Origin of the sequence: Sphingopyxis sp. LC363 (assembly GCF_000756385.1) — a bacterium.
Lineage (GTDB): Bacteria > Pseudomonadota > Alphaproteobacteria > Sphingomonadales > Sphingomonadaceae > Sphingopyxis.
Genome location: NZ_JNFC01000029.1, coordinates 1 through 47,914, shown reverse-complemented (window position 1 = coordinate 47,914; position 47,914 = coordinate 1). Strand labels below are relative to the sequence as shown.

51 protein-coding genes are annotated in these 47,914 nt (G+C 67.0%); 29 read left to right on the top strand and 22 right to left on the bottom strand.

The window, feature by feature from the left end:
• Positions 1 to 97: 97 nt before the first annotated feature.
• Positions 98 to 460 (bottom strand): response regulator, encoded by a 363-nt coding sequence (locus FG95_RS12110; protein ID WP_037556171.1) that lies wholly within the window; start codon positions 458 to 460, stop codon positions 98 to 100.
• Between the two features lie 87 nt (positions 461 to 547).
• Between FG95_RS12110 and FG95_RS12105 the strand changes: the two genes are divergently transcribed.
• The 4 genes from FG95_RS12105 to FG95_RS12090 are packed head-to-tail and all read left to right on the top strand — an operon-like array spanning position 548 to position 3,089.
• Complete coding sequence (locus tag FG95_RS12105; RefSeq protein WP_037556169.1) at positions 548 to 811, top strand: DUF3572 family protein; 264 nt, start codon at positions 548 to 550, stop codon at positions 809 to 811.
• Positions 808 to 1,449 carry an HAD family hydrolase gene (locus FG95_RS12100; RefSeq protein WP_037556166.1) on the top strand — a complete coding sequence of 214 codons (642 nt, stop codon included), beginning with the start codon at positions 808 to 810 and terminating at the stop codon, positions 1,447 to 1,449. Before FG95_RS12105 ends, FG95_RS12100 begins: the two co-directional genes overlap by 4 nt.
• 15 nt (positions 1,450 to 1,464) lie before the next feature.
• Positions 1,465 to 1,929 (top strand): RidA family protein, encoded by a 465-nt coding sequence (locus tag FG95_RS12095; RefSeq protein WP_037556163.1) that lies wholly within the window; start codon positions 1,465 to 1,467, stop codon positions 1,927 to 1,929.
• Positions 1,930 to 1,937: 8 nt separating this feature from the next.
• Positions 1,938 to 3,089: a GNAT family N-acetyltransferase gene (locus FG95_RS12090; protein WP_037556161.1), complete on the top strand. Its 1,152-nt coding sequence runs from the start codon at positions 1,938 to 1,940 to the stop codon at positions 3,087 to 3,089.
• Between the two features lie 104 nt (positions 3,090 to 3,193).
• Here the strand turns inward: FG95_RS12090 and FG95_RS12085 are convergent, their stop codons facing one another.
• Both FG95_RS12085 and panC read right to left on the bottom strand, forming a co-directional pair.
• Positions 3,194 to 3,508: a sel1 repeat family protein gene (locus FG95_RS12085; RefSeq protein ID WP_037556159.1), complete on the bottom strand. Its 315-nt coding sequence runs from the start codon at positions 3,506 to 3,508 to the stop codon at positions 3,194 to 3,196.
• A 139-nt stretch (positions 3,509 to 3,647) separates the two neighbouring features.
• Positions 3,648 to 4,487 (bottom strand): pantoate--beta-alanine ligase, encoded by an 840-nt coding sequence (gene panC, locus FG95_RS12080; protein ID WP_037556157.1) that lies wholly within the window; start codon positions 4,485 to 4,487, stop codon positions 3,648 to 3,650.
• Between the two features lie 86 nt (positions 4,488 to 4,573).
• Between panC and FG95_RS12075 the strand changes: the two genes are divergently transcribed.
• The 6 genes from FG95_RS12075 (at position 4,574) to FG95_RS12050 (ending at position 10,189) form a co-directional block, all read left to right on the top strand.
• Complete coding sequence (locus FG95_RS12075; RefSeq protein ID WP_037556156.1) at positions 4,574 to 5,383, top strand: division plane positioning ATPase MipZ; 810 nt, start codon at positions 4,574 to 4,576, stop codon at positions 5,381 to 5,383.
• A gap of 26 nt (positions 5,384 to 5,409) precedes the next feature.
• Complete coding sequence (gene pgmG / locus FG95_RS12070) at positions 5,410 to 6,792, top strand: phosphoglucomutase/phosphomannomutase PgmG (protein WP_037556155.1); 1,383 nt, start codon at positions 5,410 to 5,412, stop codon at positions 6,790 to 6,792.
• 112 nt (positions 6,793 to 6,904) lie between these two features.
• Entirely contained in the window at positions 6,905 to 7,720 is an 816-nt protein-coding gene (gene lptB, locus FG95_RS12065) for an LPS export ABC transporter ATP-binding protein (protein WP_037556153.1), read from the top strand.
• Positions 7,721 to 7,734: 14 nt separating this feature from the next.
• On the top strand, positions 7,735 to 9,189 hold the full coding sequence (rpoN, locus tag FG95_RS12060) for an RNA polymerase factor sigma-54 (protein WP_037556150.1): 1,455 nt from the start codon (positions 7,735 to 7,737) through the stop codon (positions 9,187 to 9,189).
• Between the two features lie 171 nt (positions 9,190 to 9,360).
• Positions 9,361 to 9,486: a type B 50S ribosomal protein L36 gene (gene ykgO / locus FG95_RS12055; RefSeq protein ID WP_003046794.1), complete on the top strand. Its 126-nt coding sequence runs from the start codon at positions 9,361 to 9,363 to the stop codon at positions 9,484 to 9,486.
• A 94-nt stretch (positions 9,487 to 9,580) separates the two neighbouring features.
• Complete coding sequence (locus FG95_RS12050) at positions 9,581 to 10,189, top strand: HAD family hydrolase (protein ID WP_037556147.1); 609 nt, start codon at positions 9,581 to 9,583, stop codon at positions 10,187 to 10,189.
• On the opposite strand, the gene FG95_RS12045 is transcribed toward FG95_RS12050, so the two are convergent.
• From FG95_RS12045 to FG95_RS12035, 3 genes are all read right to left on the bottom strand, one after another.
• Positions 10,177 to 11,160: a S41 family peptidase gene (locus FG95_RS12045; RefSeq protein ID WP_052182323.1), complete on the bottom strand. Its 984-nt coding sequence runs from the start codon at positions 11,158 to 11,160 to the stop codon at positions 10,177 to 10,179. The two genes, FG95_RS12050 and FG95_RS12045, sit on opposite strands and share 13 nt — an antisense overlap.
• Positions 11,157 to 11,576, bottom strand: a complete 420-nt coding sequence (locus FG95_RS20545) for a helix-turn-helix domain-containing protein (protein ID WP_052182322.1) — start codon at positions 11,574 to 11,576, stop codon at positions 11,157 to 11,159. Before FG95_RS20545 ends, FG95_RS12045 begins: the two co-directional genes overlap by 4 nt.
• A gap of 134 nt (positions 11,577 to 11,710) precedes the next feature.
• Positions 11,711 to 13,876: a S9 family peptidase gene (locus tag FG95_RS12035; protein WP_081933129.1), complete on the bottom strand. Its 2,166-nt coding sequence runs from the start codon at positions 13,874 to 13,876 to the stop codon at positions 11,711 to 11,713.
• Positions 13,877 to 13,957: 81 nt separating this feature from the next.
• On the opposite strand from FG95_RS12035, the gene FG95_RS12030 reads away from it, so the two are divergent.
• The 6 genes from FG95_RS12030 (at position 13,958) to FG95_RS12005 (ending at position 19,183) form a co-directional block, all read left to right on the top strand.
• Positions 13,958 to 15,784, top strand: a complete 1,827-nt coding sequence (locus tag FG95_RS12030; RefSeq protein WP_037556141.1) for an aminopeptidase P family protein — start codon at positions 13,958 to 13,960, stop codon at positions 15,782 to 15,784.
• A 7-nt stretch (positions 15,785 to 15,791) separates the two neighbouring features.
• Positions 15,792 to 16,253 carry an acyl-CoA thioesterase gene (locus FG95_RS12025; RefSeq protein ID WP_052182324.1) on the top strand — a complete coding sequence of 154 codons (462 nt, stop codon included), beginning with the start codon at positions 15,792 to 15,794 and terminating at the stop codon, positions 16,251 to 16,253.
• 383 nt (positions 16,254 to 16,636) lie between these two features.
• Positions 16,637 to 17,104, top strand: a complete 468-nt coding sequence (locus FG95_RS12020) for a hypothetical protein (RefSeq protein WP_037556139.1) — start codon at positions 16,637 to 16,639, stop codon at positions 17,102 to 17,104.
• A 34-nt stretch (positions 17,105 to 17,138) separates the two neighbouring features.
• Complete coding sequence (gene ribD / locus FG95_RS12015; RefSeq protein WP_037556188.1) at positions 17,139 to 18,083, top strand: bifunctional diaminohydroxyphosphoribosylaminopyrimidine deaminase/5-amino-6-(5-phosphoribosylamino)uracil reductase RibD; 945 nt, start codon at positions 17,139 to 17,141, stop codon at positions 18,081 to 18,083.
• Positions 18,084 to 18,091: 8 nt separating this feature from the next.
• Positions 18,092 to 18,718, top strand: a complete 627-nt coding sequence (locus tag FG95_RS12010) for a riboflavin synthase (protein ID WP_037556137.1) — start codon at positions 18,092 to 18,094, stop codon at positions 18,716 to 18,718.
• A 30-nt stretch (positions 18,719 to 18,748) separates the two neighbouring features.
• On the top strand, positions 18,749 to 19,183 hold the full coding sequence (locus FG95_RS12005) for a GFA family protein (RefSeq protein ID WP_037556134.1): 435 nt from the start codon (positions 18,749 to 18,751) through the stop codon (positions 19,181 to 19,183).
• On the opposite strand, the gene FG95_RS12000 is transcribed toward FG95_RS12005, so the two are convergent.
• From FG95_RS12000 to FG95_RS11980, 5 genes are all read right to left on the bottom strand, one after another.
• Positions 19,180 to 19,671, bottom strand: a complete 492-nt coding sequence (locus FG95_RS12000; RefSeq protein ID WP_037556133.1) for an MmcB family DNA repair protein — start codon at positions 19,669 to 19,671, stop codon at positions 19,180 to 19,182. The two genes, FG95_RS12005 and FG95_RS12000, sit on opposite strands and share 4 nt — an antisense overlap.
• Before the next feature lie 115 nt (positions 19,672 to 19,786).
• Positions 19,787 to 20,335: a single-stranded DNA-binding protein gene (gene ssb / locus FG95_RS11995; RefSeq protein ID WP_037556132.1), complete on the bottom strand. Its 549-nt coding sequence runs from the start codon at positions 20,333 to 20,335 to the stop codon at positions 19,787 to 19,789.
• Positions 20,336 to 20,363: 28 nt separating this feature from the next.
• A complete protein-coding gene (feoB, locus tag FG95_RS11990) occupies positions 20,364 to 22,223 on the bottom strand; it encodes a ferrous iron transporter B (RefSeq protein WP_037556130.1) in 1,860 nt (619 codons plus the stop codon).
• Positions 22,220 to 22,468, bottom strand: a complete 249-nt coding sequence (locus FG95_RS11985; RefSeq protein ID WP_037556128.1) for a FeoA family protein — start codon at positions 22,466 to 22,468, stop codon at positions 22,220 to 22,222. Before FG95_RS11985 ends, feoB begins: the two co-directional genes overlap by 4 nt.
• A gap of 54 nt (positions 22,469 to 22,522) precedes the next feature.
• Positions 22,523 to 23,188, bottom strand: a complete 666-nt coding sequence (locus FG95_RS11980) for a COQ9 family protein (RefSeq protein WP_037556126.1) — start codon at positions 23,186 to 23,188, stop codon at positions 22,523 to 22,525.
• 193 nt (positions 23,189 to 23,381) lie between these two features.
• Here FG95_RS11980 and FG95_RS11975 point away from each other — a divergent pair, with 193 nt between their 5' ends.
• On the top strand, positions 23,382 to 24,467 hold the full coding sequence (locus FG95_RS11975; protein ID WP_037556124.1) for an alkene reductase: 1,086 nt from the start codon (positions 23,382 to 23,384) through the stop codon (positions 24,465 to 24,467).
• A 152-nt stretch (positions 24,468 to 24,619) separates the two neighbouring features.
• Here FG95_RS11975 and FG95_RS11970 read toward each other — a convergent pair whose 3' ends face one another.
• From FG95_RS11970 to FG95_RS11955, 4 genes are read right to left on the bottom strand one after another with little or no spacing between them, the layout of a single operon-like run.
• Positions 24,620 to 25,240: a hypothetical protein gene (locus tag FG95_RS11970; RefSeq protein ID WP_037556123.1), complete on the bottom strand. Its 621-nt coding sequence runs from the start codon at positions 25,238 to 25,240 to the stop codon at positions 24,620 to 24,622.
• On the bottom strand, positions 25,233 to 25,658 hold the full coding sequence (ribH, locus tag FG95_RS11965; RefSeq protein ID WP_037556122.1) for a 6,7-dimethyl-8-ribityllumazine synthase: 426 nt from the start codon (positions 25,656 to 25,658) through the stop codon (positions 25,233 to 25,235). The genes FG95_RS11970 and ribH overlap by 8 nt, the downstream gene beginning before the upstream one ends.
• Complete coding sequence (gene ribB, locus FG95_RS11960; protein WP_037556186.1) at positions 25,658 to 26,932, bottom strand: 3,4-dihydroxy-2-butanone-4-phosphate synthase; 1,275 nt, start codon at positions 26,930 to 26,932, stop codon at positions 25,658 to 25,660. Before ribB ends, ribH begins: the two co-directional genes overlap by 1 nt.
• Positions 26,933 to 26,989: 57 nt before the next feature.
• A complete protein-coding gene (locus tag FG95_RS11955) occupies positions 26,990 to 27,607 on the bottom strand; it encodes an ankyrin repeat domain-containing protein (protein WP_037556121.1) in 618 nt (205 codons plus the stop codon).
• An 89-nt stretch (positions 27,608 to 27,696) separates the two neighbouring features.
• Between FG95_RS11955 and FG95_RS11950 the strand changes: the two genes are divergently transcribed.
• Genes FG95_RS11950 through FG95_RS11940 form a run of 3 tightly spaced genes read left to right on the top strand, consistent with a single transcriptional unit; the run spans position 27,697 to position 29,502 of the window.
• Positions 27,697 to 28,341, top strand: coding sequence for an SCO family protein (locus FG95_RS11950; RefSeq protein WP_200880194.1), 645 nt, complete (start codon positions 27,697 to 27,699; stop codon positions 28,339 to 28,341).
• Positions 28,341 to 28,790: a YcgN family cysteine cluster protein gene (locus tag FG95_RS11945; protein ID WP_037556119.1), complete on the top strand. Its 450-nt coding sequence runs from the start codon at positions 28,341 to 28,343 to the stop codon at positions 28,788 to 28,790. Before FG95_RS11950 ends, FG95_RS11945 begins: the two co-directional genes overlap by 1 nt.
• On the top strand, positions 28,771 to 29,502 hold the full coding sequence (locus FG95_RS11940) for a M48 family metallopeptidase (protein ID WP_235211550.1): 732 nt from the start codon (positions 28,771 to 28,773) through the stop codon (positions 29,500 to 29,502). Before FG95_RS11945 ends, FG95_RS11940 begins: the two co-directional genes overlap by 20 nt.
• A gap of 19 nt (positions 29,503 to 29,521) precedes the next feature.
• Here the strand turns inward: FG95_RS11940 and FG95_RS11935 are convergent, their stop codons facing one another.
• The 5 genes from FG95_RS11935 to FG95_RS11915 all read right to left on the bottom strand — a co-directional run bounded on the left by FG95_RS11935 (position 29,522) and on the right by FG95_RS11915 (position 35,158).
• Positions 29,522 to 31,720: a transglycosylase domain-containing protein gene (locus FG95_RS11935; RefSeq protein WP_052182321.1), complete on the bottom strand. Its 2,199-nt coding sequence runs from the start codon at positions 31,718 to 31,720 to the stop codon at positions 29,522 to 29,524.
• A 53-nt stretch (positions 31,721 to 31,773) separates the two neighbouring features.
• Positions 31,774 to 32,193, bottom strand: a complete 420-nt coding sequence (gene msrB / locus FG95_RS11930; protein WP_037556118.1) for a peptide-methionine (R)-S-oxide reductase MsrB — start codon at positions 32,191 to 32,193, stop codon at positions 31,774 to 31,776.
• A gap of 87 nt (positions 32,194 to 32,280) precedes the next feature.
• A complete protein-coding gene (locus tag FG95_RS11925) occupies positions 32,281 to 33,384 on the bottom strand; it encodes an NAD(P)/FAD-dependent oxidoreductase (RefSeq protein ID WP_037556116.1) in 1,104 nt (367 codons plus the stop codon).
• Complete coding sequence (locus tag FG95_RS11920; RefSeq protein ID WP_052182319.1) at positions 33,381 to 34,094, bottom strand: methyltransferase domain-containing protein; 714 nt, start codon at positions 34,092 to 34,094, stop codon at positions 33,381 to 33,383. Before FG95_RS11920 ends, FG95_RS11925 begins: the two co-directional genes overlap by 4 nt.
• Positions 34,091 to 35,158, bottom strand: a complete 1,068-nt coding sequence (locus tag FG95_RS11915; RefSeq protein ID WP_037556114.1) for a type III polyketide synthase — start codon at positions 35,156 to 35,158, stop codon at positions 34,091 to 34,093. Before FG95_RS11915 ends, FG95_RS11920 begins: the two co-directional genes overlap by 4 nt.
• Before the next feature lie 95 nt (positions 35,159 to 35,253).
• On the opposite strand from FG95_RS11915, the gene FG95_RS11910 reads away from it, so the two are divergent.
• A complete protein-coding gene (locus FG95_RS11910; protein ID WP_037556112.1) occupies positions 35,254 to 35,766 on the top strand; it encodes a DUF4402 domain-containing protein in 513 nt (170 codons plus the stop codon).
• Positions 35,767 to 35,872: 106 nt separating this feature from the next.
• Here FG95_RS11910 and FG95_RS11905 read toward each other — a convergent pair whose 3' ends face one another.
• Positions 35,873 to 36,535 (bottom strand): YggS family pyridoxal phosphate-dependent enzyme, encoded by a 663-nt coding sequence (locus tag FG95_RS11905; protein ID WP_037556111.1) that lies wholly within the window; start codon positions 36,533 to 36,535, stop codon positions 35,873 to 35,875.
• 57 nt (positions 36,536 to 36,592) lie between these two features.
• On the opposite strand from FG95_RS11905, the gene FG95_RS11900 reads away from it, so the two are divergent.
• Positions 36,593 to 37,207 (top strand): thiamine phosphate synthase, encoded by a 615-nt coding sequence (locus tag FG95_RS11900; protein ID WP_037556109.1) that lies wholly within the window; start codon positions 36,593 to 36,595, stop codon positions 37,205 to 37,207.
• On the opposite strand, the gene FG95_RS11895 is transcribed toward FG95_RS11900, so the two are convergent.
• On the bottom strand, positions 37,180 to 37,842 hold the full coding sequence (locus tag FG95_RS11895) for a hypothetical protein (protein ID WP_235211549.1): 663 nt from the start codon (positions 37,840 to 37,842) through the stop codon (positions 37,180 to 37,182). The two genes, FG95_RS11900 and FG95_RS11895, sit on opposite strands and share 28 nt — an antisense overlap.
• A gap of 332 nt (positions 37,843 to 38,174) precedes the next feature.
• On the opposite strand from FG95_RS11895, the gene FG95_RS11890 reads away from it, so the two are divergent.
• From FG95_RS11890 to pheT, 7 genes are all read left to right on the top strand, one after another.
• Positions 38,175 to 38,648, top strand: a complete 474-nt coding sequence (locus FG95_RS11890; protein WP_152567636.1) for a DUF3576 domain-containing protein — start codon at positions 38,175 to 38,177, stop codon at positions 38,646 to 38,648.
• Positions 38,649 to 38,699: 51 nt separating this feature from the next.
• Positions 38,700 to 41,249, top strand: a complete 2,550-nt coding sequence (gene leuS, locus FG95_RS11885; RefSeq protein WP_037556105.1) for a leucine--tRNA ligase — start codon at positions 38,700 to 38,702, stop codon at positions 41,247 to 41,249.
• A gap of 1 nt (position 41,250) precedes the next feature.
• Positions 41,251 to 41,781 carry an LPS assembly lipoprotein LptE gene (gene lptE, locus FG95_RS11880; RefSeq protein ID WP_037556104.1) on the top strand — a complete coding sequence of 177 codons (531 nt, stop codon included), beginning with the start codon at positions 41,251 to 41,253 and terminating at the stop codon, positions 41,779 to 41,781.
• A gap of 139 nt (positions 41,782 to 41,920) precedes the next feature.
• Complete coding sequence (gene holA, locus FG95_RS11875) at positions 41,921 to 42,952, top strand: DNA polymerase III subunit delta (RefSeq protein ID WP_037556101.1); 1,032 nt, start codon at positions 41,921 to 41,923, stop codon at positions 42,950 to 42,952.
• A 340-nt stretch (positions 42,953 to 43,292) separates the two neighbouring features.
• Positions 43,293 to 44,195, top strand: coding sequence for a helix-turn-helix domain-containing protein (locus tag FG95_RS11870; RefSeq protein ID WP_081933124.1), 903 nt, complete (start codon positions 43,293 to 43,295; stop codon positions 44,193 to 44,195).
• 143 nt (positions 44,196 to 44,338) lie between these two features.
• Positions 44,339 to 45,436, top strand: a complete 1,098-nt coding sequence (gene pheS / locus FG95_RS11865) for a phenylalanine--tRNA ligase subunit alpha (protein WP_037556173.1) — start codon at positions 44,339 to 44,341, stop codon at positions 45,434 to 45,436.
• On the top strand, positions 45,433 to 47,841 hold the full coding sequence (gene pheT, locus FG95_RS11860) for a phenylalanine--tRNA ligase subunit beta (RefSeq protein WP_037556099.1): 2,409 nt from the start codon (positions 45,433 to 45,435) through the stop codon (positions 47,839 to 47,841). Before pheS ends, pheT begins: the two co-directional genes overlap by 4 nt.
• Positions 47,842 to 47,914 lie beyond the last annotated feature (73 nt).

Here is a 47,914-nt window from a genome sequence, read left to right as displayed (position 1 = left end):
ATCTGAGTCGTGCGGCTCCGCCTGTGCCCCTCCACCACCTTCGGTGGTCCCCCTCCCCGTGCCGGGGAGGATCGGCAGCTTCCGGCCGAAACCCGCCCTAAGCGAACGCCCCGACGCTTTCGATGAACTTGATCACCGAGATCGGTTTCGAGACATAGGCCTCGGCCCCCGCCGCCTTGATCTGTTCCTCGTCACCCTTCCCGGCATAGGCGGTGACCGCCATGATCGGCACGGCGCGCAAGCTGAGATCGGCCTTCATCTGGCCGATCAGATCGAGCCCGCTGACATGCGGCAGCTGGATATCCATGATGATCAGGTCAGGGGTGATTTCGCGCGCCTTCGCCAGCGCGTCGCGTCCGTCGCGCACCGGATGCGCGCTGTAGCCATGGGCGTTGAGGAGGTCGCAGAAGAGGCGGAGGTTGAGTTCATTATCCTCGACGACCAGGATGGTCTTGCCCATGTGCTTTCCGTTCCCCACCTTGCGTGCGCGGCCCGTTTAGGCGAATCGGCCGCACGACACAATTGCATCGCGACGGAGGGATCGGGCTTGCTGGAAGATGATGCGGCGCTGGCGCTTCATGCACTCGGCTGGATTTTGAGCGACGAACCGCGCGCCGAACGGCTGCTCGCGTTGACCGGCCTCGCGCCCGACGAACTGCGCGCTTCGCTGGGCGAGCAGGCGACGCTCGCGGCGATCCTCGCCTTCCTCGCCGGCCACGAAAACGATCTTGTTGCCTGCGCCGATGCCTTGCAGGTGCCGCCCGCCAGCATCGCCGCCGCCGCCCACAGACTCGAAGGAACCTCCGCATGAACCGCCCGCTCGTCATCACCGATTGCGACGAGGTGCTGATGCACATGGTCGTGCCTTTCGCCGAATGGGTCGACGCCGAACATGGCGTGATCTTTCGCATCGAGGATGCGAGCTTCGCCAATGCGCTGAAACGCAAGGAATGCGGCACGCCATTGGAGGCGGCCGAGGTATGGCCGCTGCTCGACGGCTTCTTCCGCACCGAAATGACGCGGCAATATCCGATAGCCGGCGCCTTGGCCGCGATGGCGGCGATCGGCGCCGAGGCCGATATCGTCGTCCTGACCAATGTCGGTCCCGAGCATCAGCAGGCACGGATCGACCAGCTTGCGCTCCATGATTTCCGTGCGCCGGTGATCGGCAGCCGCGGCGGCAAGGGCGAGCCGGTGCGCCGCCTGATCGAGCAATATCGCCCCTCGGTCGCGGTGTTTATCGACGACCTCGCCGGCCACCACCAGTCGGTCGCGCAAGAGGCGCCCGACGTGTGGCGGCTGCACCTGATCGGCGAGCCCGCGATCGCCGGCAAGATCGCGCCGGCGAAATACGCCCATGCGCGAATCGACGATTGGAAAGAGGCGCAGGGCTGGATATTGGCTCGCCTCGCCGAAAATATCCCCGCCCCGGCCGCCGAGCCGGTTTAAGAAGGAACCACCCCCATGGATATCGCCGCCAAGATCGCCGAGCTCGGCCTCGAACTCCCCAAGCCCGCCGCGCCGGTCGCGGCCTATGTGCCCGTCGTCGAGCAGGGCGGCATGCTCTATGTCAGCGGCCAGTTGCCCTTCCGCGACGGACAGGTCGTCACCGGCCGCCTCGGCGACGATATGGACGTTGCGGGCGGGCAGGATGCGGCGCAGCGCGTCGCGCTGATGCTCGTCGCGCAGATCGGGCAGGCCTTGGGCGGCGACTGGTCGCGCGTCGAGCGCGTCGTCAAGCTGGGCGTGTTCGTCAACAGCGCGCCGAGCTTCACCGATCAGGCGAAGGTCGCCAACGGCGCATCGGAACTGTTCGAAACACTGTTCGGCGAAGCGGGCCGCCACGCGCGCGCCGCGGTCGGCGTCGCGGTGCTGCCGCTCGGCGCGGCGGTCGAGGCCGACGCGATCGTCGCGGTGAAGCCCGCCTAAGGCATCCGGTGGCCGAAGCCGACCCGCCCGCCCGGACGATCTCGCTCGGAACCGGGGTCGCCGCGATCGATGCGGCGGCGTGGGATGCGCTGGCGGGTGGCGGCAATCCCTTCGTCGGCCACGCCTTCCTGTCGCTGCTCGAACAATCGGGCAGCGTCGGGCCGGGCACCGGCTGGCAGCCCGCGCCGCTGCTTGTCGAGGACGCCGCCGGCGCGCTCGTCGCCGCGGCGCCCGCCTACCTCAAATCGCACAGCCAGGGCGAATATGTCTTCGACCACGCGTGGGCCGACGCGTGGACGCGCGCGGGCGGCGATTATTATCCCAAGCTGCAGATCGCGGCGCCCTTCACGCCGGTGCCGGGCCCGCGCCTGCTCGCCAAGGACAAGGGTGACGCCTTGCTGCTGCTCCGCGCCGCCGAGGCGGTGGTGCGGCAGAATCAATTGTCGTCGGCGCATGCGACCTTCGTCGCCCCCGAACAGATGCCGCTGTTCGAAGAGGCGGGCTGGCTCGTCCGCCGCGATATCCAGTTCCATTTCGCGAACGCGGGCTATGCCAGCTTCAACGATTTCCTCGCCACGCTGAACTCGCAGAAGCGCAAGCAGCTGCGCAAGGAGCGGCTGCGCGCGGTCGAGGGACTGCGCGTCGAGGAACTGACGGGCGACGCGATCCGGCCCGAGCATTGGGACGCGATGTGGCTTTTCTATCAGGACACCGGCGCGCGCAAATGGGGGCATCCCTATCTGACTCGCGCCGCCTTCGACCTGATGGGCGAGCATATGGCCGATCAGATCATCCTGCTCATCGCCCATGACGCCGACGAGCGGCCGGTCGCCGGCGCGCTGCACTTCCTCGGCGCCGACGCGCTGTATGGCCGCTATTGGGGATGTCTCGCAGAAATCCCCTATCTGCATTTCGAGCTATGCTATTACCGCGCGATCGACATCGCGATCGAACGCGGGCTCGCGCGGGTCGAGGCTGGCGCGCAGGGCGGGCACAAGCTCGCGCGCGGCTATGGCCCTGTCGCGACCTGGTCGGCGCATTTCATCGCCGATCCGGGCTTTCGCCGTGCGGTCGCCGACTATCTCGAACAGGAACGGCAGGCCGAAGCGGCCGAGATGGAATGGCTGGAAGGGCAAATGCCCTTCAAGCGGAAGAGCTGAAACGTCCCCTTCGTCACCCCGGACTTGATCCGGGGTCCAGCATCATCCGCTGGATGGATGCCGGATCAAGTCCGGCATGACGAAAAAAGAGGATTTTGGAAGGATCAGGCCGCGAAGCGGCGGGCGGCGGGACGGCGCGCCGTCTCGTCGAGCCAGGCGCGCGCCTGGCGCTGTGCTTCGGCGATTTCGTCGCGCGACATTTCGCTCGACACGTCGGCGCGGCAATGCTGGCCTTCGACATTGCCGCCGAGCGCGGCGAGATTGAACCATTTATGCGCTTGGATCAGGTCGACATCGACCCCGCCCGAGCCGGTCGAAAACGCGATACCGAGATCGAAATAGGCGCCCGCATCGCCGCGCGCTGCGTCGAGCAAGCGGCTCTCGATCAGATATTGGGCAGACTTCAGACTGTTCGCCATGATAACCCCCTTTGCCTCCACCCCACATGGAGACCTCGGGGCCAAATTTGCGGTTTATGGTCAACAAAGCGTTAACGACGATGTCGTTTTTTGTAGATATTGTACAAACTCCCCGGAAATTCCCGGACTTCCGAGCCGATCAGCCCACCGCCAGATTGTCGATCAGCCGCGTTTTTCCGATCCGGGCGGCAGCGAGCAGGCGCGCCGGCGCGCGGAAGGCGCGAAGCCGTTCGAGGCTGTCGGCATCGGCCAGCGCGACATAGTCGACGCTGTCGAATCCGCCCGCGACGATCGCCGCCTCGGCCCTGACGAGCGTTTCGGTGACGTCGGCGCCGCCTGCGATCGCCTGCGCCGCGGCGTTCAACGCGGCGGGAAAGGCGGGCGCCGCCGCGCGCTGCGCGTCCGAGAGATAGGCGTTGCGCGACGACATCGCGAGGCCGTCGCTGTCGCGCGCGATCGGCGCACCCAAAATGTCGATCGCGAAATCGAGGTCGCGCGCCATGCGGCGGATGATCGCGAGCTGTTGCCAGTCCTTTTCGCCGAAGATCGCGACGTCGGGGCGCACCTGGTTGAACAGTTTCGCGACGACGGTCGCGACGCCGTCGAAATGGCCCGGACGCGCGGCGCCGCAATAATCGGCGCCAAGCTCGGCGACCTCGATATGCGTGTTGTGTCCGCCGGGATACATGGTCGCGACATCGGGCGCCCAGAGCAGGCTCGCCCCCTCCTCGACCAGCAGCGCGGCGTCGCGCGCTTCGTCCCGCGGATAGGCCTCGAAATCCTCGTTCGGGCCGAATTGCGTGGGATTGACGAAGATCGACACGACGGCGTGGTCGGCGACGCGCTTCGCCATGCGGACGAGCGAGAGATGGCCGTCGTGCAGCGAACCCATGGTGGGGACCAGCGCGACGCTCTTCCCCCCCTGTTTCAGTGCCGTAACGGCACGGTGCAGCATCGCGATGTCACGGATGATTTGCACGGTTCGTCGCCCTCCGATATTGGCGCGACTATATCACTTCGCGCGACGGCCGCCCATGCCGTGCCAACAGGAAAATCGCAACGCTCATGACGACCCCCGCACCGCACCGCATCATCTTTGCCAATGAAAAGGGCGGGACGGGCAAATCGACCTGCGCCGTGCATTTCGCGGTCGCATTGGCGAGCCAGGGGTGGCGCGTCGCGGGCATCGACCTCGACCCGCGTCAGCGCACCTTCCACCGCTATCTCGAAAATCGCGAGAATACGGCGAAGCGCCGCGAGATCGCGCTGCCGACCCCGCGCTTCGAGGTGTTCACCGGATCGACGATCGAGGAACTCGACGCGCAGGTCGCGCGGCTGAGCGTCGATGTCGATTATCTGATCGCCGACACGCCGGGCCGCGACGACGTCTTCGCGCGCCATCTTGCGACGAGCGCCGACACGCTCGTCACCCCGATCAACGACAGCTTCATCGATTTCGACCTGATCGGACAGGTCGATCCCGAGACCTTCCAGGTTACCCGGCCGAGCTTCTATTCCGAACTCATCTGGGACACACGCAAGGCGCGCGCCAAGAGCGACGGGCGGACGATCGACTGGATCATCCTGCGCAACCGCCTCCAGCATGTCGACGCGCACAATATGCGCCGCGTCGGCGAGGCGCTGACCCAGCTGTCACGCCGCGTCGGCTTCCGCGTCATCCCCGGGCTCGGCGAGCGCGTCATCTATCGCGAGCTTTTCCCGGCTGGCCTCACCCTGCTCGACAAGGCGCATCTCGGCGGCATGGGAATCGGCCACGTCGTCGCGCGGCAGGAACTCCGCGAGGCGATGGGCGGACTCAACCTCCCGGCGCGCGAAAGATTGCATCCGGACGGGGATTTGTTCGCCGCAGCCTGACCCTTCTCTCCCCAAGAGGTTCAAACATGACGCACAATTTCCATCCGACGATGCTCCGCGAATATGATATCCGCGGGGTGGTCGGCGACACGCTTTCGGACAAGGACGCCTATGCGATCGGGCGCAGCTTCGCGACGCTGATCCGCCGCGCGGGAGGCAAAAGCGTCGCGGTCGGCTATGACGGGCGCCTGTCGTCCCCGATGCTCGCCGACGCGCTGATCGCCGGGATCAATGCCGCGGGCGTCGATGCGCTCAACGTCGGGCTCGGGCCGACGCCAATGCTCTATTATGCCGCTTCAACCGAAGATGTGGACGGCGGCATACAGATAACCGGCAGCCACAACCCCCCCGACTATAATGGTTTCAAGATGGTGTTTCAGGGGCGTCCCTTCTTTGGCGCCGACATTTTGGCCATCGGCGAAATGGCCGCCGCGGGCGACTGGGATGCGGGAGAAGGCACGTCTGAGAGCATCGACATCGTCGACGCCTATGTCGACCGGCTCGTCGAGGGTTTCGCCGGCGGCGCCTTCCGCATCGGTTGGGACGCCGGCAACGGCGCCGCGGGCACCGTGATCGAGAAGCTCACCGCGCGCCTTCCCGGCGAACATCATTTGCTGTTTACCGACATCGACGGCCATTTCCCGAACCACCATCCCGATCCGACCGAGGAAAAGAATCTCGCCGATCTGAGGAAACTCGTCGCCGAGAAGAGCCTCGATTTCGGCGTCGCTTTCGATGGAGACGGCGACCGCATCGGCGCGATCGACGGCGAGGGCCGGGTGATCTGGGGCGACCAGCTGCTGCAAATCTATGCCGCCGCGGTGCTGAAGGACATGCCCGGCGCGACGGTGATCGCCGATGTGAAGGCGAGCCAGGCGCTGTTCGACCGCGTCGCCGAACTTGGCGGCAAACCCCTGATGTGGAAGACCGGCCACAGCCTGATCAAGGCGAAGATGAAGGAAACCGCGAGCCCGCTGGCGGGCGAGATGAGCGGGCATATCTTCTTTGCCGACCGCTATTACGGCTATGACGACGCGCCCTATGCCGCGGTGCGGCTGATCGAGGCGGCGGCGAAGCTGGGTGAGAGCGTCACCGAATTGCGCGGCAATATGGCGCCGATGGTCAACACCCCCGAAATGCGCTTCCAGGTCGACGAGAGCCGCAAGTTCGCCATTGTGGACGAAGTTCTGGACCGGCTCGCCGAATCGGGGGCGAAGGTCGACCGCACCGACGGCGCGCGCGTGCTCACCGACGATGGCTGGTGGCTGCTCCGCGCCTCGAACACGCAGGACGTTCTCGTCGCGCGCGCCGAGGCGAAGGACGAGGCGGCGCTCGCGCGCCTGCTCGCCGCGATCGACGAGCAGCTCGCCTTGTCGGGGATCGTGCGGGGGCCGCAGGCGGCGCATTGAGCGCCGCCGACGATGCCGCCCTTGGTTGTCTTGCAAAAATCTTGCCAGATTGACCTTGGCCGCGTCGCTGGGGTAACGCCACACGGGAGCTAGAAACGGAACCGACCGACATATGACCGACGACGAATCCACCGTGGCAACGCTTTCCGAGGGCGATCATGGCGTCACCGAGCATCGCGCGCACGTCCGCGAGGATGCGGCGGCGGGCAACGGTCTTGCGGTCATCTCGATCGCGAAAAGCTATGACAAGCGCGTCGTGCTGTCGGACGTCTCGCTGTCGGTCGGCAAGGGCGAGGTCGTCGGTTTGCTCGGCCCAAACGGTGCGGGCAAGACGACCTGCTTCTATTCGATCATGGGGCTGGTGAAGCCCGACGCCGGGCGCATCATGCTCGACGGCGCCGACATCACCGCGCTGCCGATGTACCGCCGCTCGATCCTCGGCCTCGGTTATCTGCCGCAGGAAACCTCGATTTTTCGCGGCATGACGGTCGCGCAAAATATCGAGGCGGTGCTCGAACTCGCCGAGCCCGACAAGATTGCGCGCGAACGGCGACTTGAGGAACTGCTCGACGAATTCGGCCTCACGCGGCTGCGCGATGCCGCCGCGATGGCGCTGTCGGGCGGCGAACGCCGCCGCGCCGAAATCGCGCGCGCACTCGCCGCGAACCCGTCGATCATCCTGCTCGACGAGCCTTTCGCGGGCATCGATCCGCTGTCGATCAGCGACATTCGCGACCTCGTCGCCGATTTGAAGACGCGCGGCATCGGCGTGCTGATCACCGACCACAATGTGCGCGAGACGCTCGACCTCGTCGACCGCGCCTGCATCATCTACGACGGCAAGGTGCTGCTTGCCGGCTCTCCGGCCGAACTCGTCGCCGACCCCGAGGTGCGTCGCCTCTACCTCGGCGAGGGTTTTTCCTTGTGATCGACTAGCTGCCGATGGCGCTCGGTCCGCGTCTCGATCTCCGCCAGTCGCAATCGCTGGTGATGACGCCGCAGCTGCAGCAGGCGATCAAGCTGCTGGCGCTGTCGAACCTCGAACTCGAAGCCTATCTGGCCGAGGCGCTCGAGGGCAATCCGCTGCTCGATACGGCGTCGGCCGACAGCGAGGGCGCCGGCGGCGACGAGCCCGCCGGCGAAGCGCCCGTCGCCGAAGCCGCGTCGATCGAGGCCGATCGGGCGCTGTCGGCCGATGACGGAAGCGCGAACGACCTCGACGTCGACCTGGCCGAAAGCTTCCATCACGACAGCGCGAGCGACAATGTCGGCCTGTCGGGTGGCGGCGAGGATATCGATTTCGACAGCTTCGCCGAGCATGAGGGGACGCTCCACGATCATCTGCTCGCGCAGGTCGGCGAGCGGTTCGGCGGAATCGAGGCGATCGTCGCGGGGCAGCTTGTCGCGCTGATCGACGAGGCGGGATATCTGCGCGCCGACCTTGCCGAGCTTGCCGCGCAGCTCGGCATGCCGCTGGCGCTGGTCGAGGCGGTGCTGGCGGGCATCCAGTGCTTCGACCCTTCGGGCGTCGGCGCGCGCGACCTTGCCGAATGTATCGCGATCCAGGCGCGTGAGGCCGACCGGTACGATCCCGCGATGGCGACGATGATCGCGCATCTCGATCTCGTCGCAAAGGGCGCTTTCCCGCAATTGAAGCGCATCTGCGGCGTCGACGACGAGGATCTTGCCGACATGATCCGCGAGCTGCGCGGCTATGATCCCCGCCCCGGGCTCCGCTTCGGCGGCGAAGGTGCGCCCGCGGTCGTCCCCGACCTTTATATCCGCCAGACCGCGAAGGGCTGGGCGGTCGAGATCAACAACGGCACCCTGCCCCGCCTGCTCGTCAACCGCCGCTATTACACCGAACTGGCTGAGGGCGCCGCGGCGAAGAGCAAGGCGTGGCTGTCCGAGCAGCTCGCGGGCGCCAACTGGCTTGTGCGCGCGCTCGACCAGCGCCAGCGCACGATCGTCAAGGTCGCGAGCGAGATCGTGAAACAGCAGGAGGGCTTCTTCCTGAACGGCGTCGCGCATATGCGCCCGCTGACGCTGCGGCAGGTCGCCGAGGCCATCGGCATGCACGAATCGACCGTCAGCCGCGTCACCAGCAACAAATATCTGAGCTGCGCGCGCGGGCTGTTCGAGCTCAAATATTTCTTCTCGAGCGGAATTGCCGCGACCGGGGGCGACGGCGCGGTGTCGGCCGAAGCGGTGAAGAGCCGGATCAAGGCGATGATCGAAGGCGAGGATGCCAGGGCGATCCTCTCCGACGAGACGATCGCCCAGAAACTGTCGGCCGAGGGGCACGACATCGCGCGGCGCACCGTCGTCAAATATCGCGAGGCGATGGGCTATGGCTCGTCGGTGCAAAGACGGCGGCAGAAGGCTTTGGCGGGATAATATCCCTCGTCACCCCGGACTTGATCCGGAGTCCATGACATCGCCGCGGCGATGGATGCCGGATCAAGTCCGGCATGACGAAATATGGGCGCGGAGCGGTTGACTTTTCGGTTGCTTCCCCATAGGTGCGCCGCTTCGCGTACAACGCTCGAAATTTTACGGAACAGAACGATGAAGATTCGCAACAGCCTGAAGTCGCTGAAGGACCGCCACCGGGACAACCGCGTGATCCGCCGCCGTGGCCGGACCTATGTGATCAACAAGACCAACCGCCGCTTCAAGGCGCGCCAGGGCTAAAAGTCCTGTCGGGACAGATGTCCCGCGCGCATTTGCGAGTTAGCGTGACGCCGTCGGATGCTTCCGGCGGCGCTTTCGCGTGTCTGGAGTGCCCATGATTCGCCAGAGCGTTATCTTCGACGTCGGCCGCGTCCTCTTCGACTGGGACCTGCGCTTTCTGTTCGCCAGGCTGATCGCCGACAAGGACGAGCTGGAATGGTTCGTCACCAATGTCGTCACGCCCGAGTGGCATTTCCAGCACGACGCCGGCCGCCCGCTCGCCGAGATGGTCCCCGAGCGGAAGGCCGAGTTTCCCGATCACGCCTTGCTGATCGACGCCTATGCGACACGTTTCAACGAGACGATCCCGGGGCCGATGCCCGGCAGCCTCGAACTGGTCGAGCGGCTCGACGACGCAAACGTGCCGCTGTTCGCGATCACCAATTTCGGGCATGAATTCTGGGAAGGCTTCCGCCCGACCCAGCCGGTGTTCGACCGCTTCCGCGACGTCATCGTCTCGGGCACCGAAAAGCTGATGAAGCCCGACCCCGCGATCTATGCCCTCGCAATCGAACGATTCGGCATCGATCCGGCGGGCGCGATCTTCATCGACGACAATGCGGCCAATGTCGCAGGCGCCGAATCGGCCGGGATCGCAGGGCATCATTTTCGCGGCGCGATGGAATTGGAGCGCGACCTCGTCGCGCGGGGCTATTTGTCCTGACTACCGCCGGGCGCTTTGGCGAGCGCTTCCTTCGCAAGCGATAGCGCGGTTTCGAGCGCCCGGTCGGCGGGGACCGCGACGTCGGGCTTGACCCCGACATCCTGCCAGTTGGTTCCGGTGATCGGATTGACCGACCGTTTCTCGGGCAGGCTCAGGGCGAAATGCGGGTGCACGCGGCGATATTCGAACGGGTTGGCGCCGCCTCCCGTGACTTCGCCGACGATCGTCGCGCGTTTCAGGGCCTGAAGGTCGTAAGCGAGCGCTTCGGCCGCCGAGAAGGTGCGCTTCCCGGTCAGGATATAGACCGGCTTCGTCTCGCCGAACCGGCGCCCTTCGGGCGGCGCAGGCGAGACATGGGGCGTCGTCTTGCCGCTCGGACGGTCGAAGCTGCCGCTAAGCGGCGACCCTGCGGGAACGAGCTGGCTGACGATTGTGTCGACCGTTTCCATGCCGCCGCCATTTTTGCGCAGGTCGATGATCAGCGCATCGCCCTGCGCCGCGACGGTCATCATCGCGGCAATGACGTCGCCGCCAAGCGCCGGGGGCGGGAAGACGCGAAGGTCGATCAGCATGATATTGCCGTCGAGACGTTCGATTTTCTGCACGCCATGATTGACGTGCGCGCCATAATAACGCTCGATCTCCGCGTCGAGAAAGGTCTTGTCGCCGCCGTCGGCGGGGATCGGACTGGCGCTGTAATCGACCGCGAAATGCCCGTCGCCCGAAGCCTGCCGCAGCCAGCCGGTCAGTGCTTTGGCGAAGGCCGGGCCGTCGCCCATATCCCTCCATTGCCCCTTCGCCCGGTGCAATTCGGCGGCTATCCGCTGCCCCTTGTCGGCGTCGACATAGCGCGTCGCGAGCAAGCGAGCGATTTCATCAATCATCTGTCCCCGGTCGGCGGCGCTGATCGACTGCGCAGCGGCGGGCAGTGCGAGGCACGCGAGCGCCAGCAAAAGCAGGGCACGTGTCATCGGGCACGTTCCTTCCTGATAAGATCGCCAAACGACTGGCGTTCGAGTTGTTCGAGGGCGGCATCGACGGCCGCGCCCAGCGGTTGCGGCAGCGCCGCATCGAGCGCCCGCGCGGCACCGGCGGTCGCGGTCCAGGTTGCCTCGAGATCGGGGATCATCGCGCGCGCCGCGATAGTGAGGGAAAAACGCCGTTCGCGCCGGTCGCGGCCGGGCACCGATTCTATCAGGCCTTGGCGAACCATCGTCTGCAGCGTCTGGGTGGCGGCGGGCTGGGTGAAGCCGAGCGCGGCGACGCATTCGCCGACCGATGCCGACTCGCGTGCCATGAGCAGCCGGAAATAGGGGTAGAAGCGCGGCCGGAAGTTCAGGCCCGCGTCGCGATAGGCCTGCTCGACCGCATCGTCGAGCGCCGCCACCAGCAGCCGCAGACGTGTTCCAAGGCCCGAACGACAATCCATATATAAGTGCTTATATATAGTGCTCTCATCGATGCAACCCTTGAGATCGGGGCAGCGACCGCGGGCGGCTTAGTCGATACGGGCTATCGTTATTATTTCTCGACTCCGAGCTGCGTCAGCACGAAGGCGAACTCCTCGGCATCCTCGCGCAATGCGCCCCAGCGGCCCGACTTGCCGGCATGGCCTGCGCCCATATTCGTGCGCAGCAGCAAGGTCGCGTCGTTGGTGCGGACGCTACGCAGCTTCGCGACCCATTTGGCGGGTTCCCAATAGGTCACGCGCGGGTCGTTGAGCCCCGCCGACACCAGCATCGGCGGATAGGCTTTGGCGGTGACATTGTCGTAGGGGCTGTAGCTCAGCATATAGTCGAACGCGGCCTTGTCGGTGATCGGATTGCCCCATTCGGGCCATTCGCCGGGGGTTAGCGGCAAGTCCTTGTCGACCATCGTGTTGATCACGTCGACGAAGGGCACGCCCGCGAGCACCGCGCCCCAGAGTTCGGGCGCCTGGTTGTAGACCGCGCCCATCACCTGCCCGCCCGCCGAGCGGCCCTCGATCGAAATCTTGCCCGCGCTCGTATATTTGGCGGCGATCAGGCCCTTGGCGACGTCGATGAAGTCGTTGAACGTGTTCTTGCGCTGATCGGTCTTGCCCGCGAGATACCAGGCGCGGCCGAGGTCGTCGCCGCCGCGAACGTGCGCGATCGCATAGATCATCCCGCGATCGACAAGGCTGAGGCGCGTCGTCGAGAAGCCCGGCGGGACGCGGTAGCCGTAAGAGCCATAGACATAGAGGTGCATCGGCGCGCTGCCGTCGCGCGGCGTGCCCCTTTTGTAGACGAGCGACACCGGAACCGGCGTGCCGTCGCGCGAGGGCATGTGAACCAATTCGGTTTGATAATCGTCGTGATTATAACCTGATGGAATTTCCTGCACCTTCAGCGTCTCGAGCTTGGCGCTCGCCAGATCGTAATCGAACACCGTGTCGGGGGTGACCATCGATTCATAGTCGAGCCGCAGCTTGTCCTGATGATATTCGGGATTGTCGCCGAGCCCTGCGACATAGGTCGCCTCTGGGAACTGGATCCGGCCGGGGGTCAGCGGCGCGTCATATTTGCGGATATCGACCTGATCGACGCCCTTTTCACGCGATTCGAGCACGAAATAGTCGCGGAAGACCGACAGGCCGGTGATGTAATTGTCATCCGAGCCGGGGATCAGCGTCTTCCATTCGCCGGGCTTCGCAACGCTCGCGGTCGCGACACGGAAATTGGGATGTTCGTCGTTGGTGTGGATGTAGAGCGTCCCCTCGCGCTCATCGACGCTATACTCGCGGCCCTTTTTGCGCGCCGAGACGAGCTGCATCGGAGCTTCGGGATTGTCGGCGGGGAGCAGATAGACCTCGCTCGTCTCGTTATCGCCCGTCGCGATCACGATATAATTGTCGGCGGCGGTCTTGCCGATCCCGACGCCGAAGCCGATGTCGGGCTCCTTGTAGAGCAATTTATCCTCGGCGACCGGCGTGCCGAGCTTGTGCAGCCGGACATTGTCGGTGCGCCAATTCTCGTTGGCGAGGCCGTAGAGGATCGCGTCATTGCCCGACGTCCAGACGAGCGACGACAAAGTGCCGGGGATGGTGTCGGGAAGCAGCTCGCCCGTCTCGAGGTTGCGGATGCGCGCCTCGAAGCGTTCGGAGCCATTGTCGTCGAACGAATAGGCCATCAGCTTGCCGTTCGGGCTCACCGACACTTCGGCGAGGCGGAAATAATCCTTGCCCGCGGCCATCGCGACCTCGTCGAGGATCAGTTGGGTGTCGCCGGAGCCTGATGCGGGCTTGCGATACCATTTCTTATACTCGGCGCCTTCTTCGAACTCGACCCAATAGAGCCAGTCGCCATCCTTCTGCGGCACGGAGGAATCGGCTTCCTTGATCCGGCCCTTCATCTCCTGAAACAGCGTCTCGACGAGCGCGGCGTGCGGCTTCATCGCGGCATCGAAATAGGCATTCTCGGCCTTCACATAGTCGAGCACATCCTTGTCATCGATCGTCGGATAACTCGCGTCCTTCAGCCAGTGGTACGGATCGGACAGCGTCTTGCCGTGCAGCGTCATTTCGTGCGGGCGCTTTTCCGCAACGGGCGCGGCGGGCAGGGCGGGGGTCGGGCTGGTCAATTCGGCGTCTTTCTCTTTGGCGAACGAAGGGGAGGCAAACAGGGATGATGATGCGACAAGCGGGGTGGCAATTGCCGCCAGAAACATCCAAATAGCGCGCATCACAAAATCCCCCGCGGTGCCGCCCGGAAGGGCGGGATCGGTTGATGTAGGAACAAGGAAGCGACCATGTCCAGCCCCGTCCATGCTGAACGCCTTGCACGCGTTCGCGCCGAACTCGCCAAGCGCGGCCTCGACGGCTTCGTCGTGCCGATCAGCGACGAGCATATGAGCGAATATGTCGGCGACTATGCTCAGCGTATGGCGTGGCTGACCGGCTTCGGCGGCTCGGCAGGGACCGCGGCGGTGCTACCCGAAAAGGCGGCGGTGTTCGTCGACGGCCGCTACACGGTGCAGGTGCGCGATCAGGTCGACGGAACGCTGTTCGACTATGTCGGCGTGCCGCAGTCGAGCGTCGCCGAATGGCTGGGCGCCAACGTCAGTGCGGGACAGAAGGTCGGTTACGATCCGTGGCTGCACGGCATCGACTGGGCGCGGGGGCTGGAGAAGGCGCTCGCCGCGAAGGGCGCGAGCCTGATCGCGGTCGACGCGAACCCGCTCGACGCGGCGTGGGACGACCAGCCCGCGCCGAGCGACGCGGTGGTGACCGTGCATGATGCGGCACTCGCGGGGCAGGGCGCGGTGGAGAAGCGCGAGATCATCGCCGACTGGCTGAAGGCGAAGGGGCTCGACACGACGGTGATGACCGCGCTCGATTCGATCGCGTGGACCTTCAACATTCGCGGCGAAGACGTCAGCCACACGCCGGTCGGGCTCGCCTTCGCGCTGCTCCACGCCGATGCGACCGCCGACCTGTTCATCGCGCCCGAAAAGCTAACCGACGCGGTGCGCGCGCATCTCGGCAACAGCGTGCGGATCCATGATCGCGACGCGTTCGAGGCGGCGCTCGCGGATCTTTCAGGCAAGAAGGTGGCGGTCGATCCCGACCGCGCGGTCGCGGCGATCTTCACCGCGCTTGAGGGCGCGGGCGCGAAGGTCGAGCGCCACCGCGACCCCGCGGTGCTGCCCAAGGCGATCAAGAACGAAACCGAGCTTTCTGGCACCCGCGCCGCGCATGTCCGCGACGGCGTCGCGGTGTCGCGCTTCCTCAAATGGATGGAGGAGGTCGCGCCCGAAGGAAACCTCGACGAACTCGGCGCCGCAGCGAAACTGCGCGAATTTCGCGATGCCAGCGGGGTGCTGAGGGATCTGTCGTTCGACACCATCTCGGCCGCGGGTCCCAACGGCGCGCTGCCGCATTACAAGGTCGACGAGACGACCAACCGCGCGATCGAGACGGGCACGCTCTATCTCGTCGACTCGGGCGGCCAATATGCCGACGGCACGACCGACATCACACGCACGATCGCGATCGGCACGCCGACCGCCGAAATGCGCCGCCGCTTCACGCAGGTGCTCAAAGGCCATATCGCGCTCGCGGTGGCGCGCTTCCCCAAGGGGACGCGCGGCAGCCAGCTCGACATTCTGGCGCGGCAATATCTGTGGGCCGACGGGGTCGATTATGCGCATGGTACCGGCCACGGTGTCGGCACCTATCTCGCGGTTCACGAAGGGCCGCAGCGCATCGCCAAGCCCGCAGGCGGGCAGGCGGGGACCGAAGAGCCGCTCCACGCCGGCATGATCCTCTCGAACGAGCCCGGCTATTACAAGGCGGGCCATTTCGGCATACGCATCGAGAATCTGGTGGTCGTCACCCCGCAGCGCATCGCGGGCGCCGAGGAGGATATGCTGGGGTTCGAGACGATCACCTTCGCACCGATCGCGCAAAATCTCGTCGATGTGTCGCTGTTGTCGGGCGCCGAGGCCGACTGGCTCGACGCCTATCATGCCGAGGTGCTGGCAAAGCTCGGCACGGGGATGGAAGGTGCGGAACGCGAATGGCTCGAAGCCGCGTGCGCGCCGCTCGACCGCACTCCCGCCGCGCTCGCCGCCTGAGCACCGCATGACCGATCACCGTAACGATGTGCCGCTCGGCGATTTCCGCGTGCAGGAGCGCGTTCGCGTGCGCTTCAACGAGATCGACGGACAGAATATCGTCTTCAACGCCAATTATCTGGTCTACGCCGACATCGGGGTGACCGAATATTTCCGCGCGCTCGGCGAGGGGCAGCCCGGCCCCTATTTTAACCAATATGGAACAGACATTCGCGAGACGCATTGCGAGATCGACTATCATGCGCCCGCGCGGCTCGACGAGCTGATCACGATCGCCGCGCGAATCAGTCGCTTCGGCCGGACGAACTTCACGCTCCATTGCGGGATTTTTCGCGATAATGAACGGCTTACCGACATCGAGATCAGCTATGCCCATCTCGACACCGATAGCGGCCAACCAACACCGCTGCCGGGCAGTTTCATTGCGGAAGTGCGGCGATTCGAGGCGCGGACGCCGACCCAGGACTGATAAGCCCTTGGATTGTTTCCACTTCGTGGAAACGCCCGGCACCGGCCCGCTCCCCCACCCGGCCTCCCCGACGATAATAGCCTATGGGAGGCCGGGTGGGGGAGCGGGCCGGTGCCGAATCAATCAAAAGAAACCGAATCGACCCTCTCAACCAAAAAAGTCGAAAAAAAGGGCCGCCCAAGGGCGGCCCGTGAAAGTTTTGGGAGAGGATGCCTAAAAGGCAAGTGTGATATTGCAGTGCACAATGAATGTTGCAACTGCGAAAAAAGCATCCGTAATTGCATTTTTTGCAATCGCCGGCCTTTTTGACCGCCATCCGATGCAATCGACGCGCCGCGCCGCTTCCTCTCGCAAATCGCCGCAAGATCGCCTAAATTGCGCGGATGGGAATGTTCAACAAAGTCGACGTGGGCGGCGGCCTGTCCGATTTCTGGTCCTATATCCGCGAACCGCGCCCGCACCGCTGGGCGATCTGGGGCGTCGCGCTCGCGCTGACCTGGCTCGTCTTCAACGGGATCGAACAATATCTGATCCCCTATGAGAAGCCGAAGGCGCAGATCATCTATTTCGAAAATTGGAAAGCGACGCGCAGCGCCGACGAGATTCGCGCCGACTGGGTGGCGCGCGCAAAGGAAACAACGCTGCAAAATGCGAAGAAGCGCGCCGAATATCAGCGTTTCGCCGACAGCCTCGGCATCGAATATGATTCGAGCGAGGCCGACAAGGTGACGCGCGAGACGCTGGGCGAGGAAGCGGCCGCGGCGGCGAAGGAAAAGCCGGCGCCGGTGCAGACGCGCTCGACGCTCGCCGAGCGCGCGGCGCGCGGCGCGCCGCCCAAAGCCGCCGACTGACCGGATGCGCCGAGCGACCGCCGACGCCGACTGGATGGCGGTTGCCATCGCGCTGTCGCGGCGCGGCCGGCCGGTCGCCGCACCCAACCCCAATGTCGGCTGCCTGATCGTCAAGGACGGGCGCGTCGTCGCGCGCGGCTGGACCCAGCCCGGCGGTCGCCCGCATGCCGAAGCGATGGCGCTCGCGGCGGCCGGCGCTGCGGTGCGCGGCTCGACGGCCTATGTCAGCCTAGAACCCTGTGCGCACGCCAGCCCGCGCGGCCCGGCGTGCAGCGATGCGCTGATCGCCGCGGGCGTCGCGCGGGTTGTGATCGCGGCGCAGGATCCCGACCCGCGCACCGACGGCAAGGGCATAGAGCGGCTGCAGGATGCGGGGATCGAAGTGGTCTTCAACGTCCTTCCCGCCGACGCGCGCGCAGCGATGGCGCCCTGGTGGACGCGGCAGGCCCTGGGCCGGCCCTTCGTGACGCTGAAGCTCGCGACGTCGCTCGACGGCCGTATCGCGATGGCCGACGGGTCGAGCCGCTGGATCACCGGCGCCCGCGCCCGCGCGCACGGGCATCTCGAACGCGCCCAACATGAGGCGATCCTTGTCGGGCGCGGGACGCTCGACGCCGATGCACCCAAGCTCGACGTGCGCTTGCCGGGGCTCGAAGGCCGCGGCCCAAAGAAGCTGCTCCTGACCAAGGGCGCCGCGCCCGAGGGCTGGGCGGCCATCGCATCGCCCGAATCGATCGATGGAATCGACTCGCTGCTCGTTGAGGGCGGTGCCGGCGCAGCATCGGCCTTTCTCGCCGCCGACCGCGTCGACCGGCTGCTCCTTTATCGCGCGCCGATCCTGATCGGCGGCGGCAGGGCGGCGCTCGGCGACATCGGCCTCGCCGATCTCGCCGATGCGCACGGGCGCTGGCGGCTTGATGACAGCCGGATGCTTGGCAGCGACCGGCTCGACGTCTACGAGCGCGTCAGAGAAGGATAACGCGACCCATGTTCACCGGCATCATCACCGACATCGGCACCATCCGCAGCCGCGAGGACCGCGGCGACACGCGGCTCGTCATCGAGACCGCCTATGATGTGGGTAGCATCGATATCGGCGCGTCGATCGCCTGTTCGGGGGCGTGTCTGACGGTCGTCGATAAGGGTGTGGACGCGGACAGCAACGGGCCCGGCGGCTGGTTCGCGATCGATGCGAGCGCCGAGACGATCGCGCGCACCGCGCCCGGGATGTGGGAGGCGGGGCGCCGCCTCAACCTCGAACGCGCGCTGAAGATCGGCGACGAGCTTGGCGGGCATATCGTCACCGGCCATGTCGACGACATCGGACATATCGTATCGGCCGAGCCGATCGGCGACAGCGTGACGGTCACCGTCGCCGCACCCGCGTCGCTCGCGCCGCATATCGCGCCCAAGGGATCGATCACCGTCGACGGCGTGTCGCTGACGGTCAACGAAGTGACCGACCAGCCGAACGGCGAGGCGCATTTCACGCTCAACATCATCCCGCATACGCAGGAGATGACGACGCTGAACGAGGCGGCGGCGGGGCGTCCGGTCAATCTCGAGATCGACATCCTCGCGCGCTACCTCGCCCGCATGCAGGCGCGGGGATAAGGGCACCGCAAACGGGGAAGGAGGTCGGCGATGGCAACGGCGATACGCGGTTCCTGCCTGTGCGGCGATATCCGTTTCGAAATCGACGGAAAATTCGGCGCCGCCGGCCAATGCCATTGTTCCAAATGCCGCAAGGTATCGGGTACGGACGGCAATGCCGTCTTCTATGCGCCGGCCGCCAGTTTCCGCTGGCTGGCGGGCGAGGATTTGATCGAACGTTTCGCCGTCCCCGACGGCGGAGGCTGGGCATCGCATTTCTGCCGGCGATGCGGCAGTCCAGCGCCGCTAAGCGACGCGAACGGCAAGTTTTTCTTTGTACCGGCGGGCCTGCTCGACGACGATCCGGGCTTCCGCGGTTATGCGGCGCATATTTTCGTCGGGTCGAAGGCGCCCTGGGTTTGCATCGCCGATTCCGCGCCGCAATATGAAGCGGGCTTTGATTCGGCACGGATCGACCGAGGCTAACCCTCTCCCCAACCCGCCGCCAGTTCAGGGTCGGCCGCGACCATAGACCGCCGCATCGCGAGCCGTCCGATCCGCAGCAGTTCCGCCTTGCGCCGCGCGGGGGCGAGGTTGCAGCTTGCGGCTTCGCGCACCACCGCCGCGCCATAGCGGTCGGCGATAATCAGCCCCGAGCTTTCGGGACGATAATCGGAAGTTTCGAGGATCGCCGGGTCGAGCCCCGAGGCGAGCGCCCAATAGAAGCGGTCGCACCAGTCGCAATAGTCGGGCCATTTGCCGTCGCCGTGCAGGTCGGCGCGGCTGACCTTGATCTCGACGATCGTGATCTGGCCCTTGGCATCGATCGCGGTGAGGTCGGTGCGCCGCCCGTTGGGCAAGGTGACCTCGGGAATCGCGACCAGCCCCGCCTGCGCGAACAGCCGGCACACGCCGCGCGCGACGTCCGCGGCGGTGATGGCTTGATCGAGATTGACGCCAGCTTGCAAAGCCATCGCTTCAACTCATGCCGTTCGCCCTGAGCTTGTCGAAGGGCCGTTCTTCTTCGCCGCGACGCCACAGAAAGGACGGTGCTTCGACAAGCTCAGCACGAGCGGGTTTAGGTAGACGTCAGAACGGGACGTCGTCGTCCAGATCGTCGTCGAACGGCGGGCGTCCGCCGCTCGAGCTGCCGCCGCCGCCCTGGTTCCAGCCGCCGCCCGAGCCGCCGCCGCCCGAGGAGCTGCCACCGCCCTGATCCCAGCCGCCGCCGCTCGACGAACCTCCGCCCCAGTCGCCACCGCCGCGCGAGCCGCCGCCACCGCCGGGCGCGCCGTCGAGCATGGTCAGCGTGCCGCCCATGCCCGCGATCACCACTTCGGTCGTGTAGCGGTCGTTGCCGTCGCGGTCCTGCCATTTGCGAGTGCGCAGCGAGCCCTCGATATAGACCTTCGAGCCTTTTTTGAGGTAACGCTCGACCACCCCGACCAGCCCTTCGCCGTTGATCACGACATTATGCCATTCGGTGCGCTCCTTGCGCTCGCCGCTCATCCGGTCCTTCCACTGTTCGCTGGTCGCGATGCGGATATTGGCGATCTTGCCGCCATTCTGGAACGATTTGATTTCGGGATCGGCACCGAGGTTGCCGATCAAAATTACCTTGTTGACGCTGCCAGCCATCCGCCGCTCCGCTTGAAGATTGGGAGGATCAGCCGAGTCCGAAGGCGACGGCCGTCCAGTAAGTGATACCAGCAGCGGCATAGGCGAGCAGGAACAAATAGCCAACCATGAACATCGGCCATTTCCATCCATTGGTCTCGCGCCGCGTGATCGCGATCGTCGAGATGCACTGCGGCGCAAAGACGAACCAGGCGAGGAAGGCGAGCGCGGTCGCGATGCTCCAGCGGCCCGCGATGCGATCGCCGAGTTGCTCGGCCATCGCCTCCTCGTCGTCGCCCGCATCGATGGCATTCGCCGTCGCCATCGCCGATACCGCGACTTCGCGGGCAGCCATCGCGGGGATCAGCGCGAGCGCGATGTCATGATTGAAGCCGATCGGCTTGACGACGACTTCCAGCGCACTCGCGATGCGGCCGCCAGCGCTATATTCGACCTGGCTCTGACCCGCCGGTGCCTGCGGAAAGGTAAGAAGCAGCCAGAGGACGACCGTCGTCGCGGCGATGATCGTGCCGGCGCGGCGCAGGAATATCCACGCGCGCTGCCACAGCGCGATGACGATGTCGTTGAGACGCGGCCACTGATAGCGCGGCATTTCCATCATGAAGCCTGTCGCATTGCCCTTGGTCACCGAACGGCGGAGGAAGAAGGCGACGAGCAGCGCGCCGACGATCCCGCTGATGAACAGCCCGAACAGCACGAGCCCCTGCAGCCCGATCGGCGTCCCGCCGACCTTCTGCGCGGGAATGAAGGCGCTGATGATCAGCGTATAGACCGGCATCCGCGCCGAACAGGTCATCAGCGGCGCGATCAGGATCGTCGTCAGCCGGTCCTTCTCGTCGGGAATCGCGCGCGTCGCCATGATGCCGGGGACGGCACAGGCAAAGCTCGACAGAAGCGGGATGAAGCCGCGCCCCGACAGCCCGACCTTGCCCATCAGCCCGTCCATCAGGAAGGCCGCGCGCGTCATATAGCCCGATGCTTCCAGCAGCAGGATGAAAAGGAAGAGGATGAGGATTTGCGGGAGGAAGACAACGACCGCGCCGACGCCCGCGAGCAGACCTTCGACGACGAGCCCGCGCAGGAAATTGTCGGGGAAGCCGTCGACCACCCAGCCCTGCAGAATGCCGACCCCGGCTTCGAGTGCGTCGGCAAAGGGCGTTGCCCACGAAAAGACCGCCTGGAACATCACGAACATCAGCGCGACAAGGATGATGAGGCCGAGGACCGGATGGAGCGCGACATTGTCGACGCGCTGCGTCCAGCGCCGCACCGGGGTTTCGGTCAGGATCGCCGCCTTGGCCATTGCACGGGCGCGCTGGTGAAGCGCGGCGTCGTTCTGCGGCGCCGGAACGGCTTCGCGCGGCTGGTGCGACCGGATCGCGCCGTCGACCGCGGCGAGCAGATCGGTCAGCCCGCGCTTGCGCACCGCGACGGTCGGCACGACGGGCACGCCCAGTTCCTTCGACAGCCGTTCGGCGTCGAGCGTCAGCCCGTCGCGTGCCGCGAGGTCGACCATGTTGAGCGCGACGACGGTCGGCAGGTTCAGCGCGAGCAGTTCGAGCGCGAAACAGAGATGATTGTCGAGGTTCGCGGCGTCGAGCACGACGATCAGCGCGTCGGGGCGCTTCTCGCCCTCCTGACGGCCCAGCACGACGTCGCGCGTCACCGCCTCGTCGAGGCTCGCGGGGGTCAGGCTGTAGGTGCCGGGAAGGTCGATCAGCGACAGCGGGCGGCCGTCGGCGAAGCTGGCGTGCCCCGCCTTCCGCTCGACCGTGACGCCGGGATAATTGGCGATCTTCTGCCGCGCGCCGGTCAGCGCGTTGAACAGGCTCGATTTGCCGGCGTTGGGATTGCCGACGAGCGCGATCGAGGGAATCGCCGCCGTCATGCAGCGGGCTCCACTTCGATCGCCGCGGCTTGTCTGGCGCGGATGATCACCTTCATGCGGCCGACGGTCAGCGCGAGCGGATCGCGCGAAAAGATGCTGCCACGGTGATGCGGGGTGACTTCGCACCCTTCCATCAGGCCGAATTCGCGCAGGCGCCGGCCCTCGTCTTCGGACATGGCATTCCAGTCGATACGGGCGATCCGCACCATCACGCCCAAGGGCGATTTGTCGAGCAAAGCAGTCATTTGCGAGCGATTATCAATAACAGCCGCGCGGCGCCAGTCCTTTATCTAGAGCGCTCAGCGCCCCGGATAGCGCAGCCGGCCGACGAAGCGCGCGAGGCTGGGCCGTTCGATGCTGCGCGCGGCGCGGCGGTGCTTCCAGCTTTCGAAGCGCATCACCTGATCGATGCGGCGCGCGAGAAAGGCGCGCGTATCGGCGAAATCCTCGCTCTCGTCGTTCAGGAACACCGCCATCGTCGAGCCGTAGACGGCGCCGAGGATCGCGCGCTTGCTGTAATGATTATAGTCGGTCGCGGTGTCGCCCGCGAGCCGCCACATATGATCGGCGGCGCGCCAGCCGAGCTTCGCGGCGTGCGGCGCATTGGTCGGCAGCGCGAGCAAAGCGAGTGCGCGGCGCAGCGATTCGCGGTGCGGCGCGAGCAGGGCGATGCGCGTTTCGACGAGCGTCGTGATCCGCTCGCGAATCTTGAGCGCCGCGAGTTTCTCGGCGGGCCAGCGCGTTTCCATCGCCACATCGACATCGGCGAACCACGCGTCGACCATGTCGCGCGCGCCGCCCGGAAAGGCGAGGCGCGCGACGTCGGGGTCGACGCCGACGCGCGCGGCGGCATCGGCGAGCGCGGCGTCACCGAACCCGTCGAACGCCGCCGAGGCGGCAATCAGCGGCGCGAGCGCGGCGCGAATTTCGTCGAGGGTCGGGTCGGCGGGCAAGATCGAGGCCATGAGCGTCAGATAGGCCGCGCCGCGCGGTTCGGCAACCGCGCGGGCACAACCATGTCGACGCGCACCTTCTTCGCTGTCATTTAGATTTTCTTTTGCTACTCACCATTGTGCCGGCCCCGCTGCGTCCATAGCTTCGCGGGCCAAGGCGGCGGCCGATGGGGCCGCGCGCAATGAAAGTGAATGTGGAGGAAATATGGCCGTATCCCTGTTCGATCCGATCAAGCTGGGCGCGATCGACGCGCCGAATCGCATCATCATGGCGCCGCTGACCCGCGGCCGCGCCGGACCGGGTTTCGTGCCCAACGAGCTGGCGCGCGAATATTATCGCCAGCGCGCCTCGGCGGGGCTCATCATTTCCGAAGCCACGGGCATTTCGCAGGAAGGGCTCGGCTGGCCGAGCGCGCCGGGCCTGTGGACCGATGCGCAGGTCGAAGGCTGGAAGCCGGTGACCGACGCGGTGCATGAAGCCGGCGGGCGGATCGTCGCGCAGCTCTGGCATATGGGGCGCGTCGTCCATTCGGTGTTCAACGACAGCAAGCCGCCGGTTTCGGCGTCGGCGACGCAGGCGCCGGGCAAGGCGCATACGCCGGTCGGCCGCCGCGAATATGAGGTCGCCCGCCCGCTCGAGCTGGGCGAGATCCCCCGCGTCATCGCCGACTACGCCAAGGCTGCCGAAAATGCGAAGCGCGCCGGTTTCGACGGCGTCCAGTTGCACGGCGCCAACGGCTATCTGATCGACCAGTTCCTGCGCGACGGGTCGAACCTGCGCGACGATGATTATGGCGGCCCGGTCGAAAACCGCATCCGCCTGCTCCGCGAAGTCACCGAGGCGCTGATTTCGGTCTGGGGCAAGGAGCGGGTCGGCGTGCGCCTGTCGCCCAATGGCGATACGCAGGGCGTCGACGACAGCGCGCCCGAAAGGCTGTTTCCGATCGCCGCCGCGGCGCTGGACGCGCTCGGCATCGCCTTCCTCGAATTGCGCGAACCCGGCCCCGACGGCACCTTCGGGCGTACCGATGTACCGAAACAATCGCCTTCGATCCGCGCGGCTTTCAAGGGCCCGCTGATCCTCAACAGCGACTATGATGTCGCGCTCGCCGAACAGGCGCTCGCCAGCGGCACCGCCGACGCGATCGCCTTCGGGCGGCCGTTCATCGGCAACCCCGACCTCGTCGAGCGGATCCGGCACCGCGCCGAATGGGCGGCCGACAATCCGCAGACCTGGTATTCGCCGGGCCCGGAAGGCTACACCGACTATCCGGCGCTGCAGCCGGCGTGAGTTGCCTCGTCCTCCCTGTCGCGTAGCGATGGGGAGGGGGACCGTTCACGTAGCGAATGGTGGAGGGGCAACGGCGTCGCGTCCTTGCCCCTCCGTCAGCCCTGCGGGCTGCCACCTCCCCATGGCCTTCGGCCACAGGGAGGATATTCAAGCTAGCCTCGCTCGGCCAGCGCCTTGTCGACGATACCAGCGCCGATCGGCCCGAGAAAATTGCCGCCGAAGCGGAACAGCAGAAACGCGCCGACGAACAACAGCAGCGGCGCGATGAAGGCGACGACGATCGCCGCGATCACCACTCCGAAAAACAGGAACATAAGGCGGCCGGTCAGTTCGGACTGCCCGTTCGGGCCCAGCTCGATCGTGCGCGGCCCCTTTGCATCCCACCATTTCGCTGTAACGATCGTCTTCCGGTCGCTCGCTTGCGGTTGAAGCGCCGGCCGCTCAGGAATGCGCGCGGGCTGCGGCTGGCCCGCGCCCTTCACCTTCTGTCCCCATGGCTGCTTGCGGTCCATCGTGGCGACGGCGTTCCGGCCGTTCGATGGTCGTGGCAATTCGCGCTGCGTCACCGGGGCGGCTTCGGCAAGCTCGAGGATCGCCTCGGGGCCGGCAGCCTGCGCCGCGGGGCGAAGGGGTTCGACCCCCATGCGGCGATCATGCGCATCCATACGCTCGGCCGCGGTCGGCGGGATCTGCCCGGTCTCGCGGTCGATCACCACCAGCCGCCCGCCGCGCTCGACGACCGAAAAACGGCTGGGGGGCGGGCGGTCAACCAATACCGAATTGTTCCTTGAGCGCGAGCATCGCGAGCGCGGCCTTCGCCGCTTCGCCGCCCTTATCCTTGCGCGTCTTGTCGGCGCGCGCAAGCGCCTGTTCTTCATTCTCGACCGTCAAAATGCCGTTGCCGATGGCAAGGCCGTCGAGCGTCAGCGCCATGATGCCGCGCGCGCTCTCGTTCGACACCACCTCGAAATGATAGGTCTCGCCGCGAATCACGACGCCCAACGCGACATAGGCGTCGTAACGACCGCTGTCGGCGGCAAGCGAAATCGCCGCAGGCACTTCGAGCGCGCCCGGCACCGTCACCGTTTCGTGGCTATGCCCCTCGCCCTCGAGCGCGCTCCGCACGCCGTCGAGCAGCATGTCGTTGAGGTGCGAATAGAAGCGGGCTTCGACGATCAGAACATGTGCCATCAGGCTTCTCCGGGAATCGGGCGTTCGCCGACGACCGACAGGCCATAGCCTTCGAGGCCGACGATATTGCTGTGGGTGGGGGTGAGCAATTCCATCGCGTGGACGCCAAGGTCGGCGAGGATCTGCGCGCCGATGCCATAGGTGCGCAGGTCCATGCCGCCGGTCGGCGGCGGCAGCGCGTCGGCATCGGCCGAGCCGGGCAGCGGGCGCATCAGCATCACGATCACCCCTGCGCCGGCTTCGCCGATCGCGTCCATCGACCGCTGGAGGCGGCGCTTCTTGGGACCCGGGCGGCCCATGATGTCGTCGAAGAGCGAAACGGCGTGCATCCGCACGAGCGTGACGCCTTCAGGATCGACCGGCCCCTTCTGCAGCACCAGATTGACGCTGCCGTCGATCTTGTTGCGATAGGATTTGAGGCGCCAGTCGCCGCCATAGTCCGATTCGAACGGATCGTCGGACACGCATTCGACCAGCCGGTCGCTGCGGTTGCGATAGGCGATGAGGTCGGCGATCGTGCCGATCTTGAGGCCGTGGCGCCGCGCGAAGGGGATGAGGTCGTCGAGCCGCGCCATCGTGCCGTCGTCGTTCATGATCTCGCAGATCACGCCCGAGGGATTGAGCCCCGCGAGCCGCGCGATGTCGACCGACGCCTCGGTATGGCCGGCGCGCACGAGCACACCGCCGTCGCGCGCGATCAGCGGAAAGATATGCCCCGGCGTCACGATGTCGTCGCGAGTCTTGCCCGCGTCGATCGCGACCGCAACGGTGCGCGCGCGGTCGCCCGCCGAAATCCCCGTCGTCACGCCCTCGCGCGCCTCGATCGAGGTGGTGAAGGCGGTTTCGTGCCGCGTGCCGTTGTTGCGGCTCATCAGCTCGAGCCCGAGCGTGTCGACGCGCGCCTTGGTCAGCGTCAGGCAGACGAGGCCGCGCCCGTGGGTGACCATGAAATTGATCGCGTCGGGGGTCGCCATCTGCGCGGGGATGACGAGGTCGCCCTCATTCTCGCGGTCCTCGTCGTCGACGAGGATGAACATGCGCCCGTTGCGTGCCTCGGCGATGATCTCCTCGGGGCTCGCCATCGGCGACAGATCGCTGCCGTTCGCGAGCCAGTTTTCGAGCTTGCGCAGCGTTTCGGCGGTAGGGTTCCAGCCGGGCGAGTCGAGGTCGCGCAGGCTGTTGGCGTGGAGACCCGCGGCGCGAGCGAGACCCGAGCGGGACATGGTGCCGTCGTCGACGATGGCGCGGATACGATCGATGAGCATTGTGGACATGATCATCATGTCTCACATCATAATGTGATTGTCAATTCATCTATCACATTGACTTGATCATTGCGGGCCGAAAGTCGGCCCGAACTCGCGCTCCGGCGCATCGGCCTTCGCTTCGAGCAGCGCGAGAACGCGTCCGCTGCGATCGTCGCGCTTGGCATAGTCGCGCGCCGACATGCCGGCGATATGGTCCGCCTTGTCGGGATTGGCGCCCCGCTTGACGAGCAGCCGGACCATCGCGACATTCCGCGTCTGCACCGCGAGGATCAGCGCGGTTTCGCCGCGCCGGTTGGTCTGGTCGACAGGCGCCTTGCGGTCGAGCAGCTCTTCGGCGCCGTCGGTGAAGTTGATGAGCGCGGCGTGCATCAGGGGGGTCACTTCCTGGCGATCGCCGATCGACGGATCGGCGCCCTTGGCGAGCAGGAAGCGCAGCCAGCTGATATCACGCCGCTTGGCGACGATGATCAGCGCGGTTTCGCCCGTGTCGGGATTGCGCGTGTTGACGAAAGAGGGGTCGTCCTTCAGCGCCTCGGTCGCTTTGGTCCCGTCGCGATTCTCGACCGCCTGCAAAAAGGCATAGCCGCCGCGGAACTGCGCCTGCGCAGGATGGACAAGGCCCGCAACCGCGAGCAGCAGCAACAGGCAAGAGGCGAGGCGGAATTCCGCGCGTCGAAACATGATCGGGCGACCCCCTGGGGCAATTTGTCCGCCGCGCACGGCGACGACAATGGTTGATTTTCGCAAGCTAGCCGACCAAGGCTGGCCACATGATGAATATCGCAAATATGGGACAAAGGCTTGTCCGTGCAAGCCTGATCCTCGCTTTCGGCGCCGCGCTCGCGGGATGCAACGGCGCGGGCGAAGGCGCGCCCGCCAAGCCGCCGCTCGAAGGCGCGCGGATCGGCGGCGCCTTCACGCTGACCGACCAGAATGGCAAAACGGTGCGCGACAGCGATTTCGCCGGCCAATATCGCCTCGTCTATTTCGGCTACAGCTTTTGCCCCGACATCTGTCCGGTCGACCTGCAAAAGCTGATGCGAGGCCTGTCGCAGTTCGAAAAGACCGACGCGGCGCGCGGTGCCAAGGTCGCGCCGCTCTTCATCACCGTCGATCCCGAACGCGACACGCCCGAGGCCTTGAAGCCCTTCGTCGCGCGTTATCATCCGCGCCTGCTCGGCCTGACCGGCACCCCCGAACAGATCGCCAGCGTCGCGAAAGCCTTTGTCGTCACCTATAACAAGGTGCCGGGCTCGGCGCCCGACCGCTATCTGATGGCGCACAGCCAGCTCGCCTTTTTGATGGATCCCGACGGCAAGCCGCTCGCGCTGCTGCCGCTCGACGATCCCTCGACCGACGTCGACGAGGGCGCTCCGGGCAAGGTCGCCGCCGAGCTGGCGAAGTGGGTGAAGTGATGGCGGCAGGGGCGACATCGGAGCGCCCCTTTTGGGAAGCGCCGCTCGCCAGCCTCGACGCCGGGCAATGGGAGGCTTTGTGCGACGGCTGCGGCAAATGCTGCCTGCACAAGCTGGAGGATGAGGATACGGGCCGCATCTATCCCACCAATGTCGCGTGCCGCCTGCTCGACCTTACCACTGCGCGCTGCAGCGATTACAAGCACCGCCGCCGCCATGTTCCCGACTGCCTGACATTGACCAAGGCAAAGGTCGACGACCTCGAGTGGTTGCCGCAGAGCTGCGCCTATCGCCTGCGCGCCGAGGGCGAACCGCTGCCCGACTGGCATTATCTCGTCTGCGGTGATCGCGAGGCGGTGCACCGCGCGGGCCAGTCGATCGTCGGCTGGACGGTCGGCGAAGATGTCGCAGGGCCGCTCGAGAATCATCTTGTCGAACGCGCCGTTTGATCCGTCGGCGGACCGGCCGCACATCCGGGTCGGCGACGAAACCTGGCCGGTGCGCCTCGTCCGCCATGCGCAGTCGCGCCGCTACCGCCTCGTCTTCGACGGCGCGCGCGGCGAGCTGCGGCTGACGGTGCCGCGCCGCGCCAGCGAGCGCGCCGCGCTTAAATGGGCTGGCGAGCAGCAGGCGTGGCTCGCCGAGCAGGCGGGCAGGGCGGTGGTGCCGATCCTCGTCGGACCCGGCGCGGCGCTGCCCTTTCGCGGCGTCGAGCGCCATGTCGACTGGGCGCCGGCGGCGCCGCGCGCGATTCGCCTCGACGGCGGCCGGTTGCACGTCGGCGGTCCGCTCGAAACACTCGGGCGGCGAATCGAACGCTGGCTGAAGGCGCAGGCGCTCGACCTGATGGAGCGCGAGAGCCGCGAGATTGCCGCCGCCGCGGGGCTCGCGGTCGGCCGCGTGGGGGTCGGCGATCCGCGCAGCCGCTGGGGCAGCTGCACCCATGACGGCGACCTTCGCTACAGCTGGCGGCTGGTGATGGCGCCCGACCATGTCCGGCGCGCGACCGTCGCGCACGAGGTCGCGCATCTTCGCCATATGGACCATGGCGCGGCGTTCCACGCGCTCGTCGACGAACTGCACGACGGCGACGTCGCGGCGGCGCGCGGCTGGCTGCGCCGCGAAGGGCGCGGGCTCCACCGTTATCGCTTCACAAGCTGAACCGGCTTAGCGCCGGGCCCTAGTAATCGCCCGATTCCGACGGCGGGCGCTGTTGCGGCTGTCTCGCTGTCGACGGTGGCGCGGCCTTCGGAACCGTGATCAACCTGGGCTGGCCGCCATTCTTCGGCACCGCGCCGTTGTCGGCGGGCGGGCGGCGCCCGGTCTGTTCTTCGATCCATTGCTGGTCGAGCACGGGTCCTTCGTCGACCGGCGGCGGCATCGGTCCCGTCATTTCGGGCGGGCGGCTGTCATAGGGCAGCTCGATCGGCATGCCATTCTCGTCGACGAACCCGTCTTCACCGGGCTCGCCCATATAGGCTTCGTCTTCGTCCTCGAGCTGCCATTCGGGCAGCACGACTTCGGTGTCGAACTGCTCGACCGGGCGCCGCGCGACCGCGACGCGCATATAATCGGCGAACGCCCGGGCGGGTGCGCGTCCACCCTGCAGCCCGCCGACGGGTTTCGCATCGTCGCGGCCCATCCACACGCCGGTGGTGATCCCGCTCGAAAAGCCCAAAAACCAGCCGTCCTTGTTGCTCGACGTCGTGCCGGTCTTGCCGGCGACGGGACGCCCGATCTGCGCCGCCCGGCCGGTGCCGGTGTTGACCGCGGTCTGCAAAAGGTCGGTGATCCCGGCGGCGACCCAATGATCGACGAGCGTCTGTCCGCGCTCGGCGGGACGCTGATAGAGCAATTCGCCGCCCGCCGTCGTCACCTTGGTGATGCCATAGGGCTGCACCGACACGCCGCCGCGCGAGACGGCGGCAAAGGCGGCGGTCATATCGATCACGCGGACCTCGGCGCTGCCGAGCACCATCGAGGGGTGGGTGTTGACGGGCGTGGTGATGCCGAAGCGGCGCGCCATGTTCGCGACCGCCGAAAATCCGACCTCGTCGCCGAGCTTCGCCGCGACCGTGTTGACCGAGTAAGCGAAGGCGCTGCGCAGGTCCATTGTGCCCGCGAAACGGCCCGACGAGTTGCGCGGGCTCCAGCCGTTGATCGTGACGGGCTCGTCAACGACCGGATCATTGACCTTATATCCCGCCTCGAGCGCCGCCATATAGACGAACAATTTCCACGCCGACCCCGGCTGGCGAAGCGCCTGCGTCGCGCGGTTGTAGTTCGACGCGACATAATCGCGGCCGCCGACCATCGCGCGCACCGCGCCGTCGCGGTCGAGCGAGACCAGCGCGCCCTGCACCCCGGCGGGCGTGTCGGCCTGGATCGCCGCGGTCGCCGCGCGCTGCATGCCGAGGTCGATTGTGGTGTAGACGTCGAGTGCCTCGCTGCCTTCGTCGATCAGCATGTCGAGCTGCGGCAGCGCCCAGTCGCTGAAATAGCGCGCGCTGTTCTGTCCGGTTTCCTTCGCGAGCTGAACGTTGGCGGGCTCGGCGGCGTCGGCCTGCGCCTGGGTGATGACCCCGGCATCGACCATGACGTCGAGCACGACGCCGGCGCGCCCGAGCGCCGCTTGCGCATCGGCGGTCGGCGAATAGCGCGACGGCGCCTTGACGAGCCCCGCGACGACGGCGGCCTCCGACAGCGACATTTCGGTCGCGCTATGGCCGAAGAAACTGTTCGACGCGGCATCGATGCCATAGCTGCCGCCGCCGAAATAGACCTTGTTGAGATAGAGTTCGAGAATCTCGTCCTTCGAGAATTTCCATTCGAGCGCGAGCGACAGGACCATCTCGCGCATCTTGCGCGCCCAGGTATAGCTGTTCGACAGGAAGATGTTGCGCGCGAGCTGCTGGGTGATCGTCGAGGCGCCCTGCAGCCGGCGGCCGGTGCCGTAATGCTGCGCCGCGAACACCGCCGCGCGCGCCATGCCGACGGGATCGACGCCCGGATGATAGCGAAAGCGCCGGTCCTCAACCGCGACCATCGCATCCTGCATCACCTGCGGCGTTTCCCTGAGGGTCAGCCAGCGCCCGTAATTGGGCCCGAGCGACAGGAAGACCGTGCCGTCGGCGGCGCGGACGCGGATCGTCTGCCCCGCCGGAGATTTCTTGAGTTCCTCGAAGCTCGGCATGCGCTGCACCGCGATGCCGACCGCCACGCCCAGCGCGACGAGAGCGACGACCGCAAGGCCGAGGCCCCAGCGAAGGGCGCGGCGCAGCCACACACGCCAGCGCGGCGGACCACCACGGGGCGTGCCGCTGCGCTTGCTGGACGATGACGATTTATTCGACGAAGCTTGCTGTCTTTCGCGGCGCAAAGCCCGTATTCCTTCCCTCGCGTCGCCCCTGATGCGTCAGTAGCGAGGGCGTGTCAGCCTTCGCCGGTTGACGCCTCATCCTGCCCGCGGTCCGCGAAGTCAAGCGCCGCGCTGTTGATGCAATAGCGCAGACCATCGGGTCCGGGGCCGTCGGGGAAGACATGGCCGAGGTGGCCTTCGCATTTCGCGCAGCGCACTTCGGTGCGAACCATGCCGTGGCTCGCGTCGCGATGTTCGCTCACCGCACCGCCCGCGGCGGGCGCGGTATAGCTCGGCCAGCCCGACCCGCTGTCATATTTGGTGCGGCTGTCGAACAGCGGCGCGCCGCATCCGGCGCAATGATAGACGCCGTCGCCCTTGTGGTCGGTATATTTGCCGGTGAACGCGCGTTCGGTGCCGCCTTCGCGCAGCACATGATGCGCCATCGGGTCCAGCGGCTTGCCGGGCGTCTTGTCGGTTTTCGGGTCGGTCATGGAGAATCTCCTTCGGATGGGCCGTATCCGGCCATCGATGTTATCCCTAATATCGGTGACGCGCAGCGCCGCCGCAAGGGTGAGCGGTCAGCGCGGGTCGATGCGCGTCGCGTGCGAGGTCATTCGCACCAGCGCGGGAAAAAGTGACGCCGCGCGTGTCATCGCCCCAGCGGTGCGCGGGTTTTCGCCGAGCCGCCATACGAGATTCGCGAGCGCGAACGGGCGCGTCATCGCCGCGGCGAGGCGGCGCTGGAACGCCGGCGCGGCATCGCCGCCGCGGTGGCGCCACGCCGCCACTGCGGCCTCGGCGCTGGCAAGGGCGAGACCCATGCCCTCGCCCGCGAGGCTGGGGATCACTCCCGCCTGATCACCGAGCCGGAACAGGCCGGGTGCGCTCTCGGCGGTTCGCCAGCCATAGGGGACGTGGCCGATCGCATCGACGGCCTGCGACCAGTCGGCGTGCGCCAGCCGCTCGCCAAGGTGCGGCAGCGCATTGCCCAGCATATGGAGTAAGGCGGCCGGATCGCCGTTCGCTTCGTCGAGCCGCGATTTATGGACAGCGAGGCATAGATTGCCGCTGCCGTCCTCCTGCCGCACCAGCCCCGCATAGCCGCGATCGAACAGATGCAGCTCGACCGCATCGCCGACCAGCCGGGCGAGCGCGGGATGCGCGGGCAAGCGCAGCCGCAGCCCGCTGGCGGGATCGCCGCGCTGCCATCGGGCGGGCTCGCGCGGGAAACCGCGAAAGCCGTGCTTGCCGGCCGCGAGGAAGATCGAGGCCGCCGCCAGCGCCGCGCCATCGCGCGTCTGCACCGCGCCGTCGTCGATCGCCGTCGCATGGACGCCGCGTTCGAGGCCCGCGCCCGCAGCGACCGCAGCCGCCTGGAGCAGGCTGTCGAGCTGGTGGCGCGACACCCCCATGGCTTCGCCGGGCAGCGGTGTTTCGCTTCGCCGCTTGCCCGCGAAGAGGCGCACGAAGCGGACCGATTGCCCGCCGAGCGACGCCCGGTCGATCCCCAGCGCGTCGAGCCGCGCCAGCGTCCGCCAGCTCAGAAAGCCGCCGCACAGCGCGTCGCCCGTTTCGCGCGCGCGGTCGAGCAGCAGAACCTTGGCACCGCCGCGCGCCAGCCCGATTGCCGCCGCCGACCCCGCGGGTCCGGCACCGACGACGATCGCATCGGACGCGGTCACCGGATGCGCTCGACGCAGAGGCGATACGGAAAACTGCGGAAGATACGGCATTCGTCCGCCACATCGGGCAGCGCCTCTGCCAGCATCGCCGACCATTCGGCGCGGCGAAAGCTGCGCCCGACCGACAATTGGCCGTCGCGCCGCACGATCGGATCGACCAACGCCAGCGCGGCGAGCAAGGGATAGCCGGCAAAGGGCAGGCGCCGGCGGTGGAGGTCGTTGACCAGCCAACCGCGCGCCGCCTCGGCTTCCATAAAGCGCAGAAATTCGGTGCGCTCGGCGGACGTCATATGGTGGCTGACGAGGCTCGACAGGATGATGTCCCACCCCTGTCCGGCCAGATCGCGATAGTCGCCGGTGACAAGCCGCGCGCGGCCGCCAAGTCGCGCTCTGGCAACGGCCTCGCTCTTCGGGTTGAGGTCGACGCCGGCGAGATCGAGTGCAACGCCCCGGCGTTCGCCCCAGCGCGCGATCCGCACGAGCACGTCGCCCGCGCCGAAGCCGACATCGAGAATACGCCAAGGGCGGTCGCCAATAGCACGCGCGCGGACCCGGTCGAGAAACCCCAGTGTCGGCCGCGGCGCGAGCGTCAGCGCGTTGATCCGTGACAGGTCGGCAAGCACTTTCGCATAGCGATCGGGCGGCAGTTCGGCGGCGTCCATTTCCTCCTCGCGCGCGATCGGCACCCGGAGGCTGGCGAAGGGGTTCATGCGCGGAACCGGATCGCCTCGGCGGCGAGGCCGGGGCCGAAGGCGATCGCGATGCCCTCACCGCTCGCTCCGCGCGCCATCATGTCGGCGAGCACGAACAGGATCGTCGCCGACGACATATTGCCGAACCGCGCGAGCACCGCGCGGCTGTCGGCGAGCGCGTCGGGCGGGACCGCCAGCGCATGTTCGACCGCGTCGAGCACCGATCGGCCGCCGGCGTGGACCGCGAGCAGCGGGGGCGCCCCGGCATCGCCGAACAATTCGCGCTGGACGTCGGGGTGAGCCAACGCCTCGCGCAGCCGCCCCGGCACCTCACCCGACAATATCATCTCGAAGCCCTTGTCGCCGATGTCCCAGCGGATCAGATCTTCGCTGTCCTTGAGCGCGAGGCTGCGTCCCTCGCCCAGTTCGAGTCCGCTCGGCGCGGCCGAGACGATCCCCGCCGCGGCGCCATCGCTGAACTGCAGCATCATCAGCAGCGGCTCGGCCTCGTCGGCGGGAGCGAGGTGCAGCGTCGACAGTTCGACGCTGACCACCAGCACGACGGCGCCCGGTTCCGATCGCACGATGTGCCGCGCGGTGCGCAGCGCGGTGACCCCCGCATAACAGCCCATGAAGCCGATCAGCACGCGTTCGACGGTTGCGGACAGCCCCAGCCGTCGCGCGATGATCTGGTCAATGCCGGGCGCGACGAAACCGGTGCAGCTCGCGACGACGATATGGGTGATCCGCGCCGGATCGAGCGCGTCGCCCAATGCCGCGATCGCCTGCATCGCGAGGTCTGGCGCATGCTGCGCATAGGCCGCCATGCGGACCGATGTCGGCGGCAATCCGGGAACGTCGTAAAACCCGCCCGCCGCGACCGGCGACCCGCCGCCCGGGGTGGGCGGCAGCACCGACCAGCGATGATCGATCCCCGACCGCGCCGCCATTCGCGTAAAGAGCGCGCGCACGCGCTCGTCGCTGAGCCGCGGCGCCGCCCAGTCGATGAAGGCCCGATGGACATCATGCCCCGGAACCGCGGTGGCGAGGGCGTTCAGCCAGGGAGAGGGAGGCGTGCTCATCGCGCAGATGTGGCCGAAAAGCGGGGGACAGGCCAGCGATTAGCGCGCGGCGCACTTTACCGCGGATTAACCACGGCTGGACTATTCGAGCGGACGTGAAACACCGTCTTTTCCTCGGCTTCGTCCTGGCACTCGGCGGCGCGCCCGCCGTGGCGGCTCAGTGCATGCTCTGCGCGCAGGACAAGTCGGGCGGAGCCGCGACTCGCCAGGCCGAAACGCCGCTGCGCGTCGAGGTCGAGACCCGGCTCGATATGGGCCGCGTCGCCGTCGGCGCGATGGGCGGCGATGTCGAAATCGACCCGGTGTCGGGCGCGCGCCGGCTGCGCGGCGATGTCGTCGATCTGGGCGGCTTCGCGCTGACCGGCGTCGTGACCGTGCGCGGCGCGCCGGGCGCCGAGGTGCGCGTGATCCTGCCCGCGAGCGTCGCCCTTGAGGGCGGCCATGGCCGCACCGCGCGCGTCACTGGCCTTGTCACCGACCTGTCGGCGGCGCCGCGCCTTGGCGCCGACGGCCGGTTGCAATTCCGCTTCGGGGGCCGGTTGCAGGTCGCGGCGCTCGACGACGGAAATTATCGTGGGCGGATTCCGGTGACGGTGGAGTATCAGTAGGGCGATTGTCGGCTTTGGGGTGGAGAGTTGTCGTTGCTGTTATTTAAGCCCCTTCCCTTCAGGGGAGGGGCTTTCTCCATGACCGCTTCCGGTCGGGAGCGGACCTTCAGCCCCGCAGACCGAACAGCGCCGTCCCGACGCGCACATGCGTCGCGCCGAGCATCACCGCAGTCTCATAATCGCCGCTCATCCCCATCGAACGCAGCGGCAGGCCGTGGCGTTCGGCGAGTTCGTCGAGCAGCGCGAAAAAGGGCGCGGGTTCGATATCGGCGGGCGGGATCGCCATCAGGCCGTCGATCGTCAGCCCTGCGTCTGCAGCTTCGGCGAGCAGCGCGGGCAGGTCGCGGGTCGCGCAGCCGCCCTTTTGCTCCTCGTCGCCGATATTGACCTGCACGAACAGCTGCGGCTGCCGGCCCGCCTTGGCGCACGCCTTGGCGAGCGCCTGGACGAGCGACGAGCGGTCGACCGAGTGGATCGCGTCGAACAGCGCCACCGCTTCCTCGGCCTTGTTCGACTGCAGCTGGCCGATCAGGTGCAGCACGATGCCGGGCGTTTCGGCACGCAGCTCGGGCCATTTGGCGGCGGCTTCCTGCACGCGATTCTCGCCGAAATGGCGCTGCCCGGCCGCGATCAGCGGGCGGATCGCCGACGCGTCGTGCGTCTTCGATACCGCGATCAGGCAGATTTCGCGGGCCTCGCGCTGCGCGCGTTTCGCCGCGTCGGCGATATGTCCCTGCACTTCGGCCAGCCGCTCTGCTGCTTCGTTCATCGTCCCGCTTTCATCCCGCGCGTTGCGTGCGCTCGCGACGCGCCTATAGGAAGCGCGATGCGCCCGCGCCACCCCCTGCCGAAACTCTGGCTGTTCAGCGACGAACGGGCGCAGGCCGGCCTCGCCGAACTCGCCGCGCTGCTGCCGCCAGGCAGCGGCATCATCTTCCGGCACGACGGGCTGACGTCCGGGCGTCGCTGGCGCCTGCTCCGGCGGCTGATGCGCACCGCGCGGACGCGCGGGCTCGTCGTCCTGCTTGCCGGACCACCCGACATGGCGTGGCGCTGGGGCGCAGGGGGCGTCCACCTCCGCCAGCACGATGCGCATCTCGCGGTGCGTGCGCGTCGCCTCGGACTGCCGGTGACAATGCCCGTCCATAATATCCGTGAGGCGCGCCGCGCGCGGCGGTCGGGAGCCGACGCCGTCTTCATTTCACCGCTTCATCCGACCCGCTCGCATCCCGGCGCGCCCGCGCTCGCCCCGGGGGAATGGCTGCGGCTGGCGCGCCTCGCGGCGGCGGCGCCGATCGCGCTCGGCGGAATGACCGGGGCGCGGGCGCGCCGGCTGAAGCGCGCGGGCGGGTGCGCGCCCGGCTGGGCTGCGATCGATGCCTGGGATGAAAAGGCGGCGAAGCGCCGGTCGCGTCAGAAGCGGAACGCGGTTCCGATATAGACCGCCTGGCTGTCGCGGCGCGAATCGGTGAGCGGTTCGACGCGGTCGTCGCTCTTGTACCGGACACCCGCGGTGACATCGATATTTTTGGTCAGGCGATAGCTGCTGACGACATCGACGGCGGACGCCTCGCCGGGAGCGGTGACGCGATCGGTTGCCCCGCTCGGGTCGCTTGGGCGGTTCACCATACGCGTGGCGAAGCGTGACTTTTTCTCGTCCTGTTCGGGCGCCTTGGCGACCGGCAGGTTGCGGAGATCGGTGCCGCGCGGCAGCGACGGCGTGACGAATTTCTCGAAGCCGACCGACGCGCCCAGATTATATTTGACCGGGGCGATCGCGACCGGCGCGGTGCGGCCCGCCGCCAACGCCGAGGTGCGCGCGGCGCTCGACGCGTCGTCGCGAGCGCGAATCACGACGGTGATCGCACGATTCTTGCGATCCCGATCGGTCAGGGCGGGCGTGAAGCTGAAATTGCCGCGCTGTTCGGCCGACATCTTGTTATAGCGCGCGATCAGCCTTTCGTCACCCGAGGCCGGGGTGAACTGGCCCAGCAATGTTTCCGAAAGCGCGGTGTCGCGAATGCGGTCGGCGTTCGACATCGCTGCGAGGGCCGGCGGCAGCGCAAGCGAAGCCACCGCCAAAGCGGTGAGACCTGCTTTCCAAAAATGTCGCGACGTCCGCGCCATTGCTCTGCGACTCCAACCCCAATCGACTCGTCAAATAGGACCGCCGACCCGATAATGCCAGCGAATCCCGCCAAATCTTTGCAACGATTCCGCTTTTTGCCGAAATTGTTGCGCGATCGTCACAGTGCGCTTTGAATCTGACCAGAATCTGAACGGCGGTACGGCCGGAATTGCCGCGCTTGCAGGGCGACGGCAAGGGCGATAGAGACGCTGGCAATTCCGTTATGCGCGGCCGATTTTCTTCTATTCGGACGGGCTCCAAAAGATAAGGTGTTATCGGCATGCCCCAGCTTTCTGTCCCCGCCAGGCTCGGCATCACGATCGGTCGCCGCCCGGCCACGCTCGCGCTGCTCGGACTTGCGGCGCTCGGCCTTTCGGCGTGCGCGAACAAGGACCGGCCGCGCGCCGACCTCGCCGCCAGCCAGGTGACGACGATCGGCGTGAACAGCTATTTGTGGCGCGCCTCGCTCGACGCGCTGTCCTTCATGCCGCTGCTCCAGGCCGACAGCGCGGGCGGCGTCGTGATCACCGACTGGTACGCGAATCCGTCGAACCCCGGCGAGCGGATGAAGGTCACCGTGTCGATCCTCGATCAGGATCTGCGCGCCGACGCGCTGCGCGTCGCTGCGTCGCGGCAGGTGTCGCAGGGCGGCGCCTGGGTCGACGCGCCGGTGCAGGCGGCCACCGTGCAGAAGCTTGAGGAAATCATCCTCACCCGCGCCCGCGATCTGCGCCGCAGCGCCATCAGGGACTAATCCGGAGGCGCGCGCCTGCGCGCCCAGACAGACTAACGGGGTAACCGACGAATGACCCGCGAAACGCGCTTTGGCGCCCTCGCCGCCGATGCCCGCTGGCAAGCGGCGTGGGAGGCGGCGAACAGCTTTGCCACGACCGACAGCGGCGACAAGCCGAAGGCTTACATCCTCGAGATGTTCCCCTATCCCTCGGGGCGCATCCACATGGGGCATGTCCGCAACTATGCGATGGGCGACGTGCTCGCGCGCTTCAAACGGATGACCGGGCACGACGTGCTGCATCCGATGGGCTGGGACGCGTTCGGCATGCCCGCCGAAAATGCCGCGATGGAAAAGGGCGTCCACCCCGGAGGCTGGACGCGCGACAATATCGCGTCGATGCGCGCGCAGCTGAAGCGCCTCGGCCTCGCGATCGACTGGAGCCGCGAACTCGCGACGTGCGAACCCGATTATTACGGGCAGGAGCAGTCGCTGTTCCTCGACCTGTTCGCGCACGGTCTCGTCGCGCGCAAGGAAAGTTACGTCAACTGGGACCCCGTCGACATGACCGTGCTCGCGAACGAGCAGGTGATCGACGGCCGCGGCTGGCGCTCGGGCGCGCTGGTCGAGAAGAAGAAACTCTCGCAGTGGTTCCTGAAGATCACCGACTTCGCCGACGAGCTGCTCGAGGGTCTCGAAAGCCTCGACAAATGGCCCGACAAGGTGCGACTGATGCAGGAAAACTGGATCGGCAAGTCGCAGGGGCTCGAGTTCAGCTTTAAACTCGCCGGCGGCGCGGTCGGCTTCGACGTCTTCACGACGCGTCCCGACACGCTGTTCGGCGCGAGCTTCGCGGCGATCTCGCCCGACCACCCGCTCGCCGAACGCCTCGCAAAAGACTCGCCCGAGCTCGCCGCCTTCATCGAGGAATGCCGTCGTCAGGGCACCGCCGCCGAGCAGCTCGACACCGCCGAAAAGATGGGCTTCGATACCGGCATTTCGGTCGAGCATCCGCTCGACCCCGACTGGCATTTGCCCGTCTGGGTCGTGAATTATGTGCTGATGGATTATGGCACCGGCGCGATCTTCGGCTGTCCGGCGCACGATCAGCGCGACCTCGACTTCGCGCATAAATATGAGCTTCCCGTCTATCGCGTGATCGCCGACGGCGACGAGGTCGCGCAGCATTTCACCGGTGACGAGGCTTACACCGGACCCGGCAAGCTGGTGAACAGCCACTTCCTTGACGGAATGACGATCGACGAGGCCAAGGCGGCCGTGATCGCGCGCGCCGAGCATGAGGGCTGGGGCAAGGGCACGACGGTGTGGCGCCTGCGCGACTGGGGCGTCTCGCGTCAGCGTTATTGGGGGACGCCGATCCCCTTCATCCACTGCGCCGCGTGCGGCATGGTGCCGGTGCCCAAGAGCCAGCTCCCCGTCGTGCTGCCCGAGGACGCCGATTTCTCGGTCCCCGGCAATCCCTTGGATCGCCACCCGACGTGGAAGCATGTCCCATGTCCGTCGTGCGGCGGCGCGGCGGTGCGCGAGACCGATACGCTCGACACTTTCGTCGATTCGTCCTGGTATTTCCTGCGCTTTGCCTCGGCGCCGCCGGACAAGCCCTTCGATCCCGACGTCATCCGCCGCTGGCTGCCCGTCGATCAATATATTGGCGGCATCGAGCATGCGATTCTCCACCTGCTTTATGCGCGCTTCTGGACGCGCGCGCTCAAGCATATGGGGATGATTGACATCGCCGAGCCCTTCGCGAGCCTGTTCACGCAGGGCATGGTGACGCACGAAACCTATAGCCGGACGCAGGGCGAAGGCTTGCCGCCGCTCTTTTTCACTCCCGACGAGGTCGAGCGCAACGCCGAGGGCGCAACGCTGACCGCCGACGGCGCGCCGGTCGAGATCGGTCGCGTGATCAAGATGTCGAAATCGAAGAAGAATGTCGTCGATCCCGACGCCATCCTCGACCAATATGGCGCCGACGCGGCGCGCTGGTTCATGCTGTCCGATAGCCCGCCCGAGCGCGACCTGCCGTGGAGCGAGGCGGGTATCGAAGGCGCGTGGCGCTTCGTCCAGCGCCTGTGGCGCCTGTTCGGCGACACCGAAAATACCGGCGAAGGCGGCGAAGACAAGGCACTTGCGCGGAAGCTCCATCAGGCGATCGCCGGCGTCGCGGCCGACATCGAATCGCTCGGTTTCAACAAGGCGGTGGCGAAGATCCACGCGCTCGCGAACGAGATCGAGAAGGCCAAGCCTTCGGCGACGCGTGCCGAGGCGTGCCGCACCCTCATCCTGCTCGTCGCGCCGATGATGCCGCACCTCGCCGAAGAGGCATGGGCGGCGTTGTCGGCAAGCCAGCGCACGACGCCGATGATCGCCGATGCCGCGTGGCCCGCCGCCGATCCGGCACTGCTCGTCGATGACGAGGTGACAATCGCGATCCAGATGGCGGGTAAGCTGCGCGATACGATGACGATCGCCAAGGGCCTCGACAGGGACGCCACCGAAGCGGCGGCGCTCGCGCGCCCGCGCATTGTCGAGCTGCTCGCCGGCGCGACGCCGAAGAAGGTGATTGTGGTGCCCGACCGTTTGGTGAATATCGTACCCTGATATGCGCGCCCTTCTGACCTCCTCGCTCGTCGCCGCTTCGCTGATGCTCGGCGGGTGCGGTCTGCATCCCTTGTACGCAAACGGCAGCAAGGGGGCAGTGGCGCAGATACTCGCCGACGTCGACGTCGCGCCGATCGAGGGGCACGAAGGCTGGCTCGTCCGCAATGCGCTTCGCGACCGGTTGCAGGCGACGCAGGGCGGCGAGGGCGCGGGCAAGCGCCTCCGCCTCGACGTCCGGCTCGAGGATTCGATCACCGGCTTCGGCGTTCGCGCCGACGACACGGTGACGCGCGAACGCCGGACGCTGCGCGCGCGCTATCAGCTCGTCGATGCAGCATCGGGCGCGGTGCTGCTCGACGCAACCGCGGCGCAGGATGCCGGGATCGACGTCGTCGGCAGTGAATATGCGACGATCGCCGCCGAATCGACCGCGCTCGAACGGCTCGCCTCGGGCGTCGCCGATCAGATCGTCGCGCGCCTCGCGGTCTATGCGAACCGCGGCGGCGGCCAGTCCGCCGCCCCCGCAAATTAAAACCCGCTTTCCCGAGCGAAGACGAGGGACTATGCCGAGCGAAGTCGAGGCCGCTTTGTTGCGGGTTCTCGCTTCGCTCGAACGAGCCCCTCGTCTTCGCTCGGGGATGCGGGTCATATAAGGATCGCCCAGCAATCTCATGAAGAGCGTCAAGCCCGCCGACCTCGAACGCCAGACGCGCCTCGACCCCGCGGTCCGCTTCACCCTCCTGACCGGCCCCGACGAAGCGACGATGGAAGCCGTCGCGGTCCGCCTCATCGGCCTTGCCGGCAAGGAGGCCGAGCGGCTCGACCTGACGGGATCGCAGCTGGCGCAGGACCCGTCGCTGCTCGCGGCCGAAGCGGCATCGATGTCGCTCTTTTCGCCCGCGCGCATCATCAAGCTCGAACTTTCGGGAAGCGGCGACGACAGCCTCGCCGCGGTCGAGGCGCTGCTCGCCGCCGAAACCGCGATCAACCCGGTGATCGCGACGGGCGCCTCGGTCACCGCGAAGTCGAAGCTCGTCAAGCTGGTCGAGGGGTCGGACCAAGCCGTCGCGGCGATCTGTTACCAGCCCGACCGGCGCGCGCTCGTCGGCATCGCGATGGCGGCGGCGCAGGAGCAAGGACTCCGCATCGCCAACAGCGAGGCGCAATTGCTCGTTGACCTCGTCTCGGGCGATCAGGCGCTGATGCGGCGCGAGATCGAGAAGATCGCGCTCTATCTCGACGCCGGTCCCGACCGCCAGCGGCAGGTCACGCCCGCCGACATCGCCGCGCTGGGCGCCGCGACGCACGAAGAGGATGTCAGCGAGTGCATCAACGTCGCGCTCGGCGGCAGGGTGCGCGACCTGCCCGAGATGCTGGCCAAGGCGGCGGCGGTCGGCGTCGCCGAAATCCGCATCATTCGCGCGCTGGCGATCCGGGCGCTGGCACTGGCGCGCCTGCGCGCCGAAGTCGACGGCGGCGCCCATCCGGCGACCGTCGTCTCCGCGCGGTCGAGCGGCATTTTTTGGAAGGAGCGCGACGCCGTGACGGCGCAGCTGCATATCTGGGATTCGGTGCGCATCGCGCGGCTGATGAGCCGGCTGCTCGACTGCGAACGCGCGCTCAAGGCGTCGGGCACCGCGGGCGGCGTGCTGTTCCGCAAGCTGATGACCGATATCGCGCATCAGGCCGCGCGAGCGCGATAGCGGGCCCCGCCTTGCTCCGCGCGAAGAGGCGGCGCGGCGCTCGCGCGCCGCACCGCCTCGACAATGGTTCCAGTGGAAACCATCGCCCCCCGCCCGTGCCGAATAGCCGTGGGTCGCAGAAAGCCGACGGCAGGAACGAAGCTCGGAAAATCAATCGTCTGTTTCAGGTCCCCGCCAAGCCCCATCCTCTGGCGTCACGCCCGATTCTCCTCGCACGCCCCCGTTCGGAGCAGGCGATACAATTATGAAGCAGGAGGCCCCCATAAAATTGTAAGAACCCGACAAGACACCCCCTCCGGACATTGTTTTTCAGGCGTTTTGCGCGTTAAAATGAAACAACATGCCGCACCGCGACGCATTCCCCTCCCCTCCCGCCAGCCCGCGTGTCGCGACGCGCTTCTTCCCCTTGTCGGAACCGCTCCGCCCCTATCTCAGCACCATTTATCTGAGCGAGGTCGGCGTCGCCGACGGCTCGCGCGTCGAGGATTATCTGCACCCCGAGTGGGCGAACCTGCGATTTGTCGACGGCGACCCGCCGCTCGCGGCGATCGGCGACGGGCCGGCCCTCGAAACGCCGCGCTTCATCGTCACCGGGCCGACGAGCCAGGCGACCTATTTCGCGGCGGGCAATATGCGGACCTGGGGCATCGGCGTGCTTCCGATGGGATGGGCCAAATTCGTTCCGCTGCCCGCCGACGAGTTCGCCGACCGCCTCTGCGACGGCGGGGTGCATCCGGCCTTTGCCCGCTTCGCACCGCTCGCCGAGCGGTTGCGGCGGACCAACGACGTCGATGCCGCGGCGGCGCTGATCGACGCACATTTCCGCGCGCTGCTTGCCGATGCGCCGCCCGACGATCCCGCCATCCTTGCGGCGCACCGCGCGCTGGTCGACGATGATTTGTCGAGCGTCGCCGAGCTTTCGGCGAAGCTCGGTCTTTCCGAACGCTCGATCGAGCGATTGAGCCACCGCGCCTTCGGCTTTTCGCCCAAGCTGCTGCTGCGCCGCCAGCGCTTCCTGCGCAGCCTCGCGCGCTTCATGCTCGATCCGTCGATGGCGTGGATCGATACGATGGACCATCAATATTATGATCAGGCGCAGTTCACCCGCGATTTTCAGCGTTTCATGGGGATGAGCCCGCGCGACTATGCCGCGCGGCCCAAGCCGATATTGGGCGCCGCCGCCTTCGCCCGCACCGCCGCCGCCGGCGCGCCGGTGCAAGGCCTGCACAAACCGACAGGATAGACCGTTTTCCGCCAACAGGCTTGACCCGCGCGGCGCCTTCGGTGCAAGCGGCGGACGACGGACGCGCGGGCAGCCGCCTATCCACGAATTTGAGAAAGCATGATACCGGCGGCGGCAGCGCGGCCGGAATAGGACAAATGACGATGAGCGATATCGAAGCCATCCGGGCCCGGCTCTTGGGCGAGATCGAAGCCGCGACCGATGCGGGTGCGGTCGAGGCGCTGCGCGTCGCCACGCTCGGCAAGGCGGGCAGCATCACGGGGCTGCTCAAGACGCTCGGCGGCATGAGCCCCGAGGAACGGCAGGTGCAGGGGCCGGCGATCCATGGCCTGCGCGAGAGCGTCACCGCCGCGCTCGCCGCGCGCAAGGCGGCGCTCGATGCCGCCGCGCTCGACATCAGGCTCACCGCCGAGGCGATCGACATGACGCTCCCCGCCGCGGCGAGCCCGCGCGGCAGCGTCCATCCGGTGAGCCAGGTGATGGACGAACTTGCCGAAATCTTCGCCGACATGGGTTTCGCGGTCGCGACGGGCCCGGAGATCGAGGACGACTGGCACAATTTCACCGCGCTCAACATTCCCGAAACGCACCCCGCGCGCGCGATGCACGACACCTTCTATTTCCCCGAAGGTGGCGAAGGTGCCGCGCAGCGTATGTTGCTGCGGACGCATACTTCGCCGGTGCAGATCCGGACGATGATGGAAAAAACGCCTCCTATCAGGATCATAGCTCCCGGACGCGTCTATCGCAGCGACAGCGACGCGACGCACACGCCGATGTTCCACCAGGTCGAAGGTCTGGTGATCGATCGCGGCATCCACATGGGCCACCTCAAATGGACGCTGGAAACCTTCCTCAAGGCCTATTTCGAGCGCGACGACATCGTACTCCGCCTGCGCCCCTCCTATTTCCCTTTCACCGAACCCTCGGCCGAGGTCGATGTCGGCTATAAGCAGGAAAAGGGCCGCCGCATCGTCGGCGGCAATGGCGACGACGAGGGCCATGCGTGGATGGAGCTGCTCGGCAGCGGCATGGTCAACCGCCGCGTGATCGCGAACTGCGGGCTCGACCCCGACGAATGGCAGGGCTTTGCCTTCGGGGTCGGCGTCGACCGGCTCGCGATGCTCAAATATGGCATGGACGATCTGCGCGCCTTCTTCGACGGCGACCTCCGCTGGCTCGCGCACTACGGGTTCGGCGCGCTGTCGGTGCCGACGCTGAGCGGAGGAGTGTCGGCATGAAGATCACCCTCGACTGGCTCCGCGAACATCTCGAAGGCGACTATTCGGTCGCCGATGTCGTCGCGACGTTGAACCGCATCGGCCATGAGGTCGAAGGCGTCGAGAATCCGGCCGAAAAGCTCGCGGGTTTCCGCGTCGCCAGGGTGCTGACCGCCGAAAAACATCCGCAGGCCGACAAGCTGCAGGTGCTGACCGTCGAGGCGGGCCCAGAGGTCAACGCCGGCGCGCCGCTCACCGTGGTCTGCGGTGCGCCCAATGCGCGCGCGGGCCTGATCGGCGTGCTCGGCCTGCCCGGCGCGGTCGTGCCGGCGAACGGCATGGAGCTGAAGGTTGCCGCGGTGCGCGGGGTCGAATCGAACGGCATGATGTGCTCGTCGCGCGAGCTCGAGCTCGGCGACGACCATGACGGGATCATCGAGCTGGCGTTTGACGATAATGGCGACGCACCGATCGGCATGGCGTTCGCCGATTATGCAGGGTTCAACGATCCGGTGGTCGACATTTCGATCACCCCGAACCGGCAGGACTGCATGGGCGTGCGCGGCATCGCGCGCGACCTCGCCGCCGCCGGACTCGGCACGCTGAAGCCGCTCGACGTTCCGACGATCGCCGGCGAGGGCGCGCCCGCGACCGAAATCCGGACCGACGATGCCGAAGCCTGCCCCGCCTTCTTCGGCCGCACGATCAGCGGCGTCACCAACGGCAGCGCGCCCGAATGGATGCGCCGCCGTCTGGAAGCGGTCGGGCAGCGCTCGATCTCGGCGCTTGTCGACATCAGCAATTATGTGATGTTCGACCTCGGCCGCCCGAGCCACATCTACGACCGCGCCAAGCTTTCGGGCGCGCTCGTCGCGCGGCGTGCCAAGGACGGCGAAACCGTCACGGCGCTCAACGGCAAGGAATACACGCTCACCGACACGATGACCGTGATCGCCGACGAGCGCGAGGTCCACGACATCGCGGGCATCATGGGCGGCGAGCATAGCGGGTGCAGCGAGACGACGACCGACGTGCTGATCGAGATCGCCTATTTCACCCCCGAGCGCATCGCGCTGACCGGGCAGGCGCTCGGCCTGTCGAGCGACGCGCGCAGCCGCTTCGAGCGCGGGGTCGATCCGGCCTTCCTCGACGATGCGACCGCGATCGTCACCGCGCATATCCTGAACATCTGCGGCGGCAATCCGTCGGCGGTGACGCGCGCGGGCACCCCGCCCGCCGAGGTCAAGACGATCGATTACGACCCCGCGCTGTCGGCGACATTGGGCGGTATCGCGATCGCGCCCGAGCGGCAGCAGGAGATATTGTCGGCACTCGGTTTCGCGGTGATCGAACAGGGCGGCCGCTGGCAGGTGTCGGTGCCGAGCTGGCGCCGCGACATGGACGGCGCGCCCGACGTCGTCGAGGAAGTCACGCGCATCACCGGTTTCGACGCGATCGCGTCGGTGCCGCTGCCGCGGGCGGACGGGGTGGCCAAGCCGACCGCGACGCCCGAACAGATGACCGAACGCCGCCTGCGCCGCGCAGCGGCCGCTGCGGGCTTCGACGAGGCAGTGACCTGGTCGTTCATCAGCGAAGCCGACGCAGCGCCGTTCGGCGGCGGCATCTGGTCGCTCGCCAACCCGATCAGCGAAGACCTGAAAGTGATGCGCCCGTCGCTGCTGCCCGGCCTGCTCGCCGCGGCGCAGCGCAACCAGAACCGCGGTGCGGGCAGCATCCGCCTGTTCGAAATCGGCCGGCGTTATCTTTCCGACGCCGAACATCCGACGCTCGCGTTGCTGATGGCGGGCGACAAAAGCGCGCGCGGCTGGCAGGCGGGCAAGGCCGCGCCGTTCGACGCGTTCGACGCCAAGGCGGCGGCGCTGGCGCTGCTCGACGCCGCCGGCGCCCCCGCCGATCGGTTGCAGGTGATGGAAGCCGTCACCGGCGGCAATATCTGGCACCCCGGCCAGTCGGCGACCTTGCGGCTCGGCCCCAAGGCGGTGCTCGCCGAATTCGGCGCGCTCCACCCCGCGCTGACCCGCGCGTTCGACGTCGACGGCCCGGTGATGGCGGTGCAGATTTTCCTCGACGCGATCCCCGCGAAGCGCGCGAGCGGTCCCGCGCGCGCCGCTTTCGCGCCCCCGGCATTGCAATCGGTGCGCCGCGACTTCGCCTTCCTCGCGCCCGTGGGGCTGACCGCCGCCGAACTGGTGCGCGCGATCCGCGGCGCCGACAAGGCGAGCATCGTCGATGCGCGGCTGTTCGACCGCTTCGCGGGGCCGGGCGTTCCCGAGGGGCAGGTGAGCCTGGCGGTCGAAGTCGAATTGCAGCCGGTGGACAAGAGCTTCACCGACGCCGAACTGAAGGCGATCGCCGACAAGGTGGTGGCGGCGGCGGCGAAGCTCGGCGCGGAGTTGCGCGGGTAAGCGGACGAAATTCCGCTGCCGCTTGAAAGGCGGCTATGGGGTGGGCTTAAGCCGTTCCCCTCCCCTTTTAGGG

Excerpts from the sequence above, each read along its gene's own strand:
- lptB (WP_037556153.1), top strand. The coding sequence starts at position 6,905 with ATGACCGACGACGAATCCACCGTGGCAACGCTTTCCGAGGGCGATCAT.
- ykgO (WP_003046794.1), top strand. The coding sequence starts at position 9,361 with ATGAAGATTCGCAACAGCCTGAAGTCGCTGAAGGACCGCCACCGGGAC.
- FG95_RS12085 (WP_037556159.1), bottom strand. The coding sequence starts at position 3,508 with ATGGCGAACAGTCTGAAGTCTGCCCAATATCTGATCGAGAGCCGCTTG.
- FG95_RS11945 (WP_037556119.1), top strand. The coding sequence starts at position 28,341 with ATGGCGGCAGGGGCGACATCGGAGCGCCCCTTTTGGGAAGCGCCGCTC.
- FG95_RS11920 (WP_052182319.1), bottom strand. The coding sequence starts at position 34,094 with ATGAACCCCTTCGCCAGCCTCCGGGTGCCGATCGCGCGCGAGGAGGAA.
- msrB (WP_037556118.1), bottom strand. The coding sequence starts at position 32,193 with ATGACCGACCCGAAAACCGACAAGACGCCCGGCAAGCCGCTGGACCCG.
- FG95_RS12095 (WP_037556163.1), top strand. The coding sequence starts at position 1,465 with ATGGATATCGCCGCCAAGATCGCCGAGCTCGGCCTCGAACTCCCCAAG.
- FG95_RS12020 (WP_037556139.1), top strand. The coding sequence starts at position 16,637 with ATGGGAATGTTCAACAAAGTCGACGTGGGCGGCGGCCTGTCCGATTTC.
- feoB (WP_037556130.1), bottom strand. The coding sequence starts at position 22,223 with ATGACGGCGGCGATTCCCTCGATCGCGCTCGTCGGCAATCCCAACGCC.
- FG95_RS11870 (WP_081933124.1), top strand. The coding sequence starts at position 43,293 with ATGCCGCACCGCGACGCATTCCCCTCCCCTCCCGCCAGCCCGCGTGTC.
- FG95_RS12045 (WP_052182323.1), bottom strand. The coding sequence starts at position 11,160 with ATGACACGTGCCCTGCTTTTGCTGGCGCTCGCGTGCCTCGCACTGCCC.
- ribB (WP_037556186.1), bottom strand. The coding sequence starts at position 26,932 with ATGTCCACAATGCTCATCGATCGTATCCGCGCCATCGTCGACGACGGC.
- FG95_RS11950 (WP_200880194.1), top strand. The coding sequence starts at position 27,697 with ATGATGAATATCGCAAATATGGGACAAAGGCTTGTCCGTGCAAGCCTG.
- ribD (WP_037556188.1), top strand. The coding sequence starts at position 17,139 with ATGGCGGTTGCCATCGCGCTGTCGCGGCGCGGCCGGCCGGTCGCCGCA.
- FG95_RS11985 (WP_037556128.1), bottom strand. The coding sequence starts at position 22,468 with ATGACTGCTTTGCTCGACAAATCGCCCTTGGGCGTGATGGTGCGGATC.
- FG95_RS12000 (WP_037556133.1), bottom strand. The coding sequence starts at position 19,671 with ATGGCTTTGCAAGCTGGCGTCAATCTCGATCAAGCCATCACCGCCGCG.
- pgmG (WP_037556155.1), top strand. The coding sequence starts at position 5,410 with ATGACGCACAATTTCCATCCGACGATGCTCCGCGAATATGATATCCGC.
- FG95_RS12005 (WP_037556134.1), top strand. The coding sequence starts at position 18,749 with ATGGCAACGGCGATACGCGGTTCCTGCCTGTGCGGCGATATCCGTTTC.
- FG95_RS12075 (WP_037556156.1), top strand. The coding sequence starts at position 4,574 with ATGACGACCCCCGCACCGCACCGCATCATCTTTGCCAATGAAAAGGGC.
- FG95_RS12010 (WP_037556137.1), top strand. The coding sequence starts at position 18,092 with ATGTTCACCGGCATCATCACCGACATCGGCACCATCCGCAGCCGCGAG.
- holA (WP_037556101.1), top strand. The coding sequence starts at position 41,921 with ATGAAGAGCGTCAAGCCCGCCGACCTCGAACGCCAGACGCGCCTCGAC.
- FG95_RS12100 (WP_037556166.1), top strand. The coding sequence starts at position 808 with ATGAACCGCCCGCTCGTCATCACCGATTGCGACGAGGTGCTGATGCAC.
- pheT (WP_037556099.1), top strand. The coding sequence starts at position 45,433 with ATGAAGATCACCCTCGACTGGCTCCGCGAACATCTCGAAGGCGACTAT.
- FG95_RS12050 (WP_037556147.1), top strand. The coding sequence starts at position 9,581 with ATGATTCGCCAGAGCGTTATCTTCGACGTCGGCCGCGTCCTCTTCGAC.
- rpoN (WP_037556150.1), top strand. The coding sequence starts at position 7,735 with ATGGCGCTCGGTCCGCGTCTCGATCTCCGCCAGTCGCAATCGCTGGTG.
- FG95_RS11955 (WP_037556121.1), bottom strand. The coding sequence starts at position 27,607 with ATGTTTCGACGCGCGGAATTCCGCCTCGCCTCTTGCCTGTTGCTGCTG.
- leuS (WP_037556105.1), top strand. The coding sequence starts at position 38,700 with ATGACCCGCGAAACGCGCTTTGGCGCCCTCGCCGCCGATGCCCGCTGG.
- FG95_RS12110 (WP_037556171.1), bottom strand. The coding sequence starts at position 460 with ATGGGCAAGACCATCCTGGTCGTCGAGGATAATGAACTCAACCTCCGC.
- FG95_RS11905 (WP_037556111.1), bottom strand. The coding sequence starts at position 36,535 with ATGAACGAAGCAGCAGAGCGGCTGGCCGAAGTGCAGGGACATATCGCC.
- FG95_RS11915 (WP_037556114.1), bottom strand. The coding sequence starts at position 35,158 with ATGAGCACGCCTCCCTCTCCCTGGCTGAACGCCCTCGCCACCGCGGTT.
- FG95_RS11980 (WP_037556126.1), bottom strand. The coding sequence starts at position 23,188 with ATGGCCTCGATCTTGCCCGCCGACCCGACCCTCGACGAAATTCGCGCC.
- FG95_RS11975 (WP_037556124.1), top strand. The coding sequence starts at position 23,382 with ATGGCCGTATCCCTGTTCGATCCGATCAAGCTGGGCGCGATCGACGCG.
- FG95_RS11900 (WP_037556109.1), top strand. The coding sequence starts at position 36,593 with ATGCGCCCGCGCCACCCCCTGCCGAAACTCTGGCTGTTCAGCGACGAA.
- FG95_RS12025 (WP_052182324.1), top strand. The coding sequence starts at position 15,792 with ATGACCGATCACCGTAACGATGTGCCGCTCGGCGATTTCCGCGTGCAG.
- FG95_RS12030 (WP_037556141.1), top strand. The coding sequence starts at position 13,958 with ATGTCCAGCCCCGTCCATGCTGAACGCCTTGCACGCGTTCGCGCCGAA.
- ssb (WP_037556132.1), bottom strand. The coding sequence starts at position 20,335 with ATGGCTGGCAGCGTCAACAAGGTAATTTTGATCGGCAACCTCGGTGCC.
- pheS (WP_037556173.1), top strand. The coding sequence starts at position 44,339 with ATGAGCGATATCGAAGCCATCCGGGCCCGGCTCTTGGGCGAGATCGAA.
- FG95_RS12035 (WP_081933129.1), bottom strand. The coding sequence starts at position 13,876 with ATGTTTCTGGCGGCAATTGCCACCCCGCTTGTCGCATCATCATCCCTG.
- lptE (WP_037556104.1), top strand. The coding sequence starts at position 41,251 with ATGCGCGCCCTTCTGACCTCCTCGCTCGTCGCCGCTTCGCTGATGCTC.
- ribH (WP_037556122.1), bottom strand. The coding sequence starts at position 25,658 with ATGGCACATGTTCTGATCGTCGAAGCCCGCTTCTATTCGCACCTCAAC.
- FG95_RS11890 (WP_152567636.1), top strand. The coding sequence starts at position 38,175 with ATGCCCCAGCTTTCTGTCCCCGCCAGGCTCGGCATCACGATCGGTCGC.